A 57,671-nucleotide genomic window follows, 5' to 3' on the forward strand; every position below is an offset into this window, starting at 1 on the left:
ACCTCTTCCCATTCCGAACAGAGCAGTCAAGCCCGCCAGAGCCGATGGTACTGCCGTAAAAGGTGGGAGAGTAGGTCGGTGCCGGTTTTTATACGGAGCCCCTTCAGATTTCTGAAGGGGCTTTTTTGTTACACATCACTCTTTACACTCAATACTTATTGTTACCTTTGCAAGAGATGGCTACGTTACTAGATAGCGGTATAAAACCGTATAATCATTATGGCGCATACTTAAAAGAAAAGTATGACGGGCAAAGAGTGTTTAAGGTTATTGTAGATGGAAATTTTACTTGTCCTAACCGAGATGGTAGTAAAGGCTATGGCGGCTGTACATATTGCAATGTAGACTCTTTCACACCAGATACTGCTCGTAAAATTCCCTCAATGCAAGAACAGGTTGAAAACGGTATTGCAAGAGCACGAAATTCGTACGGGGCGGAGAAGTTTATTATTTATTTTCAGCCGAATACTAACACCTATGCACCTACGCATCTGCTAAAGATGATGTATGACGAGGCTTTGAGTATAGACCCTGAAAATATACTAGGCTTGTCTGTTGGGACACGTCCAGATTGTTTGGATTCCGAAAAAATCGCACTATTGGAGTCTTATACGGATCGTTTTGATGTTGATCTGGAAATGGGGATGGAGTCGATTTATAATGATACATTGGAGCGGATCAATAGAGGCTGCTCCCATGACGAATTTCTTTCCACTATGGACATGCTTCAGAACACGAAATTGGATATATGTGTGCATACAATTTTCGGTTTCCCTTGGGAGACGGAAGAGATGATGCTTCGGTATGCGCATGAAATTAATAGGCACCCTCAAATAAAATTTGTGAAATTACACCACCTCCATATTGTGGAAGGCTCTATTATGGGGGCAAAATATAAACGAGAACCTTTTAAGTTATTCTCTATTGAGGAGTATACAGACTTTCTAGCGAAGTTTATTCCTTTATTGCGTCCTGATATTATCATTCAACGAATTTTTGGCATTGCTGATAAAGAGTTGTTGATTGCACCTAATTGGGGGTACCCAAAATCAAAAATACAAACTCATATTGATAAAGGTTTAGAAAGCCGAGGGGTAAAACAGGGGAGTCGATATATTGAAACTTGCGAATTTTAAAAAGGGCTATAAATAATATAGCCCCGATTTTTTTATTTTTCTAAAATACCTTTTAAATCCGCTGGAGAATAATTAACGGACTTCAATGTTTTGTTGTCACCCTCTCTAAATACGAGAAAGAGGCCGTCGACTTCTTTATAGTACGAATCGACACCTTTGGAAAGATAGTGAGCTTGGGTTGCCTTTGCTTCTTCTTCTGATTTGCAAGCTTTACTCATATTCGAACGTTGTACTTCTTCAAAGAGTGCATTGAACTTGTCTTTTAAGCCAAATTCCAATACAGCGCCTGATAATACATATTGAATATCGCATAGTGCATCCGCTATTTCTACAATATCTTTATTTTCAATGGCTTCTTGTAGTTCCTTTAACTCTTCTGCGATTAAAGCAACCCGTAGGTTACACCGCGCTTCGGAGGGAATGGTTGGTGTATCTAAAATCGGGTGTTGGAAGGTTTTGTGAAATTCTGCTACGGAAGTCAATGTTTTAGGATCTGTCATATTCTAAAGTCAAGTTTTAAATCCAAAATTATGTATGTTCTTGAATTTTATTTAATGAAATGTTTTAACTGAATGAGTTCTTTCTCTTCTAGATATCGCCATCTTCCACGTGGCAAATCTTTTTTTGTTAGATTAGCGTAAACTACTCGGTCCAATTTAACGACTTCATAACCCAACGATTCAAAAATACGTCTCACAACTCTATTTTTTCCAGAGTGAATCTGGATGCCAATTTCGTTCCGGCTTCCGCCTTGTACAAAGCTTATATCGTCGGGCTTGATAAATCCGTCTTCTAATTCAAGGCCAAATTCTATTTTATTAAAATCGCCCTGTGTCAGGTTCTTACTTAGCTCAACATGATATATTTTACTAATGTTGTTTCTGGGGTGGGACAGCTTCTCTGCAAGTGAGCCGTCGTTTGTGAGCAATAAAAGACCAGTGGTGTTTCTATCTAAGCGTCCTACCGGGTAGATTCGTTCTTTTGTCGCTTTTGCTACTAGTTGCATGACGGTTTTGCGCTCCTGCGGGTCGTCGGTGGTTGTGATAAAATCTTTAGGTTTGTTCAGAAGTACATAAACCATTTTCTCCCGTTTTAACCGCTCACCATTATATCTTATTTCATCTTTTGTAGGATCTACTTTAGTCCCTAATTCAGTGACTACTTCCCCGTTTACCGTTACGACTCCTGATTCGATCAGTTCGTCCGCTTTACGACGAGAACATATACCTGCATTAGAGATATAACGATTTAAACGGATTAGGCCGTCGTCTTTCGGATCCGTGACAGCGATTTTCTTTCTAGGGTATGAGGGTCTAAAGCTTTCTTTATTCTTGTATTTATCTTTACTTTCGTCATCAAATCGATTGAACGATTTTTTTCCAGTTTTTTCAAATTTCTTTGGACCACTGTAGCCTCCTTTTTCGTCTTTTTGAAAAGGGCGGTCTGTGTTTCTCTTGATCAGTTTATCAGATTTACTGAAAGAACGACCAGAATCATCCTTTTTGTTTTTCTTTTCAAACTTGCTAAAGGGATTCGATTTTTTGTTGTCTTCTTCTTCAAATTTAGTCTTTCTAAACTCATTTGTTGAAGATGACCGTTGTGAGCGACCATTTTTTGAGCGGAAGCTTTCGGAGTTGCTTCTGCTTTTTTTGGAGTTGTCGTCGCGACTGTTCCGTTTGTTATTGAATGGCATATGTATAAAATTAAGCTACAAAGGTAAGGTTTTTTTATTTAGTTCAGAGAAGAAAAATTACGGTTATTGAATCTGTACTCGTGGTGTAAAGGATGGTTTTACGAACAGCAAAGTGTGGCGCTAGTAAGCGGAATTTTGGAAGATAGGAGAATTCTTCGTACATTTGCAGGCTGAAATTGAACCAAGCTATCTTTGATCGCTTTTAAGTATTGATCTTAATTTCGTGGATAGGTAGCAGTAAGGGATTGAATGATAAAAAAAAGAGTACTGTGTTGTAGTGTAGTTTTGTCTGTAATGATCTTGTCAAAGCTGTACTCCACACCCAATTCAACATCCAAAAAGGACCCAATACGGAAGACTTTGTTGGAACAGGTTGTGAAAAAAAAGAAAGCGATAGCCTTATCGCCAGAGAAACAAAAAGAGGTGTATTACCGCTCTGTAAAGTTTGCGAACAAGCGAGTTCCGCTACATAGACCCTCAGTAGAGAGAAAATTTGAACGGTATCTGACAAATTTCTCTTTCCGCAAGCAACAAACGTATAGCTTGCATAAAAAAGCAGAACAACATTTACCGAAAATAGCAGCGATATTAGCATCGTACGGGATTCCAGAAGATTTTAAATATGTTCCACTTATAGAAAGCGACATGAATCCCCAAATAACTTCCCATAAAGGGGCAGGTGGCTATTGGCAATTTATGCCGGCTACTGCACGCCTCTATGGCTTAAAAGTTAACGGAAGTGTCGATGAACGCAAGGACTTAATTAAATCTACGCACGCTGCAGCTCGTTATCTAAAAAGTCTGTACAAAGAGTTTGGTGACTGGACATTAGTAGCGGCAGCGTACAATGTTGGTGGTGGCAGTTTGAAGAGCTCGATACGTCGTCAAGGTACAAACGATTACTATAACTTAAGGTTGAATAACGAAACTGGCACGTATGTCTATAAATTAGTTTCTATGAAGCAGGTTATAGAAAATCCCCACAAGCATGGATACAAACGTTATGCAGAAATGGCCGATAAATATCAGCATATAAATGAGCAGAATTTGTTATAAATTGTGCGCTACAAGTGATATGTAGAGAAGACTTTCCAATTGTGGAAAGTCTTTTTTTTTGACGTATTTAAAGTGATGAGGATCATTTTTTTCTCAAAGATGTATCATTACAGTGTCATAGAAAAACGGCTACTTTTACCGGCAAATCAACTATTAGAGAGAATATGCAGGTAACGCAATTTAATTATGACAACAGGATTGTCCGAGACTTCGGTGTTGCGACAATTGTTTGGGGCCTAGTGGGGATGTCCATCGGTCTGCTCGTAGCCACACAATTGATCTGGCCGGAGATGAATTTTTTAAACCAGTACACGACATTCGGTAGGGTACGTCCTGTGCATACGAACGCGGTTATCTTTGCATTCGTTGGCAACGCGATTTTTATGGGGGTCTATTATTCTATGCAACGTGTTCTAAAGGCACGGATGTTTAGTGATCTGCTGAGTAAAATTCATTTTTGGGGCTGGCAATTTATAATCGTAGCTTCGGCAGTTACCTTGCTATTGGGTTATACGTCCTCGCACGAATATGCGGAAATGGAATGGCCGATCGATATTGCTATTACCTTAATTTGGGTAGTGTTTGGAATAAATATGTTCGGCACTATTATTAGACGCCGCGAGCGTCACATGTATGTAGCGGTGTGGTTTTATATAGCAACCTTTGTGACGGTTGCTGTATTACATATTGTGAATTCTATTCAACTTCCTGTTAGTTTCTGGAAAAGTTATTATGTGTATGCTGGGGTACAGGATGCTTTGGTTCAATGGTGGTATGGGCATAATGCCGTTGCTTTTTTCTTGACCACACCTTATTTAGGTATGATGTATTACTTTTTGCCCAAGATGGCCAACCGTCCGGTCTACTCTTATAAACTGAGTATCCTTCACTTTTGGTCGCTGATATTTATCTATATATGGGCAGGGCCTCACCACTTATTATATACATCATTACCTTCATGGGTTCAATCGTTAGGGGTTGTGTTCTCCATTATGTTGATAGCTCCAAGCTGGGGCGGGATGATTAATGGACTGCTGACGTTGCGGGGTGCCTGGGATAAAGTGCGTACGGAGCCGATGTTGAAATTTATGGTTGTTGCATTGACCGCTTACGGTATGGCAACCTTTGAAGGTCCGTTGTTATCGTTAAAACAAGTTAACGCTATTGCGCACTTTACTGACTGGATTGTCGCGCACGTACACGTAGGAGCATTAGGTTGGAATGGCTTTTTGACGTTTGCTGTCCTGTATTTTATTATCCCGAAAATTTATAAAACACCATTGTACTCGAAGAAATTAGCGAATGTTCACTTTTGGATCGGTACATTGGGAATTTTATTCTATGCTATCCCGATGTATTGGGCTGCCGTTGTACAAGGCTTGATGTGGAAAGAGTTTACGCCAGAGGGTGTGTTGAAATATCCGAATTTTTTGGCTACCACTTTGGAAATTCTTCCGATGCATATGATGCGTGCTTTAGGTGGTGCGTTGTATCTGACGGGTGCTATTATCATGACGTACAACTTAATTAAGACAATGAAAGCGGGGAAACTGGTTGCCAACGAAGCAGCTGAAGCGCCTGCTTTGGAACCTGTTGTGAAAAGGGAATCTTCGAAACATCGACGTTTGGAACGTAAACCTATTTTATTCATGGTATTGGCTTTGGTTGCTATTCTCATCGGTGGTATTGTGGAAATGATTCCGACGTTTACGATTAGCAGCAATGTGCCGAAAATTGCTTCGGTTCAACCCTATACAGCACTCGAGCTTCAGGGACGTGATCTATATATCCGGGAAGGCTGTGTCAACTGTCATTCGCAAACGGTACGACCTTTCCGTTCAGAGACTGCTCGTTATGGCGAATACAGCAAAGCAGGAGAGTTTGTTTACGATATGCCGTTCCTCTGGGGATCCAAACGTACGGGGCCGGATTTACATCGTCTTGGAGGGAAATATCCTAATAAATGGCATTTTGACCATTTGCTGGATCCAACGATTACTTCTCCTGGAAGTATTATGCCTGCTTATCCATGGCTAATTGAACAGACATTGAACAACAGCCTTTTGGATGCGAAGATGAACGCAATGCGTGTATTGGGTGTGCCTTATTCAGAAGAGGAAATCCAAAATGCGTTAACGGATTTACAAAATCAGGCAAATGAGATTACCGCAGATTTAGTCGCAAATCAAGTGGAAGTTCGATCGGATAGTGAGATCATCGCTATGATCGCATATTTACAGCGTTTAGGCAAAGATATCAAGGCTGAAGTGTCGGAAGCAGCCGACGAGATCGTATTATCAGATAATTAATAGGAGGATTTATGTTTAAGCAAATAACAAATTTAAATGGAGATGAGTTCTATCTAATTGCATCGTTATGGGTCTTTCTGTTATTTTTTGTACTTGTGGCTTGTATGCTATTTTGGATGAAGAAAGATCATATCGACCATATGAAAGATATTCCGTTTGACGATGGGGAGTCAGAAAAAGAGAACGACCAATCATTTCACAAATAGAGATTTATGAATACACTATTATTAACAGTCGAAACCACAACAGAAGCATCCGAATGGGTCTTCGGATGGGGGAATATATACAACGATATCCTTATTATCGCCTTAATCGTCGTCATGATAGCCCTCTTAGCGTCAGCACTGGTGGTGGATAAGGCTATGAAATCTATTATTAACTTGACGATGCCGCATTTGGCGATTGAGCAACAGGCAAAAAAAGTTAATAAGGTGGGGTGGGACGTTATCTGGACTAAGTTGTTGAGCTTGCGACCAATCGAAGAGGAGAAAGATTTAGAGATAGATCACGAATATGATGGTATCAAGGAGTTGGATAATCCCGTTCCGGCGTGGTTTAACGCTCTGTTCTATTCTACGATTACTTTTGGGATAGTTTATTTACTTGTCTATCATGTTTTCGGATGGGGACCTAATCAAGATCAAGAGTATCAACGAGAAATGGCATTAGCGGAAAAGGCGAAGCAAGAATTTTTAGCACAGTCTGCAAATCTAGTCGATGAAAGCACGATAGAGGTCGATGTAACCGGCGCATTGGCCGCATCGGGAAAGGGTATCTATATGGCGAATTGTGCCGTTTGTCATGGAAACGTGGGTGAGGGTGGCATTGGTCCAAACTTGACTGACGAATATTGGCTACATGGTGGTGACATTAAAGATGTTTTCGCGGTTGTGAAATATGGTGTTCCAGAGAAAGGAATGGTGCCTTGGGAACAAACGCTGACACCAGGGCAAATAGCGGAAGTAAGTAATTATATTATCACACTGGCTGGTACGAACCCACCGAATCCGAAAGAACCGCAAGGAGAAAAGGTGACACGGAAAGCCAATGAAGTAACGCCTGATATTTCTGCAGGGCAGGTAGTTGCGGAAAATGAGGTGTAGTATGGGAACAGTGGTAGATGGAAATAGTGCCTGTTCAATTTCAGGGAAAGAAAAGCGCCAATGGATTTACGCCAAAAAGCCCAGTGGCAAGTTGTACAACTACAGACAGTGGGTGGGATATTCGTTACTGCTGTTCCTTTTTGTCACCCCATTCATTAAAATTAATGGCAATCCGTTTCTAATGCTCAATATTATTGAACGAAAATTCTCCATTTTCGGTTCAGTTTTCTACCCACAAGATTTGCATATTTTTGTTTTCGGGATGTTGATTATGATGGTGGGTATCGTTCTTTTTACAGCAGTTTACGGTAGGGTTTGGTGTGGTTGGACATGCCCACAAACCATTTTTATGGAATTGATCTTTCGACGTATAGAATATCTTATTGAGGGTGATTGGATACAACAGCGGAACTTAAATAAGGGACCTGATTCTGATAGCAGAGCTTGGAAAAAGGTATTGAAGCACACGATTTTCTTAGCCATATCTTTTTTTATATCGAACATATTCTTAGCCTATATTATTGGTGCTGATGCACTACTAAATATTATGACCGATCCGGTGGATCAACATATTATCGGCTTTGCGTCCATTATTGTGTTTACCCTTGTTTTTTACGCTGTATTTACTTATGTCCGCGAGATTGTCTGTACAACTTTGTGCCCCTATGGTAGGTTGCAAGGCGTACTACTCGATGAAAAAAGTTTAACGGTAGCTTACGATGTTAATCGCGGAGAACCGAGAGGAAAGCTGAAAAAAAATGATACGGAACAAGGAGACTGTATTGACTGTAAACTTTGTATACATGTATGCCCGACAGGTATTGATATTCGTAATGGTACACAGTTGGAATGTGTGAATTGTACGGCTTGTATCGACGCGTGCGATACCGTTATGGATAAAATAGGGAAACCTAAACGCCTTATCGGTTTTTATTCCATGGATGATCTATCTGAAGAGGGGAAATCAGGTAAGAAAAATAATATGCGCGCTATAGCTTATTCTGCTACATTGGTTGTATTGACTGCTGTATTTGGTTTCTTATTGTTTAGCCGTTCGGAGATAGACGGACGCTTATTGCGTGCAACGGGAAGTTCTTATCAGCTCCGGGAAGACGGTAAGGTGAGTAATTTATATACGTTGGAGCTGCTAAATAAATCCGGAAAAGAAATTCAATTTGAGATTGAAAGTGTTGACGATAGGATTAACGTGCAAATGGTGAACAATATTCATGGTTTGAAAAAGGAGGGAAACGCAAAACTGAGTTTTTTCCTGTTGATGAATAAGGGAGAAATAAAGTACTATAAACAGCATGTCAAGGTGAACATTGTTTCTGATGGAAAAGTAATGGAGACTTTAAAGACAACTTTTATAGCTCCTCCAACTAAAAAATAGTATAAGCATGAACTGGGGATTAAAGATTATATTGGGATTGGGAACGTTCATCATATTTATTGTAAGTGCCGGTATATATATGGTGACAAAGAATAAAGATACACTGGAAGATGAGGACTACTATGAAAAAAGTTTATCCTATGATGAGGTTTATCAACGTAAACAGAACTTATTAGATGATAATGCTCGTCCAACCGTGAACATCAAAAATGATACACTGTATATTGCCTTCAAGCAGGCACGTAATCGCGGGGAGCTTTTTTTTAAACGGCCATCTGATAATATGTTGGATATAGTGATACCCTTTGTAACGGAAAGCCAGCATTATAGATTACCCGTGGGTAGCTTTACTAGGGGAAGTTGGCGGCTGGAAATTTCTTGGCAACAAGATGGAACGCCTTATACTTCTGATCATAATCTATACTTCTAATATGACCTATCACTATTTAGCGTTTTTTATGGGTTTTTTTGGCAGTGTACATTGTGCTGTTATGTGTGGTCCATTGTTGATCGCTATAAACGGCAACATAAGATTGTCATGGAACTTGGTTTTTAATCGGGTGCTTTATCAAATCGGACGCATACTGACCTACGGGATAATAGGTTTTTTTGTGGGATTATTAGGGGGTATGGCTACTATACAAGGATGGCAACAAGGGTTGAGTTGGACGGTAGGAATTGTACTTGTGTCAATCGGTGTGTTTTATCTCTTTGGGAAAAATACACAAGGGTTAATCCATTTTCAAAGAAAGGCAGTTCAACCGTTTACAAAATATATGGGGCGATGGCTTTATAGGCCTGGAGGTTCTCTTGTGGCGGGAATGTTAAATGGTATTTTGCCGTGTGGTATAGTGTATATAGCATTGGCGTCAGCTATGAATGCGGATTCTCTACTGAATAGCTTTCTTTTTATGGTCCTTTTCGGCTTGGGAACATTGCCTTTGCTCTTCCTCTTCTCTTTTGTAGGAAACTTTTCCAAACCCATTTTTAAACGTGGATTTAACCGAGTATTGCCATTTCTTTATTTAGTTATGGGTATTTGGTTCATATTGAGAGGAGCGAACTTAGATATTCCTTATCTAAGTCCACTACTATACATAGATGGCGCCATCAATTGTGCTTAAAACCCAAAGAGCTTTACAAGGGATGCTTCATTCTATTGTCATTTCCTGCCATCCGCCGCCGAGTGCCCGATATAAATCGACATAAGCTTCTAGCTGTTTCTGTCTGATGTCAACCAATGCAAGTTCACTGGAGAGGGCATTGCTTTGGGCCGTGATTACTTCTAGATAAGTTGCATAATCACTCATAAACAAAAGCGAAGCATTTCTAACGGCTAATTCGGAATTTTCCACTCTTCTTCTTGCCAGTGCGATTTGCTCTTTCTGTTTTTCCACCGTAATGACGGCGTTGGATACTTCGTGCACAGCTTCCATGACCGTTTTTTGTAGTTCCAGTTCTGTCATTTCGCGCTCGATCTTTGCAACTTCCCACGCGTTTTTTAATCGTCCGTTTCGAAAGACGGGTGCAGTTATTCCGCCAGCGATACCGCCTAGAAGAGCTCCTGGAATGTTAAACCAGTTTTTTGGCAGCATCGCGTTCACGCCAAATACGCCGCTGAGCGACAGCTGGGGATAGCGCATAATCTGTTGTATATTCATTTCAGCGTTAGCGGCAACGAGTGCATATTCAGCCCGTTTAATGTCGGGTCGGTTCCTGACAATCTCTAGAGGAGCACCTAAAGTGATGCTGTTTTCAGTGTTCATCAGACTGTCTATTTTAAAACCTCTGCTTACAACATTTGGCATCTCGCCTATTAAGACATTTAGTGCGTTTTCTTGCAGCGCAATTTCTTTCTCCAACTCGGGGATCAGTGAAGCAGCGACCAGTCGCTGTGATTCTGTTTGTTGGATGGCTAATGCAGTTATCTCTCCAGCGTCATATTGCAATCGGATCATGCGTAGCGTACTGTCATTAAGTTGTAGGTTGCGTTTGGCAACTTCAATTTGAGCGTCTAGCATGATAAGGTTAAAATACCCTTTGGCAACATCGGCAATCAGACGGGTTTGGATAGCATTTTTTGCCTCATAAGAATCTAAAAAATCTGATTTTAGAATATCTTGCTGATGGGCGATTCGTCCCCATATATCGAGCTCCCAACTAAATTCTAATCCCGTAGCAAATTGCGATTGGTAGTTAAAAAGGTTGTCCGGTGCTTCTTTGTCGCCATACCATCCCGACGATGGATTTCCATAAAAATCCCTCGATCGATATTGTCTATTTACGGTAGCAATATTGCCGTCAATGGAAGGAAGATATTCCAGTTTGTTCTGTTTTAGATTACGATTGGCGATTTCAATATTCTTCAATGCTGTTCGCATATCGTAGTTGTTTACGAGCGCTGTATCAATAAGGGCGATGAGTTGCGGATCATTGAAAAATGCGCGCCAAGAAACCTGTGCAAAGGTAATTGTATCCTGTTGATACGTGAGCGTATCTCCTCGAAAACTCTCGGGCAGATTTAATTCGGGTTGGACGTAACGCTTACCGACTTTGCATGCGGATAAGCTGACCAATACTGCCGTAATATATACCAGTCGTTTCAGTGTCATAGTATTCATACGTTATTCGTCAGAAGATTTAAGTTTCTCCCTTACTTTTTCATCTAGTGTTTTAAAGACCATAAACAAGACAGGGATAATAAATATACCAAATATTACACCGGATAGCATGCCACCTGCAGCACTGAAGCTGATCGAGTGGTTTCCAATAGCGGAGGGGCCAACGGTCCACATCAAAGGGACTAATCCAGCGACAAAAGCAAGTGACGTCATCAGAATAGGACGTAGACGTAATTTCGCGCCCATAACGGCTGCATCGTAAATACTCATGCCTTTGTTACGCTGTTGTATAGCAAACTCAACAATAAGAATCGCATTTTTTGCCAACAAACCAATCAACATAATTAGTCCCACTTGTACATAAATGTTGTTTTGTAACCCCACTATCCAGATGGTGGAGAATACACCAATTAATCCGACGGGAACGGAGAGTAAAACTGCCCATGGAAGAATATAGCTCTCGTATTGGGCAGCTAAAAGGAAGTATATAAAGATGAATGAAAGCCCAAAAATAAGGATGGTTTGTGAGCCTGCCTGACTTTCTTCGTAGGCCATTCCTGTCCATTCATAACCATAGTTGGCGGGTAGTTCGGCAGCGGCAAGCTGCTCGATAGCTGCCATGGCATCGCCTGTACTATATCCGGCACCGGGTGTAGCGTTCACGGTGATCGAGTTATATAAGTTGTAACGCGAAACAGATTCGGGGCCGATAACTTTATTTAGTGTCATCAGTGTTCCTACAGGTACCATTCCTCCGTCCTTATTTCGGACAAAAATTGAGTTGAGTGATTCGGGGTCAGTTCGGAAATCAAAATCAGCTTGCATATATACACGATATGTTCTGCCGAAACGGTTAAAATCTCCACCGTTCACACGGGCGAAATATAACCGGATGGTGGCCATCATTTCGCGAATGTCAACACCGAGACTTTTTGCTTTGACCACATCGATATCAGCTTCAAACTGTGGGAAATTAGATTTAAACGTTGTGTATGCGTTGCCCACTTCTGGGAGTTTGTTAATCTGCCGGATAAAGGTATCGGCAACAAGATCGAAATCGCGAATATCACCGCCCAAACGATCTTGTAATACCAGCTCCAATCCTGCAAATTCGCCAAACCCTTGTACAGTTGGTCGTGGGAATACCGTGAATGTAGCCTCGTCGATTTCCGATAGGTCATTTCGAATAGTGTCCATAAACGCATTTATGGATTTGATGTCTGTACGCTCCTTGTGGGACTTAAGGTTAATATAACCAGCGGCAAATGCAGGACTAACTCCTCCGTCCAAGGCGTTGAAGCCCGATACAGTTGTCATCCCCGCGATATCTTCTCGTTTCTTTAGGATACTGTCGGCCTTGCGCAATACGGCCGTAGTTCTGGATAACGAAGCGCCCGGGGGCATGGCCAACGAGTAGGTTATAAAACTATCGTCCTCTGTAGGAATAAAACTTCTTGGCGTATTCATCAAGAACACGGTACCTATGAGTGTGATGATGGCTAGCCCTAAAAAGGCTAGCTTCTTATGATTCAACAAATACTTTACGCCAGAAAGATATTTGGTTGTAAATCGATCAAAAGTTGTATTAAAGGCCGTGAAGAACCTTGTTTTATATTTTTGAAAGGTATTCAGTTTTTTCTCTTCCTCTATTTTCTGAGGATGTACAGGTTTGAGCAATAGTGCACAAAGAGCCGGGGAGAGGGTTAAAGCATTTACCGCGGATATTAATATCGCCGTTGCAAGTGTATAGGCAAACTGTTGATAGAAAATACCTGCCGGCCCCTTCATAAAACCCACCGGAAGGAATACCGCGGCCATGACCATTGTAATGGATAGAATAGCGCTGGTAATCTCGGACATGGTCTGTATAGTGGCTTCTTTAGCTTTCAAACCTGTCTCATGCATTTTCTGATGTACCGCCTCAACGACAACAATGGCGTCGTCTACCACGATCCCGATAGCGAGAACGAGTGCGAACATGGTGAGTACATTCAAAGAGAAACCAAAAAGGCTTAAAAAGAAAAACGTACCTACAAGCGACACGGGAATAGCAATCGCCGGTATTAATGTGGAACGGAAATCTTGTAAGAAAATGAACACGATAATAAATACCAAAATAAAAGCTTCAAAAAGCGTATGCTTTACTTGGTTGATAGACTCGTCAATTTGATCCCGCACACTATAGGATATTTCATAATGCATTCCTTTTGGAAAGGCGACCGATATTTCCTCTAGTACTTTTCGTACCTCTTGATCGATGGCATGCGCATTGGAGCCACTGGTTTGTGTAATATTGAGGGTCAAGCCCGGATAGCCATTCACTTTGTTATCACTGTTCAAGTTTGTGGCACCGAACTCAATACGTGCAATATCCTTTAAGTATAAAACAGAACCATCGACATTGGTTTTTATAACCATGTTCTCGAACTCTTCAGGTTGTGAAAAGCGTCCCTTATGCCGGATGACTGTTTCGAATACTTCATCGGTGGCTTCTCCGAATTTGCCTGGCGCCATCTCGAAGTTCTGATCATTTAAAGCTTTTGTGACATCTTGAGGTACTAAATTGTACAACGCCAGTTTTTCAGGATTCAGCCAGACACGCATCGAGTAATCCCGCGCACCGATCCTCGCCACTTGAGCTACGCCATCTACCCGTAAAAGGGGACGAATCATATTGATTTGAGCATAGGCCTGCAAAAAAGTTTCATCGTAAATGGAATCTTTATGATCAGAGTAGAGGTTTATTGTCATAATAGCACCACTCTGTCTCGGCTGCACAATTATTCCATTTTCATTGACTTCTGTAGGAATAGTGGAGATAGCTCTGGAAATACGGGTCTGTACATTAACCGACGCAATGTCGGGATTCGTGCCTGTTTTGAAGAATACTTGTATACTACCCGAGCCCGAGTTTGTTGCCGTTGATCGGATGTATGTCATATCTTCAACACCATTGATTGCTTCTTCAACGGGCAACAATACACTCTCTGCGACTGTTTCAGAGTTTGCTCCCGGATAGCTTAAGGATACCACTACGCTGGGAGGAGCGATTTCAGGAAATCTACTGACGGGAAGTATTACCATTCCCACCAGGCCTAAGATCACTAAAATAAGGGACACCACGGTGGCTAACACCGGTCTGTTTATGAATGTTTTTAACATTTGAACAATACTTTAAAAATCAATCTGGTAAGGGGACAGAAGATGAAAACATCCGCAATTATTGTGAGATAGGTGTTACCACAGAGCCGTCCGTGATTTTATCAATTCCGGAAAGCAAGACCCGATCTCCAATGTTTAAGCCAGAGACAATATAATTATCTTTACTGGTGCCCTCTATTTTAATTGAACGGCGCTCGACTCGGTTGTTGTCATCTAAGGTATACACAAATGTTCTATCTTGTAAAGAGCTGGTTGCGACTTGCGGAATTTGGATTACGCCTTTTTTAGTCTCTGATATTTTTAGTGTACCTGTACTACCGTTTCTTAAGATATTGTCTTCGTTTGGAAAAGAAGCTCTTAAAGAGATTGCCCCGGTTGTTCTATCGACTTGGCCGTCGATAGCGTCTACAATACCTTTTTCATCGTAGGTTTCACCATCTGCAAGTATTAAGGTAGCGTCAGGAAATACTAATCTATGTTTGCTGTTTTTGATGCCTAAAATGCTATCCTCCCGCGCCTTTAGTTTTGAAAAATATAAGAAGTCTGACTCATTCACCGAAAAATAGACATATACTTCCTGTACATCGGACAACACAGTCATTGGCTCGCTGTCGCCTTTCGTTACGAGGTTTCCGATTCTCTTCGGGATCCGACCGATATAACCACTAACCGGTGCTTTCAAAATAGTAAACTCTTTGCTAATTTCTGCATTTCGTACTTCGGCAGCTGCTTGGTCGAGCGAAGCTTTCGCCACGTCGTAATCCGACATTACCTTCCGTAGTCTGACTTCAGATATGACATCGTTGTCTACCAACGGTTTTAGACGCTCTACCTCCAATTTCGCATTTTCCAGTCTTGCTTTGGCGACATTCTGATTGGCGACAGCGTTGTTGAGTCCTTCCTGATATACGGAGGCATCTATTTTAAATAAATTTTGTCCTTTCTCTACGTATTGTCCCTCGTCTACGTATATCTCTTGCAAAATACCTTCCACTTGTGGGCGGATTTCTACATTTACCTTGCCCTCAATTGTTCCAAGATAATTTTTTACTGTTACCGCGCTACTGGTGTCCACCATGTGTACAGGCAACGCAATAGGTTTATTTGTTGTTTCTTCCGATTTTCCGGTGTTACAATTTGAAAAAAAAGCTGTAATAGCCACAGCCATTAACGTGTATGCGATTTGTTTTAACTTTGGATTTCTGTTGCTCATTTTTAACATTATATCTTAATATAATCTACGTGTTTATTGTAACGGTTTGGTTACAGAGTGTGCAATTATAACGTTTTTTATATAGAATAGTTGTTCCTTTAACAATTCTTAACGTAAACTAACTGTTCGTTTAATTCACATAAAAGCCCTATTTTTATTGGACGTTGGTCGACATATGGAATTTACACAAGAACTGCTCCATTTTTTAAAACAATGGTATTGGATACCGATTGTTTTTCTGTATTTGGGTGTGCTCAGCACTATTTTAATTGAGAACAGAAATCCTACAAAAACTTTATCGTGGATTCTGGTCATTATTTTTTTACCGGTTATCGGGCTGTTAATTTATTATTTTTTCGGACAGAAATTTAATAAAGTTAGACGGCTGAAACGAGTGAACGACGCACAAATGATACGCTTGGAGAAGGAATGGGAACGTTTGGAACCTTATATGGAACAGAATATTGCCCGTATTAACGAGCGAATAGGTACGCTTTCTAGGGTGTTTACGTTTTTAAAAAACGAACGTGTTTCGTCACCGACAACAGAAAACAGCGTAAAATTGCTTATTAACGGCGAAGAAAAGTTTCCCGACTTTCTGAAATCCTTACGGGGCGCCTGTCATTCTATTCACTTAGAATACTATATTTTCGAAATGGGTACGATTGGTAGAGAGGTTCTGCATATTTTGGAAGAAAAAGCCAAAGAAGGTGTTTTCGTGCGCGTCCTAGTGGACAGTATCGGCTCGCCGGCTTTCATAAAATATCTGGCAAAACGTAAGGATTGGGGGGGTGAATTTAGAGGTTTCCTGCCAGTGACTTTTACTTCATTGGGGAGCAGCAATTATCGAAACCACCGTAAAATAGCTATCATTGATGGGAAGATAGGATACATAGGAGGAATCAACATTTCAGATAGATATATCAATACCCCAACAAATAATAATCCCCTTTTTTGGCGTGATACATCTTTAAAGATAGAAGGACCGGCTGTTAACATGCTCCAGATTGGCTTTTGGAACTCGTGGAATTTAGCGGATGGCAGACCTTTTCAACTGAGTGATGGATATCTGCTCCACCAGATGCCGGACACAGAAAGAAAAGGAAGAGCGGCGGTTTCCTTTGTTGAAAGTGATCCTGGGTCACTAGGGCCTTTTAATATGGAGGCTATTCTCGTGGGATTGGGAGAGGCAGATAACAAAATTCAGCTTGTGACACCGTATTATGTGCCAAGCGATGAATTGTCAACCGCGTTAAAGGTGGCCGCAGCTTCGGGCTTGGAAGTTGAATTGATGTTGCCAGAGAAATCGGACTCTTATATCGTGCAACATGCTAGTCTTTCATTTATTAAGCCTCTGTTGGAACGGGGTGTAAAGGTCTATTTTTATAAGAAAGGCTTTATCCATGCAAAAACAATCAATATCGACGGAAAGCTTTCTTATATAGGTACAGTCAATTTAGATACACGTAGTTTTTATATCAATTACGAAATAGCGGCAGTTGTTTCTGATGATGCTGTTTGTAGGCAATTGGAAGAACAATTTGAGCGCGATAAAGAAGATTGTGAGCTTATGACTTTGGCCGAATGGAAAAAGCGGAATGTATGGAAACGAGGCCTTGATTCTGTATGCCGCTTGCTTGCTCCGCTATTATAAGGTGTTAAACCTAGGTCAAAAATAATCGATTTCACAAAAAAATGGATATATTTATCTCCGCGAAAAAACTGTGTATTTAATGAAGAAGCTTTTTATTTTCTTAGTTGTTATCTTTCTATCCTTCGGATCCAGAAGTGGACTGGCTCAGGAATTACCCGCTATACCCATCAATACGGTGGTGGAACGAGTTCAAAAATATTTTGGAGTCTACCCGGTCGAAAAGGTGCATTTACATTTTGATAAACCGTATTATGCTGTAGGGGATACCTTGTGGTTCAAGACCTATTTGCAGCATAATTTATTTGAATATAGTCCTAGTAAGATTGTTTATGTAGAAATGCTAACAAGTAAGGACTCATTAATACAGACTTTGCGCGTACCGCTTGAGGACAATAGTGGAAAGGGACAGTTAGTGTTGGATCCACAGTTCATTGCACAAGATAATTATCGGTTTCGAGCCTACACGAGATGGATGGCGAATTTTGACAATGCTTACTTCTATAATAAGATTGTGCCCATTGGTGACGCTATTAATAAAAAATTGGGAGCTGAAATTACGTATACGCCTGATGGCGACAATAAGACAAAAGCCACGATACAGTTCAGGAATAGAGAAGGCAACTTGTTGGGTAGGCGAAAACTCACGTGGGAGGCGATCGATGGTTGGGATCCGTTTAGCAAGGGAAAGGGTGAGACAGACGATATGGGACGTGTAACTATTAATCTTACTATCAAGGATAAAGAATATCTAAAAAACGGAAGGCTTAATGTGAAGATTGAGGGGGACAAAGTGGCCCCTGACCTGATGGGCAGCTATTCTTTGCAAAACGCGCTGTGGGATGCGGACGTCCAATTTTTTCCGGAGGGTGGTGATCTTCTCGCTGGAATTCCCAAAAAATTAGCATTCAAAGCTGTTAGTTCTACAGGCAAGGGATTAAAAATACAAGGTAAGATTATCGACAGTAAGAAGAAAGAAGTAGCAACGTTCAATGACGTTACATTCGGCATGGGAGCGATTGACTTCACACCGGTTGCAGGGGAAAGTTATAAAGCGACAGTATCTTTTGAGAACGGCGAGCAACGGACATATGATCTCCCTGTAGTCAAAGAGGCAGGAATGAACGTCGTTTTGCATAGCGAAGATGATGCTTCACTGCAGATGGGGCTGGTTGCGAATGACGCCTTTTATGAAAAAAATGCAAATCAGCCGTTTTACGTATTAGGGCAATCAAACGGACATTTGGTATACGCTGCACAAGCGACCTTGAAAAACTCTTCCATTTTAATTAGTATACCGAAGGATAAACTTCCAAATGGTATCGTGCAACTGTCGATTATGCAACCTAGTGGAAAATTGTTGAGCGAACGTTTGGTGTTTAACCAGTCTCAACCGTTATTGGACATCGGTGTCAAAACAGATAAAACGACGTACGCAAAGAAAGAAGGAGTAAAGCTAGTACTTCATGTTCCCATTACGGACTCACTGAAGAGCAATTATTCGGTAGCGGTGATTGATGATACAAAGGTGCCTTATAACGATGATCAAGAGTTAGGGATTCTGAGTAACTACTTGTTAACATCGGATCTTCAGGGGTATGTCGAGCAGCCGAATTATTACTTTAATGAAAAAAATGAAAATAGAAAGGAAGCTTTAAATGCGTTGTTAATGACACAGGGGTTCAGAAGATTTTCGTACGATGATTTAATCGCAGAAAAGCTTCCCCAGGTTCAATTTATGCCTGAGCAGGGGATTACGCTTTCGGGGATATTACGATTGAATACGGGACGTCCTCAGCCTAATGGAGGGCTTTTATTGTCGATTCCGTCAAGAAGCATACGGAAGGATACTTACACAGACAATCAAGGTAGATTTGCGTTCGAAAATTTAGTATTCCCTGATTCGTCCAAAGTAACCATAAATGCTCGGGGCAATGATAATTTTAGAAACTTAGTTATCAATATGGATCAGACCTTTTTTCCGGGGATAGATCGAGGAAATCCTTATGCGAGTGACAACGTGCAAAATATTGACCAAGAAATGAAAGCTTACTTGAATAATAGTAAGAACGAATACCGAACCTCTATTTTGATAGATGAAGTTGAGGTTACGGGTGTCCAACGGAAGATGGTAACCAGTAAGGAGTTCTCATCTCTATCCGGACTTTCGATGCCAGAACATCGTGTCGAAGGGGAACGCCTTTCAGGTTGTAATGTGCTGACCATGTGCTTAACAACGATGTTAACCGGAATCACATATGATAACCAGACGTTGAAATATTATATTACTCGAAATTATAATCAGGGAAGCCGAATACCCGTCCAGTTCTTTATGGACGGTATGCCTATCGACGAGCAAGCGCTAAACTCTATCATTCCGTCAGACATTGAAGCTATCGAAATATTTTTACGGGATGAATTGGGAACAGTAAGCCGCACTTACCAAAATGATGGGGTTGTTTCGATTATGACGAAGAAGAAAGAGCAAAGTAAACAACCACGGATGTCGCTTTCGGAAATTGAAAGTATGTTGCCCAAGACAAACGTCATTGACATGATGCCACTTGGCTATGTCAAAGAAAGGCAGTTTTATTCGCCCAAATACGATACGCCCGATAGTAAAAACACAAACGATTACCGGACGACCATTTATTGGAATCCGGAAGTGGTTTTGGATAGCGAAGGTAACGCTACGCTGGATTTCTACAATGGTGATGGCAACGGTAGGTATAAAGTGGTTGTAGAAGGTCAAAATGAAGTGGGTGCTGCCGGACGGACGGTGTATTATTACAACGTGAAATAAAAATTTGCTTTCGACAACGTAGAAGCATAAGAGGCAACGGAATAGTCCGTTGCCTCTTATGCAATAATGACTTGTATCCCCGCTTCTTCTAATGCATTGATATATTCTTTTGGAACTTTATTGTCTGTGATGACGTAGTCCACGTCTTCAATGTTACAGATTTTACCTATTCCTCGTTTCCCAAATTTCGTGCTGTCCGCGACAATCGCGACAATCTGAGAGGTATTGATCATTTTTTGGTTAATATTTGCCTCAGTGAGATTACTTATAGAAAAACCGAAATTCAGATCGATACCATCTACCCCGATGAAGATCAGCGCGCTTGATAAGGACTCTAGTATATATTCCGCATAAGAGCCCGCGACGGACGAAGAATTTTTGCGAATAACACCACCAAGCTGTAATACCTCGATATTAGGACGATCACATAACTCTAAGCTCACCTTTATGGCTGGCGTTATAACCGTTAAAGGTGTCGTGGGATGGAGATGTTGTGTTATGCTATAGGCTGTTGTTCCTGAGCCAATTATGATAGAGTCGTTTGAGCCAATAAGTTTAACGGCAGCGCGCGCTATGTTGTTTTTCTGCTCTGCGTTAATCGTTGCCTTCTCTTGAATTGGTCTGTCGCTTGAGTATGGATTGTGGACGGATGCACCACCCCTGGTGATATAAAGCAACCCCTTCTCCTCTAAGACTTTTAAATCTTTACGAATAGTTACTCCTGATACGTCGGTGAGTTCCGTCAATTCATTAATAGTTGCACGACCGTGCGTATTAATATGATTTATGATAAAACCATGTCTGTCTGTAATATTTTTCATGTCCATCGCTGTGCTCCTTTAAAAGTCGACCTTATCACGTATGATCCTTGTTAAGGTCAAAAATAATATTTTGCGTGTGAAATTAAATAAAATGTTAATTTTTTAATATGTTTAAGTTAAAAATGGTTTTATTTTAATTTTATTTTGTTTAATAATGTTTTATTTAGTTATATTTGACTTTGTATTTACAAAATACAGTTATAAATCTTCTTTTGATGACACAGAACCAAAATCTACTAAACAAAGCAGGGCTGCCGAGACATCTGGCGTGGGGTTATTTAGGTGTTTTAATTTTCATGATGGGGGATGGTGTAGAGCAGGGTTGGTTAAGCCCTTACCTCATCGAGCATGGGATGAATATTCAGCAATCCGCCTCTTTATTTACTGTATACGGTATTACTATTGCTATTTCATCTTGGTTTTCGGGCGTTTTGGCGGAAAGTTATGGGCCGCGTAAAGCGATGCTGATGGGCCTACTTCTTTATATTATTGGGACCATCGGCTTTGTTGGTATCGGGATGGCAAAACTGGATTACGGAGCGATGTTGTTTTTCTATGCTATTCGTGGCTTTGGTTATCCGCTATTTGCCTACTCGTTTATGGTGTGGGTTACCTATCGTACTCCCCAAAATATGTTGGGAAGAGCGGTTGGTTGGTTTTGGTTTGTTTTTACCGGCGGATTGAATGTACTTGGTGCTTACTATTCCAGCTGGGCAATAGGGCGTTTAGGGTATGAAAACACCTTGTGGAGCTCTATATTTTGGGTTTTGGTAGGTGCGTTTTTCGCCTTAGTTCTCAATAAGGATAAATTTGAAACAAAAGCTTCCAAAGGATCGAAATGGAAAGAATTGGCCAATGGATTTACTATTGTGAAAAGGGAACCTAAGGTGTTGTTAGGTGGGATTGTGCGCGTAATTAATACAACAGCGCAGTTTGCGTTTCCCGTATTTCTTCCTATGTATATGGCAGATCATGGCTTTGCAACAAAAGAATGGCTGCAAATATGGGGAACCATTTTTACAGGCAACATCATCTTTAATTTGATTTTTGGCTTCGTGGGTGACCGGATGGGTTGGCAAAACACGATTATGTGGTTTGGCGGCGTTGGTTGTGCCATTACAACCGTTTTATTCTATTATTCGCCGGTATGGTTTGACGGTAGCTATTGGGCAGTTATGGCAGCCGGCGTGGCTTGGGGAGCATTACTAGCGGGTTATGTGCCTTTATCAGCTTTAGTGCCTTCCTTGGTCAAGGAGGATAAAGGCGCTGCGATGGCTATTTTGAATTTAGGTGCTGGACTGCCTGTATTTGTAGGGCCGGCGCTGGTTGGTGTTTTGATTGGTACGATAGGTAGTGCAGGGGTTATTTGGGTATTGGCGGGGCTTTATGTGTTGAGCGCTATCCTGACCAGGTTTATCACCGTAGATAAAACAGCGGAATGGAAAAAAGTAAAGGAAATAGTATAAGAAGAATATAAGATTAGCAGAGAATGATGAAAGTATTACTAACGGCGCCTTATGAGAACGAGAAAGCGTTGCGAGAATTAGAAGGATTATTTGATGAGGTCATCTATAGGTCCTGGAAACCTCACGGACGGGCGTATAATCCGACAGAGTTGAAAGCGTTATTGGAAGAAACGGAAGCAGATGCGTTAATAACCGAACATGATGAAATTACAGCAGATGTGTTGCGCGCTAATCCACATTTAAAATTTGTGGGAATTTGCCGGGGCACGCCCTCTAATATTGACTTGGCCGTTGCTACCGAGTTGGGGATTCCGGTGTTCCATACACCTGCAAGAAATGCGCAAGCTGTAGCCGAAATGTTTATTGCTAATGTGATTGCTCTCATGCGAAATACGTTACCTGCAATTGATTGGCTAGAAGGTAAGAATTGGGGTGAAGGCGCGCATACCTCCTATCTCCAATTTAAAGGGAATGAATTGGCCGGGAAAAAAGTAGGGATGGTTGGATTTGGAGCAGTTGGACAATTTACAGCGCGGATGTTATCGAGTTTTCCAGCAGAGATTCTATATTATGATCCCTATTACGAGGATGCTAATCCTGCATATAAGAAAGTAGCGTTGGAAGAGTTGTTTTCGGTGTGTGATGTGGTGGGAATCCATTTGCCCGTGACGACAGAGACTAACGGTATGATTGATAAAAAATATCTTTCCTTATTGAAAAAAGATGCCATTTTCGTGAACACGGCTCGTGCTACTGTGGTAAATCGGGAAGACCTTTTGGAGTTGTTGGAAACAGAACGAATTCGAGGTGCTGTTTTGGATGTGTTCTACCAGGAGCCGCCAGATGAGATAGATTATAAAATGATTCATCACAAAAATGTGTTGGCGACACCGCATATTGCTGGAGCGACCCACGAGGTGGAGGATCATCATGCTTTTATTATGAACAACAACCTACGGGCATTTTTTCATGAAGGTAATAAAACGATCAAACAGCTTGTAAATAAAGCGGTTTTGGAAAAACAAACTTTAAACTGATATGGCTCAAAAAGAAGCGTATTTAATTGTCGATATAGGTACAGGCAATGCCAGGGTGGGAGTAGTCACGCCAACAGGTGATATATTAGCTATAAAAAGGGAGAATGTACAATACTATGCTGATACTAAATATGAGGAATCTATTTATTTTAATCCAGAAGAATTGTGGCAGCAGATATTAAGATTAGCGGCAGAGGCTTTGGCAGATGTGGGAGAAGTCCGTATTAAGGCAATCACAGCCACTAGCCAGCGTGAAGGAATTATTGTGGTAGATAGTGAAGATCGGTCACTACTCGGTATGCCCAATATAGATCATCGCGGCCGCAAATGGGAGAAGGAACTGAAACAAAAGGACCGTGTATACGAGCTATCAGGACGTTATCCGACATCCCTTTTTTCTGCATTTAAGCTGATAGGTCTTCGCAACGTATATCCCGGTCTGTTCGAAAAGATGACGTGTTTCATGAGTATTAGTGACTGGATACAATTTAAATTTTCAGGTATCCCATGTTACGAGCATTCACAGGCATCTGAAACGTTACTGTACGATGTAGAACGGAAACAGTGGTCTGCGGAACTCGTGGCACTATTTGGTATCCCTAGTGGTGTTTTGCCAGTATTGAAGCAAGCGGGGACAGTATTAGGGAGTGTGCTTCGGGACGTCTCACAAGTATTACAGATTTCAGCAGAAGCTGTTGTCGTGGTGGGAGGAGGGGATACCCAATTGGCCATACGTAGTATGGCGCCTTCGTCAAACGATGTAGTTATCGTTTCTGGAACGACTACGCCGATTATCAAAATGGTGAATCAATATGAAAAAGATGAGCATCAGCGTACATGGACCAGTAGGCATATTGACGAATCTCATTTCATATTAGAGGCGAACGCGGGCGTAACGGGTTTGAACTATCAGCGCTTAAAAGAGATTTTTTACCCCAATGAGGAGTACGATGTGATTGAACGTGAATTGGACGATACCAGCCATTCGATGTGTGTCGCTTCTTTGGGTTCATTGATTGCTGATGAAGATCAGCCTTTGACCAAAGGGGGATTTATTTTCAATACGCCCGTTTCACATCAGCTCTCGCGGGGGAGTTTTGTGTTTTCAATTTTATGGGATATTGCCTGTTCAATCTACGAAAACTATAAATTCTTGTGTGACGTCTCACGGCACGATGAACACTATATCTGGGCGTGTGGTGGTGGTCTGGAAAGCAAAAAACTGAGGCAGTTTCTAGCAAATTTGTTGGGTAAGAGCATTCGGATTAGGAACACGTACCGCCAAGCATCCGTTTTAGGGGGTGTTTTTGTTTGTAACGATGCACTCGGCGTGGAAAATATAAAACCAACGTTACTGGACGAGACATTCCCACAGGATCATAAACAATTTGAACAACTTTATGAAGAGTGGAAGAACGCGCGTAAAACATTTAAACAAATTATTACCTGATGCAAGCTGGTTTTATAGGGATAGATATTGGAACACAGGGGGCTAGGGTGATTCTCGTCGATCAGCTAGGGGGAGTAATTGCTTCTACTTCTCGCTCCTTTATACTGGATGACATGGCGCGGGAAGAACAATCGCCAATGATGTGGTGGGATACCTGTACAATGTTGCTAGATGAGATGCTAGATGGTTTACCTGCTAACATGGATAAATCGACTATACAAGCGGTTTCCGTCACGTCGACATCGGGAACAGTTATACCATTAGACTCGAATAATCAACCCGTGCATGCCGCTCTTATGTATAGTGATGGGAGATCTGCTGCGCAGGCAAAGCGGATCCATAAAATAGCTTCAAAACATATAAAAAATGGATATGTAGGTTTCAATGCCTCCTGTGGGATTAGTAAGATGTGTTGGTTTATGGAAGCCTATCCTGACAAGAGCGACACGATAGCTTTATGGATTCATGCTGCTGACTATATCGTTGGACAGCTGTCGGGTCAGTACCAAACAACCGATTATACGAATGCGTTGAAATCGGGCTATGATTTAGAACGGCTGGAATGGCCTCCTTATTTGATAAATAAACTTGGTGTAAAAAAGGAATGGTTACAAACTGTTGTGCCTTCGGGTACAGTTGTAGGTTCATTGAGAAAGGATTTAGCGATGCAGTGGGGATTGAAAGATGTACGTGTAGTGGTCGGGATCACGGATGGCTGCGCTAGCCAAATAGCATCGGGAGCCGTGAAACTGGGTGACTGGAACACGACTATCGGTACCACATTGGTCATTAAAGGTGTAACAAAAAATCAGTTAATCGATCCTTTAGGGAGGTTGTACAGTCATCGCCACCCGGAAGGCTATTGGATGCCGGGCGGAGCAAGCAACACAGGGGCCGACTGGATTACAATGAACTTCCCATCGGATATAGCGAAATGGAATCAAGCAGCCGAGAAATTGATTCCGACCGGTAAAGTCGCTTGGCCGTTGCTTCAAGAAGGTGAGCGCTATCCTGTTTCGGTACCGTATGCGCGAGCGATTATTCCGGAACAAATATCAAAACAGGAATTGTATGCTGCAAATTTAGAAGGCGTGGCATGTATTGAGCGACTTGCTTACGAGATTATCGAAGAACTCTCAGGAGAAAAAATAGTTGCGGTTTATACGGCAGGGGGAGGAAGCAATAGTGATGTGTGGTTAAGAATAAGGGCGTCGGTATTGAATGTGCCTATCTATAAATGCAAAGCAGCAAGCGGTGCTTTGGGTGCGGCAATCATGGCTGCTTCCAATACGTATTATCGATCCGTCACGGAAGCGGCGTCGCAGATGACCACGATGGAAAAAGAGGTTTATCCTGATGATCGACTGGTTGTTCAATACGAAAAACAATACCAACAGTTTAAACAGAAGCTTAAAGCTTTAAATTATTTATAAATGGTTACAATTTGTTTGCTCAGACACGGCGAAACATCGTTTAACGCCGACGGAAACAGATACTGTGGACGAACGGATGTTGATTTAACAGAACGGGGTATTTCTCAGGCAAAGAGAATGTATGAATTGCTGGAAGGATATCGCTTTGATGCTGTCTATTCTTCACCATTGCAAAGAGCTCGAAAGACGGCGGAAATTGCTTCTGGCAGCGCCGAAAACCTGGTTGTCGACAATCGTTTGATAGAGGTCGATTTTGGTGAATGGGAGGGTTTGCGTCCGGAAGAATTTCAAACAAAGGGCGCTAAATCTTGGGAGAATTGGTTGGCCGCTCCCGAGCGGTTTGCGGCGGGTAGGACGGGAGAGACGGCTATGCAGGTGGTTTCCCGGCTACAGTCGTTTTACAATGAATTGTTAGAGAAATATAGCGAAAAAACCGTCTTGGTTGTTGGACATAACGGGGTGAATCGATTGTTTTTAGCGAGCCAACTAGGGATGCCGCTGAAGAACTATCGACGCTTGGTTCAAGAAAATTCAGCACTGACGTTACTCACTTTATCGCAACATCAAGGTTGTCAATTGTTAAAATTAAATGCTTAGATAAATTAGTTTATCCATTAACAAAATATAGTATGAAAAGAATTTTACGTGCAATAGCACTCGTCTGCTCCGGTATGTTGATAGTTTCTTCTGTAATGGCCCAAAAACTTCATAAACTGGATTTTAGCAACGTGGAAGAGATGTATGCTTACTTTAGGTATGCGCCCGGTAAAAAGATTATTAGTGGACACCGCGGAACAATGGAGAAAGGGTTACCGGAAAACTCCATTGCCGCTATGAACGAGGTGCTGATACGTACCCCCGCGATTTTTGAAGTAGATCCGCGTTTGTCTAAAGACAGTGTGCCGATTATGATTCATGATGCAACCTTGGATCGTACGACTACCGGAACGGGAAAAGTCGCCGATTATACGTGGAAAGAGCTTAAAAAATTGCGTTTAAGAGACGTCGATGGTAACCCGACCAGGTATCGTATCAATACCTTGGATGAAATGATCAAGTGGGCAAAGGGAAAAACAATCCTAAACCTGGATAAAAAAGACCTACCCCTAGAAATGACAGCTGAAATCATCCGGAAGCATAAAGCCCACAAGTGGGTATGGGTCACCGTGCATAATGTGGAACAGGCTCGGTTTTATCTGGATAAAAATCCTAATCAATACCTATCCTTGCACATAAAGGATAAAAAGTCATTGGAAGAATTTAAAGTTTCGGGGCTACCTTATAATAGAATGATCGTCTATATTGGATCTGAAATAAAAGAAGCGAACCAAGAAATGTATGACTTTTTTAAGTCCAAAGGTGTGATGTGTATGATATCGACTGCACCAACCTACGACAAATTGCCCGCTAAAGAAGAACGAGCAAAAAAATACCGGGCTGTATTTGCTGATGGGGCCACAATATTAGAGTCTGATTTACCTATCGAGGTGAGCGAGGCGATAAAAGTAAATTTATAAATACATTAAAAAAAGTTTTATTTTATTTATTATAAACCTAACAATAACTAAATGACCTAATTAACGCATGGCTTTATGTGTTATTTCACTATTAATATATACTAATTTAATATCATATTAATATGGGGAGTGTATGTTTGAAACATTATTTAACAATATTAAATGTTATTAAACTTGTGTGGAGACGCTATGAAGAGATAGCTTATGCCTTTCACTTATAAAATCATTTATTAAACATAAAAGAGTATGAAAAAGAGAACCTATTTACTCAGTATCCTAACAATGATCTTTATGTGTGCGTATGCGCAACAAAGTAGGGTCGTGACGGGGGCTGTGGAAGGAGCAGACGGGGCACCATTACAGAGTGCCACGGTATCGGTTTCTACGGGAGTAACGACAACAACAAATCCAAATGGGGAGTTTTCAGTAAGCGTAAATAGAGGAGACGTAATTACCGTCAGTCTTATTGGTTATAAAGAAGAGATATTACTTTACAAGGAAGAAAAATTCTTACGATTTGTTTTGATTGCAGATGAGAAAAATTTGGACGAAGTAGTGGTCATCGGATATGGTACGACTAAGAGAAGGGATCTGGTGGGAGCGGTAGATCAGATCAGCGGCGATAAGTTACAGAACCGGGGGAACATGAATATTTCTCGTGCTTTGCAAGGCCAAATGCCAGGACTGAATATCAGTATGCGGGACGGTAAGCCATCCAGAGGTGCTACATTAAATATCCGTGGTCAGGGGAGTATCGGGGCCGGAGGATCTGCGTTGATTTTAATAGATGGTGTTGAGGGAGATATGACAACGGTAAACCCGGATGATGTAGAAAGTGTATCGGTTTTAAAGGATGCTTCTTCTGCTGCTATTTACGGTGCCAGAGGTGCGTTTGGGGTTGTGTTGATTACTACTAAAAAAGCGAAGCAAGGTAAACCGAGGGTGAGTTACAGTGGCGGTTATACGATCAATGATCGGATTGTGAAAATGGAAAACAATATTGTAGACAATGGATTGGAGTGGACAGATGGTTGGTATAAAGCTTATATGGAAGGGATGGATTTGGGCACACCTCCTGCCGGAATTAATAATGTTTTTAAATATTCGACAGATTGGTACAATGAGCTGGTAAAGCGAAACGCAGACGATTCGTTTGAAAAGATGCGGGTGAATAGTCTTGGGGAGTATGAATATTTTGGGAATACGAATTGGTTTGATATCATTTATAAAGATTATAATCTAAGCAGTGAGCACAACGTTTCTGTAACAGGAGGGGGTGACAATGCTAATTATTACGTTTCGGGCAGAGTCTACGATCAAGATGGTATATATAATGCAGGCAACGAAAACTATAGACAATACAACTTCCGTGCAAAAGGAGAAGTTAAAATTTTACCTAACCTGGTATTAAATAACAATACTGATTTCATTCGTCGTAATATACACCAACCGATGGTGATGTACGACAGGCAATTGTTGCCAAGGATGTTGGAACACCAAGGATATCCCATGACGTTGGAGAAAAATCTCGATGGTACTTGGACAGAGGCGGCTGTATATATGGGGTGGGCAGGCTTCGTAGAGGGCACATCTTATCAGAAGAACAATAAATTTGATTTGCGTAACACGACTACATTAACTTACGATATTATACCAAAGAGCTTAATTGCAAAAGCTGACTTTACCTATCTTTATAATCATTCGGATAGAACGCGGGTAGAAAATATGTATGATTTTTATACCGGGCCGGCCATTATGAAGTCTAGGCAGACCTTTAGCTCATTGGAAGTTTGGAACTATGTCAATCAATACATAGCGTCTAATGCGACATTGAACTATATTCCTGAATTTAACAACCAAGACCATTCCTTAAATATTCTTGCGGGGTTTAATATCGAAGAAAAAGTGACGAGAAACCTGCGGACTTACAGAAGAGGACTACTTTATCCGGACAAACCGAGCTTTGCTCTGATGGATGGCGATTTTTATACACTTGATCAGACTGGTCAGGAATGGGCGTATGCTGGGGCGTTGTTCCGTGTAAATTATAATTATAAAGGAAAATATTTAGCAGAATTCAGTGGACGTTACGATGGGTCATCGAAATTCCCTACTAATCAGCAATGGGGATTTTTCCCTTCGGCTTCTATAGCATGGAGAGCATCGGACGAATCGTTCATCAAGGATAATGTCAATTGGATTTCGGATTTGAAATTTAGGGCTTCGGTAGGGAGTTTGGGCAACGGAAATGTGAACCCTTTCCTATTCATTCCTACGATGAATATCGCTCGGACTTCATTTATTATCAATGACGGATTGGTGCCCTACACGTATATGCCTGCCAACATTCCGGAATCCTTAACATGGGAACGCTCCACAACTTACGACGTGGGAGTGGATCTTAATGTCCTCAATAACCGGATGTCTTTGGTATTTGATTATTACCATCGCTATACGACCGATATGTTTACGCTGGGGCCCGAGTTGCCACATGTATTTGGTGCAACGGTGCCCAGAGGCAATTATGCGGACTTAAAGACGAAAGGCTGGGAGGTTTCATTGGAGTGGAGAGATCAGTTCTCTTTGGCAGGGAAGCCGTTTAGCTATGGTGTCAGAGGAATGCTGTGGGACAACAGAAGTTGGATAACAAAGTTTAACAATAAAGAAAAGCTGTTGTCGATGACCTATTACGAAGGAATGGAAATCGGCGAGATATGGGGATATTCAGTTGGAGGTTTGTTCAAGGACCAAGATGATATAAATAATTACGGCGTGGACCAATCCCGGATTCCTGTGTCTGGTAGTAATATCTTAAAACCTGGTGATATGAAATTTCTAGATCTGAATGGAGATGGGGAGATCAATCAAGGAGCAAATACGGTGGATGACCCAGGGGATAGGAGGATTATTGGAAATTCGTCAATTAGGATGCAGTACGGGTTTCACATGAATATGTCTTGGAATAATATTGGATTAAGTGCGTTTTTCCAAGGTATTGGCAGGAGGGATTGGTATCCAGCGAGGGAGTCTTCTTACTTCTGGGGGCAGTACAGCAGACCGTATGGGTATATGTTGAAAGAACACGTGGGTGATAATGTGTGGACGGAGGAGAACCAAAATGAAAATGCGTACTGGCCGCGCTACAGAGGATATCTGGCTCAGAATGCGAACCGAGCCATGACGGTAACCAACGATAGGTTTTTGCAGAATGCGGCGTATTTAAGGTTGAAAAACTTTCAAATCGATTATACATTGAGGCAGTCATTCGCGTCCAAGTATGGCTTTCAACAAGTGAAAGTTTTCGTTTCTGGTGAAAATGTATTTACCTGGTCCCCCCTTTACAAACGGACGCAAAGTTTTGACCCAGAGGTTATCCATGCGGGAGACACGGACTTTAGGTCGACCTCAGGTACAGACGGGGACGGATATGGTTATCCAATGCTTAGAACGTTTTCATTGGGGTTAAATCTAACATTGTAAACAACGAGATATGAAGAAGATATTTTTTCTATTTGGCGTGCTGTTATTAGGAATGACAACATCATGCGAGAAATTTTTGACGAGGGAGCCGGAGAATGAAATAGGTTCCATAAATTTTATGACAAAAGAGGCTGATCTGGAGTTGTATGCCAACGGTTTTATCCAACGGCATATGCCCGGCGAGGAGACCTTAGCATGGGGAGATCAATATAGTGATATTACAGCGACGAGAACTTCTACATCATTTTTGATTCGTGATACTTGGACGGCAGATCTGCAAGGAGGGTGGAGTGGGGGATCCAGTGGCACTTGGTCTGAACTTCGAAACGTCAATTATTTCTTGGACAACCTGCCTAAGGCGCGAGCTAACGTGTCAGATGAAGTCTATCGTCACTATGAGGGTGTCGGACGGTTTTGGAGGGCATATTTTTATTATGGAATGGTACAGACTTTTGGAGATGTGCCTTGGTATGAAAAGGCATTAGAAGTAGATGAACAAGAGCTACTTATGAAACCGCGAGATAGCCGTGAATATGTTATGCAAAAAGTGCTGGAAGATTTGAATTTTGCTAGTGAAAATTGCTCCATCGATCCAAAATATGTGGCGAGTTCAACTGTAGTTAACAAATGGGTGGCTTTGGCATTCAAATCTAGAGTTTGCTTGTTTGAAGGAACATATCGTAAATACCACCCCAAAAACCCTTCCACTGGCAAAGACTGGGAAAATGGCGGTCAAGGCGTCGATCTATTTTTGAAAGAAGCGGCTAACGCAGCACAGATTTTAATAGATGCGCAGGTTTATGGATTGGTGAACAACCCGTCTAATGTAAGTACGCAATACAGGTCCTTGTTTACTTCGGAGGCACTAAATACCCGAGAAGTTATTTTGGGAATCAAGTTTCAGGCAGATGTGCGTATGCACTCGATGACTTGGAAACTCTTCTCCGCTTCCTTTGGTAATAATTGGTCGTTGACCCAAGATTTTGTGAACCACTATCTTCATTTGGATGGCTCTCGTTTTACTGACGATCCAAATTATATGACGAAAAACTACCAAGAGAATTTTGTAAACCGCGACAATAGACTAAAACAGACGGTTGTTGGCCCGGACTATGAACGACGAGTAGGGGGGACAGTAAGGAAAGATGCTCCGAATTTCGCGTTGACATCTACAGGCTATCAGTTGATCAAATGGGCCATCGACGATGATGTGCATGTGGGTATTGCTACATCCAACAATTCCGTACCCATGTTTCGGTACGCCGAAGTGTTGCTAAACTATGCCGAAGCTAAAGCTGAACTTGGCGAATTTGGTATACCCGAATGGAATAACTCTATCCGGTTATTGCGTGAGCGTGCCGGAGTAGACGGCGCCTCACCAACCTCCGCTGATCCATATTTGGCTAATTATTACCACAATGTGTCAGATATGTGGTTATTGGAAATTAGAAGGGAAAGGACGGTAGAATTGGTGCATGAAAATCTACGATATGATGACCTTATGAGGTGGAGATTGGGAGAAAAAACTGCGCAGACTTGGAATGGAATTTATTTTGCTGCAAAAGATACACCTTACGATTTGAACAATGATGGAATTATGGATGTAGCTGTTGTAGATGCAGAACCTCCGGCAGCTTCGAGGGTGCCCGGTGTCGTATATGTGGTATTAGGATCATCTTATAGATTGACAAATGGCACATCGGGGAATTTAGAGTTCGGATTTCAGCAAAGCCGTGAATGGTCTGACAGAAAATATCTTAGACCGATCCCTACAACTGCGCTACAAATGAATAATAATCTTGAACAAAACTACCACTGGAAGTAAACTATTGTTATGAAGAATTTTTTTTATAAAGGAATAGCTGGGCTGTTATTCGTTTTTTTACTCTCTTGTTCGAAAGACGAAAACAACGCGCCATTTTTAAAGCGAGATACAGATCAGCTCAGTTTCGCGTATGGAGAATCCCGAGAAACATTTACGGTGAGGACAAATGGTTCCTGGTCTATTGATCTGAGCGAGGCGAATTGGGTGTCGGTAGATCCGATAGAGGGCGTAGGAAATGGTGAAGATATACAGGTGATCACCGTAACGGCTTCAAGAAATATAGGAGATATGCGAAATGGTGCCATCAAGATCATCTCAGGAGTAAAAGAGGCTTTGATTAACATTAGCCAAGAGGAAGGTAAGGTAATCTTTGGTACACCATATTTCACTACTGGGTTGGTTTCAAATTTTCCGTTGGAAGACACCTATCTTGTAATACCTTATAATAAGGGTGGTTTGGGCGAAGGAGTCACCGTAAGCGCCGAAATTAGCGGTGCCGGATCTATCGGCATTCAAGTGTCTCCTGCCGATGTGGACATGTCTTCCGAAAATGGAGAAGTAAGATTACCTATTACCGGAACACCTACAAACGATGGGCAGGTTACTTTCAACATACAGATTTTGGGACAGACGCTGACCGTGAATACGGCGGTGAGAGAGCAGGGCAACAGCGATCCGGTAGGTAAAATATACTTGTCGCAAAATTTTGATATGTTGATTTTAGGCGGAGATCACGTTGGGGGAACGGCAGGTCTGCACCTAGAAGGTAGCTGGCCAACTGTGGATGGGAAGCGGGTTTTGCCAGCAAATCCTGTTTACGTTACGAGCGGCACACGAAATACAGACGGTACGGGTGATTTATTTAATACTATGCATCCATCTTTCGTCGCATCTAGAGGGTTAGAAGGATGGACCGGTTTGCGAGTTTATGAAAGACCCGGTTATGTTAAGATTAGTACCGCAGGAAGCAATGACGGTTATATCGCGACGCCACCACTGACAGCGATCACAGGTTGGGCTGATGTCAAAGTAAAATTCACAGCAGCTAGATGGAGTGAGAATACCAACGCGGATGCCGATGCGACAGTGACTTTACGTGTATTAAACGCGGGTACTTCAGCGGAAGCGAATCAAGAAATCATGTTGACACCAGCATGGGCGGATAAGGAAATCATCGTAGAGGGCGCAACAGCGCAGACTGTAATCGAATTTAGAGCGAGGGATGCAAGCAACGGTCGATTTTTATTGGACAATATAGAAATTTCAAAAGTAATTAGATAGCTATGAAGAGCACATTCGAAAATGCGAAAGGGATACTGATTTTCTACTTATTTCTTGCTTTGTTGCTCATCGGCTGCTCGAAAAGCAGTGGAGGGGCGGAAAACGGACCAGATAATGGAAAAGGTGATGGGGCTGATTTGCCTGGTGTCGAGCTAGTTGATGGCAATAATGTGTATGGTTATATTTTGGATGAAGCCAACAATCCTATAACAAACGTGATTGTCACAGATGGATATACAGTAGTAAAAACAGATAACAAAGGCGTGTATCAGCTCAAAAAAAATGATAAGGCTAAATTTGTATATTACTCCACACCGGCTGAGTACGAAATCGCGGTTGAATCATCCAATAGAAAAGCGCCCTTGTTTTATAAAACGTTGAACCCATCTGATAACCCTCAACAACATAACTTTACGTTAAGCAAAAGAGCATCAGTAACAAAAAACTTTGTTTTATTTGGTCTGGGCGACCCACAGGTTGCCAATCAAGCGGAGGTCGGTAGGTTTATGGATGAAACCCTAGCGGATGTGACCGCGGAATTGGCGGCGATTTCGAAACCGGTGATTGGAATATCTCTAGGCGATGTGGTGGCGGATAATGCTAGCCTATTAAATACGATGAAAACCAGATTGGGGTCGACAATAATGCCGGTCTTTACCACTATTGGTAATCACGATAAATTTTCGAACGGAACAGTGAAGACAAATGATGTGTTTGAAAATGTATATGGCCCCTCTAATTATTCATTCGATATGGGCGACGTGCACTTCGTTTGTTTGGATAACGTGAAGTTTTCTGATAATTCAAGCTATGCTTTGGATATCAGTGACGAACAGATAGCATGGCTTGAAAAGGACTTAAGCCATGTTTCAAACGACAAAATGTTGATTGTGTATTACCATATGCCAATGAGGGGAACTAATTTTTCTACCAGGACTCCGTTTTTTAATCTGATTAAAGATTTTAAAACGGTGCATTTGATGAGTGGTCACACCCATTATGCAGAAAACTATATCCATAATGTGTCGGGCAAGCATATATATGAACATGTGCATGCGGCAACTTGCGGTGCATGGTGGAAGTCTACCATCAACGGCGATGGTACGCCAAATGGTTATATGATTTTTCAGATAGAAGGTACGTCTATTAAGGATTGGATTTATAAACCGACAAAACTGGCACGGGATTTTCAGTTTAGACTACATTGGGGGGATATGTCGTTTGGCGGTCAGCATGGTTATTTTAGCTATGAACAGCCAGGAAACACGCTAATTGCGAATGTTTGGAATGCCGATCCAACGTGGAAAGTAGAGGTATATATGAATGGTGCCAAGCTCGGTGATATGGTCTTGAGAACCGGTAGTCCGTTGAATCAAGATGCGTGGTCCAAAGGTTATCATTTAGGTGTGTTAAATAGAAATCCAAGTAACTACAGTACGACAACAAAACATCTGTACACCTACAAGGTTGATAGTCCCAATAGTACCTTGAAGGTCATAGTTACGGATCGGTTTGGTAGAACCTACGAACAAACGCATGCAGATATCGTTTCCGACTTGAGCTCGGCAGCGGGCTATTAAATTTTTTAAGAAAATAGTACCTTTCCTGTCCGTTATGACAAATAAGGAAGGTACTATTGTGTAGGCATCCGAGATATCATCCGATGCGTCGATGCCGATTAGAGAGGGTTTAACGTCTTTTCTTCGACCTCTTTGAGCTCTATCCGGACAGCATATGAACTGGGCCGTACGCCCCGTCCATATCGAAAAGCGTAATGTTTAGTAAACTCCGCTCCAAAATACAAGATTGCTGCAGAATAATATACGAAACTCAACAAAATTATAATCGAACCGGCTGCGCCGAACGAGCTCGCAGTAACATTAGAAGATAAATACCAAGAGATAAGGGATTTCCCTAATAGAAAGAGTAGCGCGGTGAAGATTGCGCCCCATAATACGTCGCGAAAACGTGTTCTGGCATCAGGAAGAAAAGCAAAAACACATGCAAATAAGGTTGCGATAATAAAAAATGATACTCCGGTGTTTATCAGGCTAATCATCTGCAAATTGATATTGGGGATATATTCCCCTAAGAAATCACCCACTTTGCCCATTAACAGGCCAATAACACTACTAAGAATAAGCGAGGCCATAAGGAGAAATCCCAAACCTAAAATCATGGAAAAAGAAAGAAGCCGGTCCAAAATGATTTTAAGCCACCCCTTTTTGGGTTTCACTTTAATATGCCATATCTCGTTGATGGAGTTTTGGATGTCGACGAAAATAGTTGTAGAAGAGAAAACAAGTACACCAATACCGATGTAAAGGCCAATACTATTTTTACTTTCCAAGGATATTTTTTTGATGGCATTATCCAACATGGTGGCGATATCTGGACCAAACAGCTGATTAAGCTCCATCATAATCTCGTCGCGCGCTCCCGTTGGGGAATCCATTTGGCTACCATAAAAAAAACCTAGTGACCAAATTAAGATCAAAATTACAGGACCAATTGAAAACACCGTGTAATAAGCTAAAGAAGCACTTTTTTTGAGACATTTATCGTTAAGAAAACTATTGACGGTATCCAGTAACAATTGTCCAAACCCTTTTAATTTTTGCCAAAGTGTTTCTCTTTCCATATGTGCATCTCTCTTCTTTATTGTTCGTATAATCGATTACGTATTTCTTCCGTGTTTTTTAGAATGACTTTTCGTTTCAGACTCAACTTTGGCGTCAATTCGCCATTGTTGATGGTCCATTCATTGGGTAGAAGCTCAAACTTTTTTACTTTTTCCCATTGTCCAAAGCTCGTATTTAGGCGGTCAATTTCCCGCTGGTATTTTTCGATGACCTGTGGATCTTTAACGATCTCTTCTCTGGAAACAAAAGATATGCCTTTATGTTTATACCATTTTTCCAATTCCTCAAAAGCGGGTACAATCAGCGCAGCGGGGAAGCGTTGGTTTTCACCCACGACCATGACTTGCGCAATCAGTGTAGACTCCATCAATTTGTTTTCTAACACTTGCGGTGCCACATATTTGCCGCCCGCAGTTTTAAACATTTCCTTTTTTCGGTCGGTAATTTTAAGGAATCCATCAACTGTGACTTCACCTATATCGCCCGTGTGGAAATACCCTTGTTGATCGATGACCTCACCCGTGGCCTCTTCATTTTTATAGTATCCGGGACTAATGCTCGGCCCCTTGACGAGAATCTCTCCGTCATCGGCAATTTTTACGTCTAGATTCTTCAATACCCGTCCTACTGTGCCAAATTTCACGTCGGTATCAACATGGGAGTTGACTGCTATAACGGGAGACGTCTCCGTTAGACCATAACCTTCTAATACTTTAATCTCCGCTGCCCAAAAGATACGTCCCAATCGCTCTTGAAGAGCGGCACCGCCTGATATAATCAATTTGATGTTCCCACCGAGCGCTTCTTTCCATTTGGAAAAGATAAGTTTACGCGCGATACCAAGTTGAAACGAATAGAAAATACTGTTTTTAGCGGGTTCTTGATAACGGTGTCCCAAATTTACCGCCCAGAAAAACAAAGCCTTTTTGATACCTGTTAATGCTTTTCCTTTTTCGATGATTTTATCGTACACTTTTTCAAGGACACGCGGCACCGTCGTGAAAATTTGTGGTTTTACATCGTTGATGTCCTCCACAATATTGTCGAGGTTCTCTGCATAATAAATTTGTATGCCTTTGGAAAGATAAAGATAAACAACCATCCGCTCAAAAATATGACATAAGGGCAAGAAGCTTAATGCCTTGGTGGTGTCTTTGGGAACAAGATGTTGACAAGCTTCTACGTTACTAAGGATATTTTTATGTGTGAGAAGCACGCCTTTCGGTTTTCCGGTTGTGCCCGAAGTGTAGATCAGCGTGAGCAAATCATCGCTTTGGACGGCGTCCTTGTAAGGTTGCAAATCAACCTCTTGTGACGCGCCGATATCAATTAGTTTTTGGTAGCTCGGTTTATCTGCCACGTCGTCAAAGGTGTACATATCTATGGACAATTGCTGTCCTTGTATAGCCTGATCCACTTTATGCGCCAATTCAGCATTACTTGCGAAGAGTACTTTCACTTCTGCATCATTTAGGATATGGGAAAGGTCCTGTGGAGATAGCGTTGGATATAATGGAACGATGGCGACTCCGAGCTGGTTACAAGCGAAGTCTACAATGTTCCATTCGGGGCGGTTCCCTGACATTAGGGCTACTTTATCACCTTTTTTCAAACCTTCTGAAAGAAGGGCTTTGCTTAAGTTGTTCGCAAGCGTTTTAAAGCGCTCACTAGTGTAAAGTTGCCATTCTCCGTTTCTTTTACCTGCAACCATACAGGTGTCTGTAGAGGTATAGTCACCTAAGATATCAAATAATCTATTTAGCTTACTCATATATCGCTCCTGTTATGAGGTTTACAATCTGTTTTCCTACACTAAGATAACGTTTTATCAATAAAAAGTGTTAACACAACGAAAATAAAGGAGAGAATGATAACAGAATTTAACTTTTGAACGTTTAAATAAAGTATTACTTTTGGCGTACGAAAAAACTTAGTTTTATATTCATGAAGAAAGCAAATTGGCTGTTATTGACATTAGGGATTATTTTATTTTCATTTGATACATCATGGGCGCAATTGGACAGCCAACATGCTGTTGGGGGACGCTTTGGAAGTGCTACCGGTTTTAGTTACCGCTATACGCTGGCAGACGACCGGGCAATGGAAGGTATTTTAAGTGTTCAGAGTAATTCCAAATCAAGACGTTTCCGATTGGTTGGACTTTACCAATATCACAAACCGCTGGATATAGCCGAGAATTTTACTTGGTTCTATGGTTTTGGTGGTAGTATTGGAAGTTTTCGGCATAAGGAAGTGGTAAGGACCTGGGTTAATGACCAAGGCCATACCGTTACGGAACGCACCGAACCGAAGTCGGAGCTAGCGTTGAGTATAGATGGTGTTGTAGGTATAGAATACCATATCCCGACAGCACCGCTTTCCATTTCGCTGGATGTTAAACCCTATTTTGATTTTCTGCAGGAAAGCTCCATCAAATTGATCGACCCCTTTGGCTTGACGATTCGGTATAAATTTTAGCAGAGGATCGAAAAAGGCATGCGTACAAACTTCATGGTACGCATGCTATTATCGCTATTATATCCTATCAATACCTATTTTCATGACCAAACCTTCAAACTCATCTCTGTTTCCAGCAGCTTTATTCCTCATTTTTGTTCGGTAATTATAAATAGTTGAGACCGAGTAGCGGAGAAAATAAGCAATTTTTATGCTGTCGGTAATACCTAAGCGGATTAGCGCAAAAATACGAAGCTCAGGAGTTAAATTACTAGGAGCTTTAAAACTGATTTTTTCTTCTTCTAATAATAGCTTATTTATTTCTTCGACAAAATTTGGAAATAAACGCAGGATTGTTTCATCAAAATTTTTATAGAATTTTTCAAGATTATCTTTGGGATCTAATGATGAATCGATGAATCTCGACAGCGCTTGTTCTCCCTTCGTTTTCGCTATTTTTTGGGCTTTCAGCCTGAATTGCTCTATTTTCGAAAGATAATCGGAAAAATGTCCTATGTATAAACCAATGTATTCTTCCTTAAGAATATTTGAATCCGAAAGACTCTGATTGCTTTCCATCAATAGTTGGTTGGACCTTGATAATTCGTCCTTGGTTATGGTTAGTCTTTTCTTTTGTTTATATACATATGCCAATGTAAAGAGAATTAATGCTAATAATAATACGATGATCACCAGGATAGTTAACAATAGCATTTGACGTTCGTCTTCTTTTTTTTGATATGCCTTATCAATAAAATCGAACATTTCGGAAGATTCAAGTGTCCGGAGTCGGGCGTTATAGAATATGGCATCCTGCATCGAACATTTCATATAGCTATATGCTCGATTGACGTCTCCATATTCAAATAGTACAACGGCTAATCTCCGGAGCGACATGTACTCTTTTACCCCACTTTTGATATCTGCTATTGCAGATCTTGCAAGATATTCCATAGCTTTGTCAATATCCTTTTTTTCTTCATATACTTTAGCTATAGAATACGATAAAATAGCGGCCTCCCGCTCCTCGGGATCCACTTCGGCGTATGCTTTGTGAAGGTCAGTTAAAGCTTTGTCATATTGTTTTTCCTGTTGTATGAGACGTTCTGTGTTAACATATATATAGTCCATCGGTGATAATGTTTCTCCGGAAACCAATCTGTTCCTCAGTGACCCTGCCGATGCCTCGTATCTCTTTTTTTCATCATTATTTTCGGAGGCTTTTATTAATAGATTATAAACGGAGAGTTTTGTATATAGATAAAATGTTTTTAGGCCATCGGAGATTTTCAACGTATCTATATTATCCAGTATATCGGTAGATTCCTTGAGCAACCCCATCGTTTTTAATATACGGACACGGAAGAGCTCAGAATCAATATACTCCTCATAATCGTTGGCCTGCAGTGCATACTTTTCTAATTTTCGGGTATATAAAAGTGCCGAATCTGTCATAAATACAATATAATGAAGACAGATTTCTTTCGTAACGGCAATTTGATCTTTCACATCGGAGGATAACTGTAGTGTTGCCTTTAAACTATCGATACGTTTTTCTTTTTTTGCTGTATATAAATCTTTATCCTGAATGGCATCATCTAATACATGCAGTAGCGAATCAAGCTGCCCATTGTATGCATTAGCTGTATGGACTGAAGATATCAGAAATATGAGTAATAATAATGAATTTTTCATACTTGGTATAATTCGGATCGATTAACTACAAAAAGGGTTCGATAAATAATCGGATAAAGATACTTTTTTTAAAACTACAAAATAATATTCTATAACCATCTAGATGTGAAAATACACTTTTTTAGTACTTGTTTTTATTAGAAAAACGACTGCAAAGTTCCAAAAGGATTATAATTAATACGTGTATCTACTACATTATGTCTATGTCTTATTTGTATTAAATATCTGTACATGAATATCTTGTGTATTGTTGCTCCTATATTTTTACTACATTGAAGGAGCCTATATGAGAGAATGTATCAAAATCCGATAACTTTGATTTCTCAGAACTAAATTATAAATCTTTGCCCATGGTAATTTCGCTAGATGAAAAATGCCTGCATAATCCTTTATCAGAATAGCAGTTACTGCAAGTATCCTGGACTATGCAAAGCGACCGTACAGGAGATATGTGCATCCTCGATAGAATACAATTAATTTATCAGTTTATAACGACATCTATGAGACGAAGAACATTTATTCAGAATTCCGCTATACTTGGAGCAGGTATATTGGCTCACAATTTTTCTTTTGCTAATTCAGGTTCCGCGTTTCCTCTAGTCAGGACTAGGGAAAGAGACAGACACTTTAACAGTGACGTCATTGAGAAACTTATCAAGGAGTTCCAATCCAATGTAGCAGACAAGGAACTGGGCTGGCTGTTCAACAATTGTCTCCCTAACACCTTGGACACTACGGTATATGATGAGTCAACTCCAGATCAAAAGCTAACGTATGTCATTACCGGAGATATTGATGCGATGTGGCTACGGGATAGCAGTGCGCAGGTATGGCCGTATCTGCCTTTTATGAAAAAGGATGAGAATCTTCAGAACCTAATTCTTGGACTGATTAACAAACAGTCCAAATGTATCAATATCGATCCCTATGCCAATGCGTTTTACAACGACCCAACCAAAAAGGGCGAATGGTTTTCAGATCATACCGATATGATGCCCGGAATTCATGAGCGTAAATGGGAAATCGACTCACTCTGTTATCCCATACGGCTCGCTTATGCCTACTGGAAAGAAACAAACGATACGACACCCTTTGACAACGAATGGGACCAAGCACAAGAAAACATCTATAGGACGTTTGTCGAGCAACAGCGTAAAGAAAGCCTAGGTCCTTATAGATTTGAACGTACGACACCACGTGGAACAGATACCTTGCAAGTCGACGGATATGGCTACCCGGTCAATCCGGTAGGGTTGATCTGTTCAAGTTTTCGTCCATCCGACGACTGTAGTATGTTCTTATTTCTGATTCCGTCCAACCTATTTGCCGTGGTCAGTCTGCGGCAGTCGGCCGACATATTGCGCAAAGTCAGAAACAACAATGAGTTGGCGGCTAAAATGGAGCGTTTAGCCAATGAAGTTGAAGATGCGGTTAAGCAATATGGTATCATTGACCATCCTGTGCACGGTCGTGTTTATGCTTATGAAGTAGACGGATATGGCAGTCACATGATGATGGATGATGCCAATGTCCCAAGTCTATTGTCTCTGCCTTATCTCGGTGCGGTGGATGTCAATGATGAGATCTATCAACGTACCCGGCGATTCATATTGTCGGAAAATAATCCGTTCTATTTTAAAGGAAAAGCCGCTGCAGGAATCGGCGGGCCACACATTGGTCGTGATATGATATGGCCTATGGCACTTGTTATCCAAGCGCTGACGTCAATAAACGATGAAGAAATACGTCAATGTATCAAGACGTTGAAAAATACCCATGGTGACACTGGATTTATGCACGAATCGTTTCACAAGGATGACCCAACGAATTTTACCCGGTATTGGTTTGCATGGACAAACACATTATTCGGTGAATTATTATGGAAGACATACAAAGAGAAACCGGATTTGTTAAGATAAAAATAACCACAAAAATCACTGCATAATAAAATGAAAGAAAAAGTATCTTTTACAGAAAAGAAGTACCTGATAACACTTGTTTTCGTTACTTCCTTATTCATGTTTTGGGGAATTGCCATTACTATGGAAGATGTACTAAACAAACATTTCCAATCGGTACTAAATGTTTCGAAAGCGGATTCCGGCTTGGTTCAATTTTCAATCTTTGGCGCATATTTTATTATGAGTATTCCCGCCGGATTGTTTATGAAGAAGTTTGGATATAAGAATGGTGTTTTGTTAGGCTTGGTTCTTTTCGCTGTGGGATCATTCCTGTTTGTTCCTGCTGCTAATGCTGTTTCTTTTGGCTTTTTCAGAGTAGCACTTTTTATTCTTGGCTGTGGCCTGGCTACATTAGAGACGGTCGCCCACCCTTTTATGGCATCATTGGGAGATCAGCGTAGCAGCGAGCGTAGGGTAAATTTTGCGCAGGCATTCAATGCGGTCGGTACGATGATCGGTCCGGCGATAGGGACCTATTTTCTGCTTCGAGGTACGGGTCTTTTACCACACGAAGGGTTGGATTCCGTAAAGAACCTGTATACCATCATAGGCATTGTTATTTTACTTATTGCAGTCTGCTTCTCGTTTGTGAAAGTACCCTCGTTCACAGATTCGCATGTCGATGCGGACAAGATAAATGCAGCAGCGGTCAATGTAGACCTAACCCCCGAGAAAAAACTGTTCCACCATAGACATTTTGTATGGGCCGTAATTGCACAGTTCTTTAACGTTGCCGCACAAGGAGGTACATGGGCGTTTTTTATTAATTACGGACATGAGGTAATGGGATTCTCCAGTGAAAAAGCAGGAAGCTATCTGGTGTTATTTATGGGAATGATGCTGTTGGGGCGGTTCGTGGGCACATTTTTAATGAAGTTTGTGGCAAGCCATAAACTCCTGGCTGTTTACGCACTGCTTAACGTGCTGATGTGTGTGGTGGTAGCCCAAGGATGGGGATGGGTTTCTTTCCTTGCGTTGTTATGTATCAACTTCTTTTTCAGCATCATGTTCCCTACCATTTTTAGTTTGGGGTTGAAAAATCTGGGTGAACATACGCAGCAAGCTTCGTCTTTTATTTCTATGGGAGTTGTTGGGGGAGCTGTATTTCCATTTTTGATGGGATTGGTTGCCGATACAGATATTGCTGCAGCCTTTTACTTACCAATAGGATGTTATATCATTATATTTTTATACGGTGCTAAACTCTACAAAGTGCAGCACGCCTTAATGCCTAATCGCCGGTAAGCTAATTATTAATATTATAAACCATATAAACTATTATTTTATGAGAGAAACATGTATAATAATCTCATTGCTTATTTATCTTTGTGGGTTTGACGTTGATAGTTATGTTCAAGCAGGCCATTTTTGATTTTTATGAAGGAGTTCGGATTAAAAACTGGTATAGCAATACTTGGGAAAATGAATACTATGATGATATGGGCTGGCACGGCTTAGCGCACATGAGAGCGTTGGAAGCCACAAATGACCAGCGACATGCAGAGTCCTCAAAAAACTTATGGCGCTGGATTACGGAAGGCTGGACCGACTACGAAGGCGGCGGGATCAAGTGGCGCAAACAGTCGGATGACCTCGGCGAAGCAAAGGGTATCCCGGCAAATGGCCCTGCGGCAATAATTGCTGCAAGGCGATATGTGAAATATCCCGAAGAAAGTCATGGTGGATTTAACAATCTCGAATGGGCTCAAAGAATCTATGATTGGATGAAATACAACCGTACCATCCTTTCATCAGGAAGAGTATTTGAATACTTAGACAACACCAATAATGATTTTTCCTATAATGTGGGGACATATATAGGAGCAGCATTGGAATTGTATGATATTACTGGAGATAAAATCTATTTCGACGATGCGATAAAGGTTACGACCTATCACATTACCTACAATGTAGACAAAAGCTATGGTGTACTGACCGATTATGGGGAGCAGCCTGGCGGAGGCAGCGGCCACGACGTCAACCTGTTCAAAGGCATATTTATCCGTTACTTTATCTTATTGATTCAGCATCCTGATCTCCCGGTTGCCGACAGAGATCGCTACATCAAATTTATAACGAACAATGCCGAATATTTATGGATGGCGGGTACACAAAAATCGCCCGATATCAAGTTCAGCTACAGCTGGTGGAAAAATCCGGGTGATGCCGAGACTTGGGGAGACTTGCGGTCTGCCCTCAGTGGTACCATGCTAATGGAAGCAATGGCGACATTAAAGGGTGAAGGCCTAGTAGATTAAAGATTAGCTGAGCCGATTTAGCAAATAAAAAATAACAAAGGCGCATAGCGTATAAGTTAGCACAAGATTTATAAGAAAAAAACATGTTAAAGTATTGTACTATAGTAATTTTATCTTTTTGGGCAAGTGTGACGTTTGCTCAATCGTCCAAAGGGAAACTTACCTCGGTAGATATGTTGAGAGCTGCGGATAGCTCGTTGGATGTAATTCTAAAAAAGTATGGAAGCAAAAACACCTTTTTACTTCGGGAGAATTTCCCAGTTGATGAGCGTTACAAAGCAGACTATTTAGGCAATGGCGCTAGCGGCAAGCAGGAATATGCTTATCTCTGGCCGTATTCAGGAGGTTTGTCTGCTACGGTTGCGCTCTATGAGCAAACCAAAAGCAAAAAATATAAATCCATCATCGATAAACGACTAGTCCCTGGATTAGAAGAATATTATGACGATAAAAGAAAGCCAGCAGGATATGCTTCTTACATCTCATCTGCACCCGTATCTGACCGTTTTTATGATGATAATATCTGGATTGGGATCGATTTTACCAATCTCTATCTGTTAACAGGTGAGACGAAATACCTGGAAAAAGCAACGGTAGTCTGGGATTTTGTTTATAGTGGGCATGATGATTTACTCGGTGGGGGCATTTATTGGTGTGAGCAAAAAAAGACATCTAAAAATACCTGTTCTAATGCGCCTGCGGCTGTTTTTGCATTGAAATTGTATGAGGCTACCAAGGAGAAAAAGTATTTGGAATTGGGTAAATCCCTATATGAATGGACTAAAACCAACCTTCGAGATGTAGATGGTGTTTATATGGACAATATTCGTTTGGATGGCAGCATAGACCGAACAAAATATCCATATAACTCTGGACAAATGATCGAAGCTGCTGCTTTGTTATATAAGATAACGAAAAAGCCACATTACCTAGAAGAAGCGCAAAAGGTCGCTAACGCCTCTTTTCGTCATTTTTTTGAGACAGATGGCTCACAACGATTAAAAAATAGTGATAACTGGTTTATCGCCGTAATGATGCGTGGATTTGTCCAGCTTTATAAATTAGATAACAACCCAGCTTACTTGCGTGCATTTCATAAAAACTTGGATTTTGCTTGGACTGCCAATCGAGATGAAAATGGTCTTTTTTACAAGGATTGGAAAGGGGAGAAGAAAAATGAAAGAAAATGGTTATTAGACCAATTTGCTATTGTTGAAATGTGTGCCAATATTGTAACTTTAAAATTATAGAGACGTCGCTACGACGTCTCTATAATTTTTTACACGGAAAGCCAGATCTCGCCTATTCTCTTTTCTGTAGGTGTTGCATCCGGCTTTTCTCGAATAGACCATTGCTGTTTGGTTGAACGGCGAAGCGGAGCATGGATAGTACGTATTAAACCATCTCGGGAAATCAAGATATCCACGATTTCATCTATTTGACCGTTTTGCAGTATAAACTCCAATTCCTTCCCCGCGGTATCAAGTCTATTGCCATTTATAGCAATAAGTTCGTCGTCCACATTTAACCCTGCGTTCCAGGCACCTGAATCTCGTTCGACATTTTTAATAAGCACGCGCCCGTCTTGGTTTGCTGTTTTGATTCCCAAAGATAATTCTTGCTTGTCACTATTCAGGTCAATCAATTCGTATCCTGCACGATTGAAGTAACTGTTGTAGTCTAGTTCTTCGGTGCTGTGGGCGGCGTCGAAAATCGTTGAAAGATTAACGCCTGCTATGGCTTCTGCTAAAGCCTGAAATGCTTTCTCTTCAAAACCGCTATTTTCTTTTTTGTAAAAAGCGTGATAGGCCGCTCGAAGTACGTCATCTAGGCGCTTCTTACCATGTGTTTCTGCCAGAATGTAAAGGTCCAACGCAACGGCTAGCATCGCGCCTTTATTATAATAGGATATACTTGAATTTGCGGAGTTTTCATCGGGTCTATAATGTTTTATCCAAGCGTCAAAACTGGCTAAAGCTGCGGATTGGATGCGATAACCTGGCCGATTGTACACCTGATTAAAATCGTTGGCGAGCATATCGAGATACTCCCCGATGGAAAAGAAACCACATCGCCGGATAACGAGATTGTCGTAATATGATGTGAATCCTTCCATTATCCACAGGCCTGTTGTATAATTCTCTGCATCATAGTTGAAGGGCCCTAGTTCTTTTGGACGAAGCCTTTTTACATTCCATAGATGAAAATATTCGTGTGCCACGAGGCAAAGAAAGTTTTTATAAGCATTAGGTATTTGATACGCATTTCGACTAGCGCCCAAAACAGTAGAGTTGAGGTGCTCTAGCCCACCACCCCCTGTTTGATAATTGTGGGTAATAAAAACGTAATTTGTATTTGGATTCTCTCCCCATAAAGCGGTCTCTGCTTCAACGATTTTTGTGATATCAGACGTTAATTGTTGCTTGCTATAATTTCCGCCTCCTACCATGGCAAACTCATGTTGGACACCGGACGCTTCGAAATACCATATGTCTTGGTTCCCAATTTCGATAGGAGAGTCATACAGTATATCAAAGGTTTCGGCATAGAAAGTTTGGCCATCGTTTGTCGCTTTTGGTAAACCTGTTGAAATATGATGCCACTTTTCTGGTCGTATGACCTGTACAGTACAAGAGAGGTCCACATGGTTCTTGATATGCATAAACGTAGCTGCAGGACTAAGAAAAGCATGATCTTCGTCGATTATATTTGTCCTCACCGATATTTCGAAACCATATACTCTATACCGTATTTTAGTATGACGGGGTGGATTATGTACCCGCCATGTATTTTTAGAAATCTTTATACACGCAATACGGTCTTCTCCTGAAAAAGCTTCGACAAGCTCTATATGACGCTCATATTCGCGAATCAAATAGGAGCCTGGCGTCCATACAGGCATGCCGATGTCCAACGTCGTTTCGGCGAAATCGGTGATATCCATTTCGACTTCTACATAGTGTGTTTGAGGTTCGGCAAAAGAAAGGGTAAAGTGTATACGCGTATCTAACATGATTTGTATCTTTTATCGCAAAGCTACATAGATTGAAGCAAGCTTCAAAAGTATTTTATACACGAAAAATTGTTATCTTTGGAATGCACAATATAAATTTAAACAGCATATATGATATTAGTTGCAGATAGTGGTTCTTCCAGTTCTGATTGGATGCTTAATTTACCAGATAGTGCACCTTTATCCTTTCGTACAAAGGGATTGAATCCATTTTTTGTAAACGAAAAAGAAATTGCCCGTGTGATGCAGGAGGTACCAGAAATAATACCTTATGCCAGCGAGATTCATGAAGTTCATTTTTTCGGCGCGGGATGTGTTACACCCGATAGGCGGGAGATTGTTTCGAATGCGCTTACAGAAATTTTTCCGACGGCATTTGTTTCCGTAGAAAGTGACATGCTTGGGTGTGCCTATGCTACCTGTGGACGTAGTAAAGGCTATGTTTGTACGATAGGCACCGGGTCGGATATTGGCTATTATGACGGTGAAGAACTTCATCAAAGTGTACATGGCGTAGGATATGTGCTGGGCGATGAGGGATCTGGCGCTTGGTTTGGCAAACGGCTTATCGTTGATTTTCTTTACGAGAAGATGCCAAAAGATCTTTACAAAAAATTTGCAGAAAAATACCGAGTCAATAAAGATATCGTCATTCGGAACCTTTACCAAAAAGACCGTCCGAATGCTTACTTAGCATCCTTTGCAGAATTTATGGCTGAAAATCGGTTGCATCCGTATATTGATACGTTATTAAAAAACGGATTTGACGAATTTATCCGTACCCATGTGATTACATATCCGGACTTTTGGGAGTATAAAGTCAATTTCGTCGGCGGTATTGCTTATCACTTTGATTTGCAATTGCGCGAAGTCTGTGAGGTATTAGGTGTTCGTGTTGGATCGATTTTAAGTAATCCGATAGAACAATTATTCCATTTTGTTGTTGAAAGAGAAACGAAATTGATCATTAAGTGATCAACCAATAGTAATACACAATATCGCGAAAAGTTAAGCATACGAATCACGAATAAATAAAAAATAATAATGAATATAATAACAAGCATCGTGTTATGGGCTTCGATAATGTCGCCGGCAACCTCGATCTATGATTTCAATTTCACATCGATCGATGGAAAGGAAGTGAAGATGTCGGATTTTAGAGGTAAAAACATACTTATTGTCAATACGGCTTCAAAATGTGGTTTTACAAAGCAATACAAAGATTTACAGGCTTTACACGAACAGGACATTAATCTGGTTGTCATCGGTTTTCCTTCTGATAATTTTGGTGGACAGGAACTTGATAGTAATACGGAAATCCAAGATTTCTGTGAAAGAAATTATGGTGTCACTTTTTTATTGTCTGAAAAAATTGACGTGAAAGGTAAAAACATTAATCCGCTTTTTGCATTTTTGATTTCGCAGGAAAATCCGGATTTTACAGGGGATATTGAATGGAACTTTGAAAAGTTTTTGATCAATAAAGAGGGTAAATTGATCCATCGTTATCGTTCTCGTACTAACCCGTTGGATAAAGCGATTGTCAGCAAATTATAGGTGTCTATCCGCTAGCCCAAAATAACAGGCGCGGCAACGGGGTTCGTAGCTCTTCTTTTCTCCTAAAAGAATACGATCTTCACTTGTCGCTATCCGATAGGAATAGGCGGCAGGTGCACCACATTGTACACAAACAGCATGTACTTTTGTGACATGTTCTGCCGTAGCCATAAGTGAGGGGATTGGTCCAAAAGGAAGCCCCTTGTAATCCATATCCAATCCAGCGACGATAACACGAATGCCTTTGTTGGCAAGCTGCACACAAACGTGAGGAAGCTCATCATCAAAAAATTGAGCCTCGTCAATACCGACTACCTTTGTTTCTGCACTCAATAGCAGAATTGCCGAGGAATGGGCGATTGGCGTGGAGGGAATACTGTGGTTATCGTGTGAAATAACGGCGTGATCGCTATAGCGAATGTCCATTGCCGGTTTAAAAATCTCAATCGGTAATTTAGCGAATTGTGCTCTTTTCATCCGCCGGATGAGTTCTTCGGTTTTACCGGAAAACATGGAGCCGCAAATAACTTCGATACTACCCGCGTATCTATTCTTTTGGATAAAACTATGTTCGGAAAACAGCATGGGATCCTTTGAATTATTCTTCACTATAAGCTGTGCTAATATCGAAATTATATCTTAAATTTGAAGATAAGAAGATTGTTTTTAAGCAAATGAGGTATCTATCAGATAAATAAATAAAAAATGGCATATACAAAGGAATCTATATTTTCAAAAATAGGAGAGTTGTTGGTGGAGATTAAGGACGATTACACAGCCCTATCAGATAAAAATATTTCAGAATCAGATGAGGTCTTGCTGTTATTGGAAGCAAAGGCTAAATTTCTAACGAGCCATATCGAAGTATTACGAAAAGTAGCTGTACACATATCTCCACAATTAGAAAAAGATCCTATACCCGCTGTTGCTCTAGAGGAAGAAACGGATGAGCAGTCGGTTTATAACGAAGTTCAAGAAGTGCCACAATTAGAAGAAGCGCAGCAGGAAGAAGCTGCAGAAACCGTTCAGGATGATCAGCGAAAAACTATTGGAGAAACCGAGTCGGCAGTTGATGAACTGCAGGTCGTTGAGCAAAAACAAAAGGAGGCACCTCCACTGGTAGAAAATCCAGCGGATATCGCCGCGGACGAAGAGGAGCCGCTAGCACCACAAATACAATCGACACCCATTGAAAAGGGGGAACAGCCGGAGCAAATCGTAGAGGAGGAAAAAAACGCTGTAAAAGAAGAAATTAAGTTTCCGGATACGCCGGAGAAGGATTCGGAGACAACGGTTGTCGCTAACGAAGTGGTAGAAGAACCCAAGGAAATTGTATTGGAAGAAAATTGGAACACGCCAGCAGTAGAGGAAGAGAAACCAGTGCGCCCTTTGACATTGAATGAAATTCTTGAACAACAACGTAAGGCGGGAGTACACAACACGCCTGCATCGTTATTTTCGGCTGCTACTGGAGCAGAAAAGGGTAAAATAGTGGATCTCAAATCTTCCATCAGTCTGAACGATAAACTCTTGTTCATTAAAGATTTATTTAATGGTTATTCCTTGGCTTATAGTGAAGCAATTGAACTTCTGAATAGATATACTACTTTTGCGGAAGCGGATGCTTTTCTTCAGACAAATTACGCATTGAAAAATAATTGGGCGGATAAACCGCAAACGGTAGAGAAACTGTACACAATTCTGCGGAAAAAGTTTATGCTATAAAAGAACGGGAAAACCGTCCGTTCTTTTTTATGCTATATCAAAGGGTACCCAGTCCGTTCCTTTCCGTCCATAGATAAAATATTTCGGTTGTACAATTTCCGCACATATTTCTATATCGTGTAGAAAATCGGTACGCTCCATTCCAAAATTTCGTTTTTGGATAATGTAAACGTTATTTGATTGTACAGCGCCTGTTCTACATAATATCTCATCTTGAAGAAGGCCGGGAAGATCTGTGTAGAGCTTCTCGTTATCTTGAATAACGAATAGGTGTGACGGATTATCGTATTTCTCCACAAGCAGTTTTCCTCCTGCAATAGCGATGCTGTCTGCAAGCTGTTCGTTAAACAGAGGTTGGAAGCCAGATTGTTGTGTTAATATAAGTGTCGAGGGACGTTGATCTTCAGGGATGAACCTAAGTTTGTGTATAAGTATATTGACCTCTTCCTCGAGATCTTCAGCCAGATTTGGCTCCGTTTGTTGCATATATTGGAGTAGTGTGATATAAAAATTAAGATCTTGCATGTGCGTTCCGTTCGTTAAATTGCTGCAAAGTTAAGTTTTTCTTCTTTCTTTTTCGCGCCGAAAAAGAAAGAAAGCCGAACGAAGTGAGCTCATGGATACCAAAGTAAACACGAATCCATAAAGCTTGTCACTTCGGATATTTGAAACAATTTGTAGTGCAAGAAATGTGTTTCTACATACTTCAAATACCCAGAGGCGACAGTAAGTGTTAATATGGGATAATGCAGTCTTCCCCTTTCAGATATTGTCCTTATGTTATAGATTTTGTAAATTGCATCATAAATTGGAGGAATAGCTTATGTTTGATAAATTATTTGCGGCGCAGCAAAAAGCTGAAGAGGTAAAAAAACGTTTAGATAGCATTTCTGTTTTTGGAGAAACAGAAGGAGGTAAAGTGAGGATTGTCGCTTCGGCTAGTAAAGAAATAAGAGAAATCACTATTGATGACGAATTTTTGAAGCAGCTCGATGACAAGGAGGAATTAGAGGAGTTGTTGGTCGTTGCATTGAACAAAGCTCTGCAGCAGGCAGAAAACGTTAGCCAAGCAGAGATGCAAGTGGTATCGCAAGATTTACTTGGTGGTCTCGGGGGCATAGGGAATTTATTCGGCGGTAATAAATAGTATTACATAAGATTAGTGGCTTGATACAAAATGAAGATATATGGAAGTTACTTACTACGGACAATCATGTGTAGCGTTTGATTTTAAGGGCAGCAAGGTTTTATTAGACCCTTTTATTACTTTTAATCCATTGGCAAAAGATGTCGATGTCAATGTTCTTAGCCCTGATTATATTTTTTTAACGCATTGCCATCAGGATCATGTCGCAGATTTGAAAAATATACAATCGAATAGCGGCGCCACTGTGGTGGCCATCGTAGAGACGGCAGCATGGGTAAGAAAGCAGGGGGTACCAGACGACAAGGTTATTGAATATAATTTTGGTGGAACACTTTCTTTACCTTTTGGGAGGATAAAAATGGTTTATGCCTTGCATACGAATAGTACGCCCGAAGGAGATTACGCAGGCATGCCTGCGGGTTATGTGTTTTTTGTGGGGGATAAAAAAATTTATTTTGCAGGAGACACAGCTTTGACGTTGGAGATGAAGTTACTGGAAGATTTACAATTGGATTGGGCGTTTCTGCCTATTGGGGGGCATTATACAATGGACGTAGACGATGCTATTAAAGCTGCCCAATTTGTAAATTGCAAAAATATTATTGGGGTGCATTATAATACTTTTCCGCCTATTCGTATCGACATGGAAGAGGCTAAGCGGAAATTTGAAGCAAACGGATTGCATTTGCACTTGCCGAAAATTGGTGAATCGATTGTGTTATAAAGACGTAGAGACGGGCAATTGCTCGTCTCTACAAAAGAATATTATTGATTCTTCGCCGCTCTATTGATGTGGTATACCACCAAATCATCTATTGGCGAGCGGATGATCTTGCCGGCTTCCATTCCGTAGCGCTTAGCCGTCTCTTCTAAAACATTACGGAAATTATAGGCTACAGAGCCAATACAATTGAAAGTATATTTCTGATAATCGGGATATTTACTAACTAAATTGTTAAAGAATGTGTCAAAAGCCTCTTCCACTATATTACGGGTATACTCCATATTAACATTATTGTCGTACACAAATTTACTGAAACTGGCACAGAATCTGTTAGCTAGCGGCTTTGTATAAACGTTGTCCATAATTTCATCGGGGGTAAGTTTATATGTTTCAAAAAACAGTTCCTCCACCGCTTTTGGCATTAATCCACGAATAAAGTCCGTTAATAATTTCTTTCCTATATAACTTCCACTTCCTTCATCTCCTAGTATATATGCCGCAGAATCAATGTTATGCGTAATTTTCGCTCCGTCATAAATACAAGTATTTGTACCTGTTCCTAAAATTGCGGCAAAACCAGCTTGGTCTGCCAGTAATGCACGTGCAGCGGCAAGCAAGTCGTGACCAACTTCTACCTTAGCATTTGGAAATACTTTCTGCATGGCCACTTCTACGATTTTAGTCTTCTCCTCGTTATGTACACCTGCTCCGTAATAGTTTACTTCGGTAACGTTTTCAAAAGGCAAATCACTGGGCAGTCCTTTTTTTAACGAATTAACAATATATTCACTGTCGACAAAATAGGGATTGTAACCCTCTGTGTTGAAGTATATCTTTTTGTTTGAGTCATCTAACAAACACCAGTTTGTTTTTGTCGATCCTCCGTCCGCAATGATTATCATTATAGATTTGGTTTTATTGTGTTATGTTTTTGTTGCTAATTTATTTTTTAAATTTTTACTAATGCTTGCCCGAAAATACGTGTTTATGTTTAAAAACAAGAATTTTAGATTTAAAAAAATAAAACGATATGATAAAATGAATGTGTTTTTTTTATAAAAAAGCCTTTTAACGCATCGCTAACGTGGTTTTTTTATAGACTGTTTTTTTTAAAAGCTTAGTGTATTTTGTACAATATGTTCTCCGGTGATCAGGAAAATCTCTTTTTCGTTTGGTTGGGTTAAAACAATCTTGGATTATGGACGTTATAATAATAGTCGTCGTGGGATCTTAACGTCTCTGTTCGTTAGGAATGGACAATTCGAAAAAAAATATTTTACAAATTTTCTTTGAATATACAAATGTTATATTATTTTTGTGCCAATTCTCAGATTTATCCTAGAGACGGGGCGAATAGCTTACTTTAATTTAAATAGAGTTATGTACCCCTATCATATTTTTAGCACATCTAAAATAATAAAATAGCATTTGCTAGAAATGAAATTTGGATGAATTCAACAAAATAAAAATCCTATATCTCATAGTAAAAAGTTAATGGATATTAATGCACTAAACACCAAGCTCGTGTCAGAGTTACGCGAGATTGCAAAAGTATTGGGCATCAGTGATGCTGATAAATTGCGTAAACAGGAATTGATTGATCGTATTACTGTTATAGCGAAGCAATCTGCCGAAGATGATGATCAAGAAGGAAAATCGGTCGAGGTCCCAGCCGCGGAAAGGGCGAGAAAACGAGTCAGGACATTAAAAACAGAGCCTGTGGCGATAACTAAGCGGACATCTCCAGCTGATTCGGCAAAAGCGGATGAGGTTTCGTCAACGGAACCGAAGTCTGAAACCAACGGAACAAGCGAACAAGAATCAGCTACCACCTCTAAGGTAGAAAGTTCTTCTCCGGTACTGCCAACAGATTTTGATAATGTGATCGTTAATGAAGGCGTATTGGAAATTATGCCGGACGGCTACGGTTTTCTGCGCTCATCAGATTACAACTACTTGACATCTCCGGATGATATCTATGTTTCCCAATCTCAGATTAAGTTATTTGGGTTGAAAACTGGTGATAATGTACGTGGCTCTATCCGTCCACCCAAAGAAGGGGAGAAATATTTTCCGTTGGTTCGAGTAGAATCGATCAATGGTCAAAACCCAGCAGAGATTCGGGATCGGGTACCGTTTGATTATCTGACACCATTGTTTCCAGATGAGAAACTTAACCTTGACTTGGGAGCAGGCAACCATTCAACTCGCATTATGGATCTCTTTACCCCTATTGGTAAAGGTCAGCGTGGATTGATCGTCGCTCAACCTAAAACAGGTAAGACAAATCTATTAAAGGAAGTCGCGAATGCGATTGCCAAAAATCACCCTGAAGTTTATTTGATTATCTTGTTGATTGACGAGCGTCCGGAAGAGGTAACTGATATGGCGAGAAGTGTACGCGCTGAAGTGATTTCATCGACCTTCGATGAGCCTGCGGATCGTCACGTTAAGATTGCCAATATTGTGTTGGAGAAAGCGAAACGAATGGTAGAATGTGGACATGACGTGGTTATTCTATTAGACTCCATTACGCGTTTGGCTCGTGCTTATAACACCGTCGCTCCTGCCTCAGGGAAAATCCTATCGGGTGGGGTAGATGCCAATGCTTTACACAGACCAAAACGTTTCTTTGGAGCGGCACGTAACATCGAGAAAGGTGGCTCACTGACAATCTTGGCAACGGCATTAACAGATACTGGTTCAAAAATGGACGATGTGATTTTCGAAGAATTTAAAGGTACAGGTAACATGGAGCTTCAGCTTGACCGTAAATTGGCTAATAAACGGATTTTCCCAGCGATCGATTTGACAGCTTCTAGTACGCGCCGTGATGATCTACTTGTAGATCGCGATACATTGCAACGTATGTGGGTGCTACGTAACCATTTAGCAGATATGAATTCTACGGAATCAATGGAATTCCTGTTGACACAAATGCGAGGAACGAAATCAAATGAGGAATTTTTAATTAGTATGAATAGCTAATTCCTTTGATATTTTCTATTTTTAAGCCATCCTTTGCCTTCAAGGGATGGCTTATATTTTTTGTAATTCTAATGAAAAAACACATACCTAATACGTTAACTTGTCTCAACCTTTTCAGTGGTTGTATAGGTATTCTATTTGTATTAAAGGGAGAATTTCTGTTCGCATTCTACTGTGTAGTTGCTTCGGGAATATTTGATTTTTTTGATGGAATGGTGGCTCGACTGCTTGGTGTTAAATCAACGATCGGGAAAGAATTGGATTCTTTGGCCGATGTAATAAGCTTTGGTTTTTTGCCGGGGGCGGTATTGTATAAATTATTAACGGTAGCTACAGATCATGTTTACTTGCCTTATTTGGGATTTGTAGTCACTGCATTTTCTGCATTGCGATTAGCAAAGTTTAATGTAGATGAACGACAAGCAACTGAATTTATAGGACTTAATACCCCCATGAATACTTTCTTTATTATGTCCTTACCTTTTATTGCTGAGGTGCATCCGGCTTGGATATATCAGCCGTGGGTATTGCTTGTTATCGTGGCAATTGTCAGTTTCCTACTGATATCCGAAATCCGTTTATTTAGTATGAAGTTGTCCTCACTGATGTGGAGTGAAAATAAGTTTAGATATATTTTCCTGTTTATCAGTATCGTTCTTCTATTCGCGCTCCAATTTTTGGCTTTGCCACTTATTTTGCTTTCCTATTTTATTTTCTCGCAATTGCATTTTAAGGTACAAAGACAGCAAGATAAATACAGGTGATGTTTTGCTGTGGATGGTTATAGCCTATTCCGGTAGTCGACGATTTCCTGTAGTAGCGTTGATATCTCCTTATCGATATCGGAGAACAAAACATGGATATATGAATTCTCAGCGCCACTTTTTCCGGCATTCTCCAGCTGTTGTAGTTTTTCTCGCAAGGTTTGAGCCCCAATATATTCCATTGTCGGTTTTATATGATGCGCTTTGTTTGCTATTTCAACGGGTAGCGCCGATGTAACAGCTTCCTTTAACGCTTGTAAATCAATCGGTATCTGTTCTTGGTACAGATC

General features: G+C 40.9%; 46 protein-coding genes and 1 rRNA gene (1 of these 47 running past the window's edge). 33 read left to right on the forward strand and 14 right to left on the reverse strand.

Going from position 1 to position 57,671, the window contains the following annotated elements; genetic code table 11:
• A 5S ribosomal RNA gene (rrf, locus tag C5749_RS00005) occupies positions 1–87 on the forward strand; the annotation flags it as partial.
• Between the two features lie 89 nt (positions 88–176).
• Positions 177–1,136 (forward strand): tRNA modification radical SAM protein MnmL/YtqA, encoded by a 960-nt coding sequence (mnmL, locus tag C5749_RS00010; RefSeq protein WP_105725038.1) that lies wholly within the window; start codon positions 177–179, stop codon positions 1,134–1,136.
• 32 nt (positions 1,137–1,168) lie between these two features.
• On the opposite strand, the gene C5749_RS00015 is transcribed toward mnmL, so the two are convergent.
• A complete protein-coding gene (locus C5749_RS00015; protein ID WP_105721865.1) occupies positions 1,169–1,636 on the reverse strand; it encodes a pyrophosphohydrolase domain-containing protein in 468 nt (155 codons plus the stop codon).
• Positions 1,637–1,683: 47 nt separating this feature from the next.
• Entirely contained in the window at positions 1,684–2,829 is a 1,146-nt protein-coding gene (locus C5749_RS00020; RefSeq protein WP_105721867.1) for a pseudouridine synthase, read from the reverse strand.
• 375 nt (positions 2,830–3,204) lie between these two features.
• On the opposite strand from C5749_RS00020, the gene C5749_RS00025 reads away from it, so the two are divergent.
• From C5749_RS00025 to C5749_RS00055, 7 genes are all read left to right on the forward strand, one after another.
• Positions 3,205–3,885 carry a lytic transglycosylase domain-containing protein gene (locus tag C5749_RS00025; protein WP_245893563.1) on the forward strand — a complete coding sequence of 227 codons (681 nt, stop codon included), beginning with the start codon at positions 3,205–3,207 and terminating at the stop codon, positions 3,883–3,885.
• A gap of 164 nt (positions 3,886–4,049) precedes the next feature.
• Positions 4,050–6,194 carry a cytochrome-c oxidase, cbb3-type subunit I gene (gene ccoN / locus C5749_RS00030; RefSeq protein WP_105721870.1) on the forward strand — a complete coding sequence of 715 codons (2,145 nt, stop codon included), beginning with the start codon at positions 4,050–4,052 and terminating at the stop codon, positions 6,192–6,194.
• Positions 6,195–6,205: 11 nt separating this feature from the next.
• Positions 6,206–6,400 (forward strand): hypothetical protein, encoded by a 195-nt coding sequence (locus C5749_RS00035; protein ID WP_105721872.1) that lies wholly within the window; start codon positions 6,206–6,208, stop codon positions 6,398–6,400.
• Positions 6,401–6,406: 6 nt separating this feature from the next.
• Positions 6,407–7,297: a cbb3-type cytochrome c oxidase N-terminal domain-containing protein gene (locus tag C5749_RS00040; protein ID WP_105721874.1), complete on the forward strand. Its 891-nt coding sequence runs from the start codon at positions 6,407–6,409 to the stop codon at positions 7,295–7,297.
• 1 nt (position 7,298) lies between these two features.
• Positions 7,299–8,690: a cytochrome c oxidase accessory protein CcoG gene (ccoG, locus tag C5749_RS00045; protein WP_105721876.1), complete on the forward strand. Its 1,392-nt coding sequence runs from the start codon at positions 7,299–7,301 to the stop codon at positions 8,688–8,690.
• 7 nt (positions 8,691–8,697) lie between these two features.
• Positions 8,698–9,120 (forward strand): FixH family protein, encoded by a 423-nt coding sequence (locus tag C5749_RS00050; protein WP_105721877.1) that lies wholly within the window; start codon positions 8,698–8,700, stop codon positions 9,118–9,120.
• The gene (locus C5749_RS00055) at positions 9,080–9,814 is read left to right on the forward strand and encodes a sulfite exporter TauE/SafE family protein (RefSeq protein WP_245893564.1); all 735 of its coding nucleotides are present in this window, start codon (positions 9,080–9,082) and stop codon (positions 9,812–9,814) included. Before C5749_RS00050 ends, C5749_RS00055 begins: the two co-directional genes overlap by 41 nt.
• Positions 9,815–9,841: 27 nt before the next feature.
• Here the strand turns inward: C5749_RS00055 and C5749_RS00060 are convergent, their stop codons facing one another.
• From C5749_RS00060 to C5749_RS00070, 3 genes are read right to left on the reverse strand one after another with little or no spacing between them, the layout of a single operon-like run.
• A complete protein-coding gene (locus tag C5749_RS00060; RefSeq protein ID WP_105721881.1) occupies positions 9,842–11,311 on the reverse strand; it encodes an efflux transporter outer membrane subunit in 1,470 nt (489 codons plus the stop codon).
• Positions 11,312–11,314: 3 nt separating this feature from the next.
• On the reverse strand, positions 11,315–14,473 hold the full coding sequence (locus tag C5749_RS00065) for an efflux RND transporter permease subunit (RefSeq protein ID WP_105721883.1): 3,159 nt from the start codon (positions 14,471–14,473) through the stop codon (positions 11,315–11,317).
• A 58-nt stretch (positions 14,474–14,531) separates the two neighbouring features.
• Positions 14,532–15,686: an efflux RND transporter periplasmic adaptor subunit gene (locus tag C5749_RS00070; protein WP_105721885.1), complete on the reverse strand. Its 1,155-nt coding sequence runs from the start codon at positions 15,684–15,686 to the stop codon at positions 14,532–14,534.
• A gap of 175 nt (positions 15,687–15,861) precedes the next feature.
• Between C5749_RS00070 and cls the strand changes: the two genes are divergently transcribed.
• Positions 15,862–17,340, forward strand: a complete 1,479-nt coding sequence (gene cls, locus C5749_RS00075; protein WP_105721887.1) for a cardiolipin synthase — start codon at positions 15,862–15,864, stop codon at positions 17,338–17,340.
• A gap of 79 nt (positions 17,341–17,419) precedes the next feature.
• Positions 17,420–20,140, forward strand: a complete 2,721-nt coding sequence (locus tag C5749_RS00080) for a carboxypeptidase-like regulatory domain-containing protein (RefSeq protein WP_105721889.1) — start codon at positions 17,420–17,422, stop codon at positions 20,138–20,140.
• A 56-nt stretch (positions 20,141–20,196) separates the two neighbouring features.
• On the opposite strand, the gene C5749_RS00085 is transcribed toward C5749_RS00080, so the two are convergent.
• Positions 20,197–20,961, reverse strand: a complete 765-nt coding sequence (locus C5749_RS00085) for a DeoR/GlpR family DNA-binding transcription regulator (RefSeq protein WP_105721890.1) — start codon at positions 20,959–20,961, stop codon at positions 20,197–20,199.
• Positions 20,962–21,176: 215 nt separating this feature from the next.
• Here C5749_RS00085 and C5749_RS00090 point away from each other — a divergent pair, with 215 nt between their 5' ends.
• The 10 genes from C5749_RS00090 to C5749_RS00135 all read left to right on the forward strand — a co-directional run bounded on the left by C5749_RS00090 (position 21,177) and on the right by C5749_RS00135 (position 36,030).
• Complete coding sequence (locus tag C5749_RS00090) at positions 21,177–22,427, forward strand: MFS transporter (protein WP_105721892.1); 1,251 nt, start codon at positions 21,177–21,179, stop codon at positions 22,425–22,427.
• Positions 22,428–22,450: 23 nt separating this feature from the next.
• Positions 22,451–23,464, forward strand: a complete 1,014-nt coding sequence (locus C5749_RS00095; RefSeq protein WP_245893565.1) for an NAD(P)-dependent oxidoreductase — start codon at positions 22,451–22,453, stop codon at positions 23,462–23,464.
• A gap of 1 nt (position 23,465) precedes the next feature.
• On the forward strand, positions 23,466–24,914 hold the full coding sequence (locus C5749_RS00100; protein WP_105721894.1) for an FGGY-family carbohydrate kinase: 1,449 nt from the start codon (positions 23,466–23,468) through the stop codon (positions 24,912–24,914).
• Positions 24,914–26,347 carry an FGGY-family carbohydrate kinase gene (locus C5749_RS00105; RefSeq protein WP_105721896.1) on the forward strand — a complete coding sequence of 478 codons (1,434 nt, stop codon included), beginning with the start codon at positions 24,914–24,916 and terminating at the stop codon, positions 26,345–26,347. Before C5749_RS00100 ends, C5749_RS00105 begins: the two co-directional genes overlap by 1 nt.
• Positions 26,348–26,944, forward strand: coding sequence for a histidine phosphatase family protein (locus C5749_RS00110; protein WP_105721898.1), 597 nt, complete (start codon positions 26,348–26,350; stop codon positions 26,942–26,944).
• 32 nt (positions 26,945–26,976) lie between these two features.
• Complete coding sequence (locus C5749_RS00115) at positions 26,977–27,864, forward strand: glycerophosphodiester phosphodiesterase family protein (protein WP_105721900.1); 888 nt, start codon at positions 26,977–26,979, stop codon at positions 27,862–27,864.
• A 246-nt stretch (positions 27,865–28,110) separates the two neighbouring features.
• Entirely contained in the window at positions 28,111–31,344 is a 3,234-nt protein-coding gene (locus tag C5749_RS00120) for a SusC/RagA family TonB-linked outer membrane protein (RefSeq protein ID WP_105721902.1), read from the forward strand.
• Between the two features lie 10 nt (positions 31,345–31,354).
• Positions 31,355–33,169 (forward strand): RagB/SusD family nutrient uptake outer membrane protein, encoded by a 1,815-nt coding sequence (locus tag C5749_RS00125; protein WP_105721904.1) that lies wholly within the window; start codon positions 31,355–31,357, stop codon positions 33,167–33,169.
• 9 nt (positions 33,170–33,178) lie between these two features.
• Positions 33,179–34,450: a BACON domain-containing protein gene (locus tag C5749_RS00130; RefSeq protein WP_105721906.1), complete on the forward strand. Its 1,272-nt coding sequence runs from the start codon at positions 33,179–33,181 to the stop codon at positions 34,448–34,450.
• A gap of 2 nt (positions 34,451–34,452) precedes the next feature.
• A complete protein-coding gene (locus C5749_RS00135) occupies positions 34,453–36,030 on the forward strand; it encodes a calcineurin-like phosphoesterase C-terminal domain-containing protein (RefSeq protein WP_105721908.1) in 1,578 nt (525 codons plus the stop codon).
• A gap of 98 nt (positions 36,031–36,128) precedes the next feature.
• Here C5749_RS00135 and C5749_RS00140 read toward each other — a convergent pair whose 3' ends face one another.
• Together C5749_RS00140 and C5749_RS00145 are read right to left on the reverse strand one after the other, a co-directional pair.
• On the reverse strand, positions 36,129–37,091 hold the full coding sequence (locus C5749_RS00140) for a YihY/virulence factor BrkB family protein (RefSeq protein WP_105721910.1): 963 nt from the start codon (positions 37,089–37,091) through the stop codon (positions 36,129–36,131).
• 17 nt (positions 37,092–37,108) lie between these two features.
• Positions 37,109–38,863 carry an AMP-dependent synthetase/ligase gene (locus C5749_RS00145; RefSeq protein WP_105721912.1) on the reverse strand — a complete coding sequence of 585 codons (1,755 nt, stop codon included), beginning with the start codon at positions 38,861–38,863 and terminating at the stop codon, positions 37,109–37,111.
• Between the two features lie 173 nt (positions 38,864–39,036).
• Between C5749_RS00145 and C5749_RS00150 the strand changes: the two genes are divergently transcribed.
• Complete coding sequence (locus C5749_RS00150; protein WP_105721914.1) at positions 39,037–39,570, forward strand: hypothetical protein; 534 nt, start codon at positions 39,037–39,039, stop codon at positions 39,568–39,570.
• 57 nt (positions 39,571–39,627) lie between these two features.
• On the opposite strand, the gene C5749_RS00155 is transcribed toward C5749_RS00150, so the two are convergent.
• Complete coding sequence (locus C5749_RS00155) at positions 39,628–41,244, reverse strand: DUF6377 domain-containing protein (RefSeq protein WP_105721916.1); 1,617 nt, start codon at positions 41,242–41,244, stop codon at positions 39,628–39,630.
• 500 nt (positions 41,245–41,744) lie between these two features.
• On the opposite strand from C5749_RS00155, the gene C5749_RS00160 reads away from it, so the two are divergent.
• The 4 genes from C5749_RS00160 to C5749_RS00175 all read left to right on the forward strand — a co-directional run bounded on the left by C5749_RS00160 (position 41,745) and on the right by C5749_RS00175 (position 46,713).
• Entirely contained in the window at positions 41,745–43,163 is a 1,419-nt protein-coding gene (locus C5749_RS00160) for a glycoside hydrolase family 125 protein (protein ID WP_105725042.1), read from the forward strand.
• A 30-nt stretch (positions 43,164–43,193) separates the two neighbouring features.
• Positions 43,194–44,450, forward strand: a complete 1,257-nt coding sequence (locus tag C5749_RS00165; RefSeq protein WP_105721918.1) for a sugar MFS transporter — start codon at positions 43,194–43,196, stop codon at positions 44,448–44,450.
• A 104-nt stretch (positions 44,451–44,554) separates the two neighbouring features.
• Positions 44,555–45,463 carry a glycoside hydrolase family 76 protein gene (locus C5749_RS00170; RefSeq protein ID WP_105721920.1) on the forward strand — a complete coding sequence of 303 codons (909 nt, stop codon included), beginning with the start codon at positions 44,555–44,557 and terminating at the stop codon, positions 45,461–45,463.
• 83 nt (positions 45,464–45,546) lie between these two features.
• The gene (locus C5749_RS00175; protein WP_105721922.1) at positions 45,547–46,713 is read left to right on the forward strand and encodes a glycoside hydrolase family 76 protein; all 1,167 of its coding nucleotides are present in this window, start codon (positions 45,547–45,549) and stop codon (positions 46,711–46,713) included.
• 29 nt (positions 46,714–46,742) lie between these two features.
• Here the strand turns inward: C5749_RS00175 and C5749_RS00180 are convergent, their stop codons facing one another.
• On the reverse strand, positions 46,743–48,476 hold the full coding sequence (locus C5749_RS00180; RefSeq protein ID WP_105721924.1) for a M61 family metallopeptidase: 1,734 nt from the start codon (positions 48,474–48,476) through the stop codon (positions 46,743–46,745).
• A 111-nt stretch (positions 48,477–48,587) separates the two neighbouring features.
• On the opposite strand from C5749_RS00180, the gene C5749_RS00185 reads away from it, so the two are divergent.
• Both C5749_RS00185 and C5749_RS00190 read left to right on the forward strand, forming a co-directional pair.
• On the forward strand, positions 48,588–49,451 hold the full coding sequence (locus C5749_RS00185; RefSeq protein ID WP_105721926.1) for an N-acetylglucosamine kinase: 864 nt from the start codon (positions 48,588–48,590) through the stop codon (positions 49,449–49,451).
• Between the two features lie 69 nt (positions 49,452–49,520).
• A complete protein-coding gene (locus C5749_RS00190) occupies positions 49,521–50,033 on the forward strand; it encodes a glutathione peroxidase (RefSeq protein WP_105721928.1) in 513 nt (170 codons plus the stop codon).
• Here C5749_RS00190 and C5749_RS00195 read toward each other — a convergent pair.
• Entirely contained in the window at positions 50,028–50,618 is a 591-nt protein-coding gene (locus C5749_RS00195; protein ID WP_105721930.1) for a thymidine kinase, read from the reverse strand. The genes C5749_RS00190 and C5749_RS00195 overlap by 6 nt on opposite strands.
• Positions 50,619–50,738: 120 nt before the next feature.
• Between C5749_RS00195 and C5749_RS00200 the strand changes: the two genes are divergently transcribed.
• Positions 50,739–51,758, forward strand: coding sequence for a hypothetical protein (locus C5749_RS00200; protein ID WP_105721932.1), 1,020 nt, complete (start codon positions 50,739–50,741; stop codon positions 51,756–51,758).
• Between the two features lie 27 nt (positions 51,759–51,785).
• Here the strand turns inward: C5749_RS00200 and C5749_RS00205 are convergent, their stop codons facing one another.
• The gene (locus C5749_RS00205) at positions 51,786–52,283 is read right to left on the reverse strand and encodes an ABC transporter substrate-binding protein (RefSeq protein WP_105721934.1); all 498 of its coding nucleotides are present in this window, start codon (positions 52,281–52,283) and stop codon (positions 51,786–51,788) included.
• A 298-nt stretch (positions 52,284–52,581) separates the two neighbouring features.
• On the opposite strand from C5749_RS00205, the gene C5749_RS00210 reads away from it, so the two are divergent.
• Together C5749_RS00210 and C5749_RS00215 are read left to right on the forward strand one after the other, a co-directional pair.
• Positions 52,582–52,905 (forward strand): YbaB/EbfC family nucleoid-associated protein, encoded by a 324-nt coding sequence (locus tag C5749_RS00210; protein WP_105721936.1) that lies wholly within the window; start codon positions 52,582–52,584, stop codon positions 52,903–52,905.
• Between the two features lie 40 nt (positions 52,906–52,945).
• Positions 52,946–53,629, forward strand: a complete 684-nt coding sequence (locus C5749_RS00215; protein ID WP_105721939.1) for a metal-dependent hydrolase — start codon at positions 52,946–52,948, stop codon at positions 53,627–53,629.
• A 41-nt stretch (positions 53,630–53,670) separates the two neighbouring features.
• On the opposite strand, the gene C5749_RS00220 is transcribed toward C5749_RS00215, so the two are convergent.
• Positions 53,671–54,531 (reverse strand): N-acetylglucosamine kinase, encoded by an 861-nt coding sequence (locus C5749_RS00220; RefSeq protein ID WP_105721941.1) that lies wholly within the window; start codon positions 54,529–54,531, stop codon positions 53,671–53,673.
• A gap of 592 nt (positions 54,532–55,123) precedes the next feature.
• Between C5749_RS00220 and rho the strand changes: the two genes are divergently transcribed.
• A complete protein-coding gene (gene rho / locus C5749_RS00225; RefSeq protein WP_105721943.1) occupies positions 55,124–56,617 on the forward strand; it encodes a transcription termination factor Rho in 1,494 nt (497 codons plus the stop codon).
• Between the two features lie 71 nt (positions 56,618–56,688).
• Complete coding sequence (gene pssA / locus C5749_RS00230) at positions 56,689–57,381, forward strand: CDP-diacylglycerol--serine O-phosphatidyltransferase (protein WP_105721945.1); 693 nt, start codon at positions 56,689–56,691, stop codon at positions 57,379–57,381.
• 17 nt (positions 57,382–57,398) lie between these two features.
• On the opposite strand, the gene C5749_RS00235 is transcribed toward pssA, so the two are convergent.
• On the reverse strand, positions 57,399–57,671 hold the 3' portion of the coding sequence (locus tag C5749_RS00235; protein ID WP_146113633.1) for an Hpt domain-containing protein. The gene runs 78 nt beyond the window's last position; 273 of the gene's 351 nt are visible here — the last part of the coding sequence; its start codon lies off the right edge, out of view; it ends in the stop codon at positions 57,399–57,401.

The sequence above is a fragment of the Sphingobacterium gobiense genome (genome assembly GCF_002980575.1).
Taxonomy (GTDB): Bacteria; Bacteroidota; Bacteroidia; order Sphingobacteriales; family Sphingobacteriaceae; genus Sphingobacterium; species Sphingobacterium gobiense.

What these genes read in the sequence shown, in the direction of transcription:
- mnmL (WP_105725038.1), top strand. Translation starts at nt 177, where the DNA reads ATGGCTACGTTACTAGATAGCGGTATAAAACCGTATAATCATTATGGC.
- C5749_RS00015 (WP_105721865.1), bottom strand. Translation starts at nt 1,636, where the DNA reads ATGACAGATCCTAAAACATTGACTTCCGTAGCAGAATTTCACAAAACC.
- C5749_RS00020 (WP_105721867.1), bottom strand. Translation starts at nt 2,829, where the DNA reads ATGCCATTCAATAACAAACGGAACAGTCGCGACGACAACTCCAAAAAA.
- ccoN (WP_105721870.1), top strand. Translation starts at nt 4,050, where the DNA reads ATGCAGGTAACGCAATTTAATTATGACAACAGGATTGTCCGAGACTTC.
- C5749_RS00035 (WP_105721872.1), top strand. Translation starts at nt 6,206, where the DNA reads ATGTTTAAGCAAATAACAAATTTAAATGGAGATGAGTTCTATCTAATT.
- C5749_RS00040 (WP_105721874.1), top strand. Translation starts at nt 6,407, where the DNA reads ATGAATACACTATTATTAACAGTCGAAACCACAACAGAAGCATCCGAA.
- ccoG (WP_105721876.1), top strand. Translation starts at nt 7,299, where the DNA reads ATGGGAACAGTGGTAGATGGAAATAGTGCCTGTTCAATTTCAGGGAAA.
- C5749_RS00050 (WP_105721877.1), top strand. Translation starts at nt 8,698, where the DNA reads ATGAACTGGGGATTAAAGATTATATTGGGATTGGGAACGTTCATCATA.
- C5749_RS00055 (WP_245893564.1), top strand. Translation starts at nt 9,080, where the DNA reads ATGGAACGCCTTATACTTCTGATCATAATCTATACTTCTAATATGACC.
- C5749_RS00060 (WP_105721881.1), bottom strand. Translation starts at nt 11,311, where the DNA reads ATGAATACTATGACACTGAAACGACTGGTATATATTACGGCAGTATTG.
- C5749_RS00065 (WP_105721883.1), bottom strand. Translation starts at nt 14,473, where the DNA reads ATGTTAAAAACATTCATAAACAGACCGGTGTTAGCCACCGTGGTGTCC.
- C5749_RS00070 (WP_105721885.1), bottom strand. Translation starts at nt 15,686, where the DNA reads ATGAGCAACAGAAATCCAAAGTTAAAACAAATCGCATACACGTTAATG.
- cls (WP_105721887.1), top strand. Translation starts at nt 15,862, where the DNA reads ATGGAATTTACACAAGAACTGCTCCATTTTTTAAAACAATGGTATTGG.
- C5749_RS00080 (WP_105721889.1), top strand. Translation starts at nt 17,420, where the DNA reads ATGAAGAAGCTTTTTATTTTCTTAGTTGTTATCTTTCTATCCTTCGGA.
- C5749_RS00085 (WP_105721890.1), bottom strand. Translation starts at nt 20,961, where the DNA reads ATGAAAAATATTACAGACAGACATGGTTTTATCATAAATCATATTAAT.
- C5749_RS00090 (WP_105721892.1), top strand. Translation starts at nt 21,177, where the DNA reads ATGACACAGAACCAAAATCTACTAAACAAAGCAGGGCTGCCGAGACAT.
- C5749_RS00095 (WP_245893565.1), top strand. Translation starts at nt 22,451, where the DNA reads ATGATGAAAGTATTACTAACGGCGCCTTATGAGAACGAGAAAGCGTTG.
- C5749_RS00100 (WP_105721894.1), top strand. Translation starts at nt 23,466, where the DNA reads ATGGCTCAAAAAGAAGCGTATTTAATTGTCGATATAGGTACAGGCAAT.
- C5749_RS00105 (WP_105721896.1), top strand. Translation starts at nt 24,914, where the DNA reads ATGCAAGCTGGTTTTATAGGGATAGATATTGGAACACAGGGGGCTAGG.
- C5749_RS00110 (WP_105721898.1), top strand. Translation starts at nt 26,348, where the DNA reads ATGGTTACAATTTGTTTGCTCAGACACGGCGAAACATCGTTTAACGCC.
- C5749_RS00115 (WP_105721900.1), top strand. Translation starts at nt 26,977, where the DNA reads ATGAAAAGAATTTTACGTGCAATAGCACTCGTCTGCTCCGGTATGTTG.
- C5749_RS00120 (WP_105721902.1), top strand. Translation starts at nt 28,111, where the DNA reads ATGAAAAAGAGAACCTATTTACTCAGTATCCTAACAATGATCTTTATG.
- C5749_RS00125 (WP_105721904.1), top strand. Translation starts at nt 31,355, where the DNA reads ATGAAGAAGATATTTTTTCTATTTGGCGTGCTGTTATTAGGAATGACA.
- C5749_RS00130 (WP_105721906.1), top strand. Translation starts at nt 33,179, where the DNA reads ATGAAGAATTTTTTTTATAAAGGAATAGCTGGGCTGTTATTCGTTTTT.
- C5749_RS00135 (WP_105721908.1), top strand. Translation starts at nt 34,453, where the DNA reads ATGAAGAGCACATTCGAAAATGCGAAAGGGATACTGATTTTCTACTTA.
- C5749_RS00140 (WP_105721910.1), bottom strand. Translation starts at nt 37,091, where the DNA reads ATGGAAAGAGAAACACTTTGGCAAAAATTAAAAGGGTTTGGACAATTG.
- C5749_RS00145 (WP_105721912.1), bottom strand. Translation starts at nt 38,863, where the DNA reads ATGAGTAAGCTAAATAGATTATTTGATATCTTAGGTGACTATACCTCT.
- C5749_RS00150 (WP_105721914.1), top strand. Translation starts at nt 39,037, where the DNA reads ATGAAGAAAGCAAATTGGCTGTTATTGACATTAGGGATTATTTTATTT.
- C5749_RS00155 (WP_105721916.1), bottom strand. Translation starts at nt 41,244, where the DNA reads ATGAAAAATTCATTATTATTACTCATATTTCTGATATCTTCAGTCCAT.
- C5749_RS00160 (WP_105725042.1), top strand. Translation starts at nt 41,745, where the DNA reads ATGAGACGAAGAACATTTATTCAGAATTCCGCTATACTTGGAGCAGGT.
- C5749_RS00165 (WP_105721918.1), top strand. Translation starts at nt 43,194, where the DNA reads ATGAAAGAAAAAGTATCTTTTACAGAAAAGAAGTACCTGATAACACTT.
- C5749_RS00170 (WP_105721920.1), top strand. Translation starts at nt 44,555, where the DNA reads ATGTTCAAGCAGGCCATTTTTGATTTTTATGAAGGAGTTCGGATTAAA.
- C5749_RS00175 (WP_105721922.1), top strand. Translation starts at nt 45,547, where the DNA reads ATGTTAAAGTATTGTACTATAGTAATTTTATCTTTTTGGGCAAGTGTG.
- C5749_RS00180 (WP_105721924.1), bottom strand. Translation starts at nt 48,476, where the DNA reads ATGTTAGATACGCGTATACACTTTACCCTTTCTTTTGCCGAACCTCAA.
- C5749_RS00185 (WP_105721926.1), top strand. Translation starts at nt 48,588, where the DNA reads ATGATATTAGTTGCAGATAGTGGTTCTTCCAGTTCTGATTGGATGCTT.
- C5749_RS00190 (WP_105721928.1), top strand. Translation starts at nt 49,521, where the DNA reads ATGAATATAATAACAAGCATCGTGTTATGGGCTTCGATAATGTCGCCG.
- C5749_RS00195 (WP_105721930.1), bottom strand. Translation starts at nt 50,618, where the DNA reads ATGCTGTTTTCCGAACATAGTTTTATCCAAAAGAATAGATACGCGGGT.
- C5749_RS00200 (WP_105721932.1), top strand. Translation starts at nt 50,739, where the DNA reads ATGGCATATACAAAGGAATCTATATTTTCAAAAATAGGAGAGTTGTTG.
- C5749_RS00205 (WP_105721934.1), bottom strand. Translation starts at nt 52,283, where the DNA reads ATGCAAGATCTTAATTTTTATATCACACTACTCCAATATATGCAACAA.
- C5749_RS00210 (WP_105721936.1), top strand. Translation starts at nt 52,582, where the DNA reads ATGTTTGATAAATTATTTGCGGCGCAGCAAAAAGCTGAAGAGGTAAAA.
- C5749_RS00215 (WP_105721939.1), top strand. Translation starts at nt 52,946, where the DNA reads ATGGAAGTTACTTACTACGGACAATCATGTGTAGCGTTTGATTTTAAG.
- C5749_RS00220 (WP_105721941.1), bottom strand. Translation starts at nt 54,531, where the DNA reads ATGATAATCATTGCGGACGGAGGATCGACAAAAACAAACTGGTGTTTG.
- rho (WP_105721943.1), top strand. Translation starts at nt 55,124, where the DNA reads ATGGATATTAATGCACTAAACACCAAGCTCGTGTCAGAGTTACGCGAG.
- pssA (WP_105721945.1), top strand. Translation starts at nt 56,689, where the DNA reads ATGAAAAAACACATACCTAATACGTTAACTTGTCTCAACCTTTTCAGT.